Source organism: Staphylococcus sp. CoH_129_LAB_1, assembly GCF_058191515.1.
This window is the reverse complement of the sequence record NZ_JBXWKZ010000014.1, coordinates 1-57,480: the sequence shown is the minus strand read 5'-3', so window position 1 is coordinate 57,480 and position 57,480 is coordinate 1. Positions and strand designations below refer to the sequence as shown.

Genomic DNA, 57,480 nt, shown 5'->3' with positions numbered 1-57,480 from the left:
ACCTCCGCATGATTCATTTTAATATGAATTCAACGAAAGTGTTTTTATATCATTCCCACTAATTGGGGTCAGTCCACATGATAAGTTGTCTTAGGATGTTTTTAATATGTCAGCAATTACTGACTGAAATGAAAATGAATCTATATCAAGATATTTCAATACAAGATCCGTATCCAAAACATAGAAGATTTACATAAAGAAAGTCTACGTTCAACACAAGTTGAAATCGGGAGATGGTGGAGTATGACGAATTTAAAATGAATTCTATCCGACTTCCTAATACTATCTCATAATTTATTTAAGGATAACGAGGTATTACAACATTTAGCTTCTATATATTCATTCCCACACTTTTTGTATAATTATAGAAAATAGTCTATTCTATAATTATAGTCATTAAATAAATTTTATAAAATATTTATATTTACAGTTAAATTCATTTATTTATTTAAATAGCTTGTTAAATACTATTGATAATTTGAGGTGGGTATGATGTTAGAAATTAGAATTCTTACTAACAACGATTTAAATCAATATATTACTTTATTATCAAACCATTCACATACATATTCATGGGATAAACTTTATCTTCAACATGTTTCTCACAATTACTTAAAACAAATTTTATCTAAAGAAGAAGTCTATTGTAATATTTTTGGCGCTTTTAAAGACGGGGAACTTGTAGTTGGTGTTACATTGCGACAACTCAACCAAATTGGCACGCGACATAAAGCAATGTTGGAAAATCTCTTTCTAAAAAACAAAAAAGACGAGATTACTGTACAAAATTTAATCTGTGAAGTAATTAATTATGCACAGTCTCGTCATATTGAAAAACTAATGACTTGTATCCCGTCAAATCATATTGGTACAAAGATTTTTTTCACTGCCTTTGGTTTTGAAACTTTAGGAATTGAAAAAAACTCATTTAAAATAGATGATACTTACTTTGATGTTCATTGGCTACTTTATGATATTAAATAGATAGTTCCAATTTTTTATTTATTGTCATCTTCTATGGTAGGATCAACCATATCGATAAATTTAAATTCACCATCTGTGTAAATGAATTTTAAAATACAACAATTTCCAATGATATATTGATTTGCCATATCATCACCTATCCATTTTCTTAAAAAAACCTGAATAGCTGTACCATGACTTACCGCTAATAATGTTGTTCCTTCAGAGGATTCTACTAGATTGCTCATTGTCGTAACGATACGATGTTCAACTTCATTTTTTGTTTCTCCTCCGAAAGGAAATAGTCTATTTCCAAAAATATCATTTTTATCCCAAACTGCGTCCAATAATTGAACACTATCTCCTTCAAATAGCCCAAAACTCCATTCTTTTAATCCTTTATTACGTTGATATGCTTTATCAGGTAAAACATTTTCTAACGTATCACATGCTCGTTCCGAACTAGATGAAAATGCTTCGTCAAAAATAATATGATTCTGTTTAAAATAATTTCCTGCTTCCTTCGCTTGAGTTATCCCTAATTGTGTAAGCGGAGAATCACTCGCGCCTTGAACTTTTCCTCTTAAATTAAACATAGTTTGTCCATGTCTCATTAAATAAAGTATTTTACTCATTATTTTCACCTCAATATATTCTTTTAAAAAAATATAGGCGATTTTCTTTTACACCACTTTATAATCCACACATAGTATACCTTAGTTTTTTTATTCTTTAAAATAATTAAAAGTAAAAAACTAATTAATACACGTTTTATTTTCAATGTGCTGGGTATAATTAATTATAAGTTTTATAAAAAAAGGAGCGTTCATTATGAATGATCATAATCATTGTAATTATGTCAATCCTAATAAGCTCTCATTAGATTGGGAATGTTTTGTAATAAGTAAATCAGAAATGTTACTTGATGGAGTTCCTAGTGAACTTATCCATTCGTGGTTAGATAGAGAAATTATAGAACCTTTTTCAGTTAGAGATAATGAATTAAACTTTAAAACTAAAGATATATGGAATGCTTTAAATCAACAAAATTGGTACTATTCTTATTCAAATTAATTTGTAAAGACTAATTGCTCGATTAGCACTTTCGATAAGTTGGTGGTCAACGTAATTTGACATAACATATGCTCTAATTTTTTTATTGTTGCGTTCATTTTTGGGGAATTTATGATCATTTACAATATAGTTTGCTAAACTTCCTAGTGGCGTATCATCATTAATAAATCCAATAACAAAATCATAAAATGTCACTCTTTTCCTCCTCACATTACAACACTTTAGTATCTCTTATCATCATGTTGTTTTTGAATGAATTATCTTTATTTGATTCTATTAAACCAATTAAACCATGTTATTTTTAATTATTCACTATAAACATTCTATATAGATATTAATTTTCTGTAAATGTGAAAATTTTTCGAATTTTTTATACCCTTTTATTTCCTTTTTGATTTTCCTCTTTTAATTGATAGTCTTATTAGTATTATTATATAGATTTATCACTGCCGATTAGTACATTTCTGTTTAATCGACAGTTTTATTATTATTATATAAATTTTCGAAATATTTCTTTCAATAAGAATTAAAGTTTTACCTTTCTTTTAAAGAAGTGATATGATGATACAAAAGACATCATTTTATTGAGGTGACAACTACCTATGAATATCAATAAATTATTTTGGATTAATATTATTATTACCATTTTATTTCTAGGTTTTAATATTATTGTCACCTATTTTCCTAAGTTAGATGATTATTTCTGGCTCATACCTGGTTTAATTATATGCGGTTTTACTATTTTATTTAGTTTAATTGTCGCTATTTTGGATAAAAACCTTATAAACGAAATAATTTTTTTGACTAATCTAATTATTTTTTTATATTATATATATCCATTGATATATAACTTTTTTTAATTAAAATGTGGGAGGCTTACAAATGAGTACACATTTAACGATTTTACTTTGGCTAGGTGTCATCTTTGTTGTTGCAGCTTCGATTATATTGGGCTTATTGCTAAAATCTAAAAAAGAAGAACGAAAAGAATCATATTTAGGCTTTACAGTCGTCTTCTATATTTTTGGTTTTGCTTTATTAATATATGTACTAATATTTGGTATTTTATAATTAATAGGTTTTAAAAGAACAAAATAAAATCATATTTTGTTCTTTTTTTATATTTTCTCTATAACAAGATTAAGGAGATATACATTGAATACTGTTCAATCAAAGAGTTTTAAATTTTTTATTTTTATTTCAATACTATTTTTCGTATTCCCTTCTCATACTTATGCATCTATAAGTTCCATTTCTTCACCTTCAGAAAAAACAAATGATTTCAAATTACAACCTGGTGACATTATTCTGACAAAAGGCCCAGTATTGTTTGGTTTCTTTGGTCATTCAAGTATTGCTTTAGATCATAATACTGTTCTACAAATTGAAGGTCCTGGTGATAAACCTATTACTGAATCTTTTGAGTCGTTTAAACAACGATTTGGTAGTGAAAAAAATGATTGGATTAAAATATATCGTTGTGAATACCCTAATGCAGGCCAAAAAGCGGCTGATTGGGCAAAAGCACATTATAAAGATAGTGATACAACTTATTTAGTTACACTTAACTTAAAAAGTGAACGTTTTACATATTGTACTAAAATTATTTATCAAGCATACAAATATGGTGTTAGTAAAGATACAATAAATGATCATGGTTTACTGATTATCTCTCCATATGCTTTAGTTGATAACTTTAATAATGACTATCGCCTTCATCTAGTAAAAAAATACTAATAGTCCAAGACTATAGCATAACACTTTATTTTTCACATACACATTAATGATATTCAAAGGAACAACTTATTTTATGAAAAACAAAAAAATACATTATTCATTTTTTTATTATATGTTTTTAACTCTTATTATTATATTATTTATTCTTCTCTTTCTTTATTTTTATAAACATCTAGAATCAAAACAAAACAAATCCTTAGATTACTATTCTAACTTTAATGATTTAAAACAACATACAATAAGGAATAAAGATTGGAAAATAATTACAAAACATCGTAACCATAGCGATATCTTAATTACAGCTATTCATGGTGGAAGTATTGAACCTGGAACCACTGAAATCGCTCGTCGTATATCAAACATTGGTCACTATAATTTTTATACATTCGAAGGCCTTCGCTCAGATAATAATTCTCAACTTCATATTACTTCTACTGTTTTTGATGAACCTCAATTATTAGATATGCTTAACCATTCGTCAAAAACAATATCTATTCATGGATATGCAGGCAATGACCCCATTGTTTACGTAGGTGGTAAAGATAAAAAATTAGTTCAAGCAATACGCCATTCACTATCTCATAACGGATTTACAGTACAAAAAACACCTAAAGGAATTGAAGCCCTCTCCGATCATAATATTATTAATAGGGATAAAGAAGATACAGGAGTGCAATTAGAATTGACAAACCGCCAACGAGCCTTGTTTTTTAAACATAACAACTTGAATAAAAACACTAGACAATCTCCCAAAAATTATACGAGAACATTTTATAAATTTGCTGAAGCAGTAAATCAAGGTATTAAAAATGCTCAATAAATGTAATATAGATTTTTTAGTTTTTTAATTAAGTAAAATTGGGTATATATAACCAATGAGTTTAGGAGGAGTTTTTATGGACGAATTAACTAAAGAACAAAAATATACAGTAGCAAAGTTTTACAAACTATATATGGAACGTTCAAATAGTGGTCAAACAGAAGAAGAAGCAAATCATTTCAAAGATAGTATTACAGCTCAAGATGACTATTTTTGCGATAGAAAATATAGCGATTTTTTAGAAAATTGCAAAGTTCTTATTGATCACGGTTATCTAGATGGAGAGATTATGTCTGATAGAATTGATAATATTAAAGTTACAAATAAAGCTTTTACAGAAATTGAACAAAGCTTTAATTAAAATATTTAGTCTTTTCAATCTATTCCTATTCAAGGATATTTTGCTTAAAAGTTTTAAATAAATAGTAATATATATTTATTTAACTATTAGTATGACTTTTAAAGCCTGCAACATATGTATAAGTATGTCTCAGGCTTTTTATTTTTAGTAGAAGGTGATTTAGCATGAATAATTGGAAAATAAATAATATGACAAATAGAAATCTACTTATACAGCAAAACGAAAATGATGTTTCTATAGTTGAACCTTTAAGTAATGGATCATTTAAAATTTTATCAGAGTTTAAACTGGATACATCTTCTATTCCTATTGATACATATGATGATAATTTATATATTTCAATCTCTTTCAAAAATGAAGAACTTAATATTTACAATAAATCAAATGAATAACGCTAGTATATGAATAATTTTGTTAACCAAAATGTTTTAAAAAAATAATAAAATGTTAAATATATATTAATAATTATTATGTAACAATTATAGTAAAATTTGATTGATATGTTGTAATTATGGAGGTCAATTATGGATAAAGTTATATTCTATCTGAGCATTACTTTATTTTTAATCGCATGTATATTGATTGTTTTTGGTATTATTGCAATTTTTAAGAATAAAAATTACTTAAAAATGCTTGCTATGGCTATTATTATTATCTTATTAAGTATGCTTGCATTGGGTATTCACAAAGTCATTGAGAGTAATAATCCCTCTAAAAGTGATATAATTCCTACAAAAAAAGAAGAACCTAAAGATGATAAAACAAATAAAGAAAAAAGTAGTAAAGAAGAAAAAGATTCTAAAAAAGATAATAAGGATAAATCAAATGAGTCTACTCAAGACACACCTTCTCCTCAAGAAAGTACAACAACTACAGAAGAAAATTCAATTCAGTCATCAGAATCATTAAATACACAACAACCAACACAACAAGAAAATCCATCTACTGAACAAAATACATCGCAAAATAATGCTACTACAAACAATCAAACTTCTGCACAGCGACAGCAAGAAACACCTATACAACAACATGACACATCTCAGCATCACACGAATTCATCAAATAATGATTCACAACAAACAAACTCTACACAAACACAGAATAGTCAATATAGAAATCAATATAATAAAGCAAATGAATCTTATACCACAGAAGACAATTTTGACGATGTAAATCAAAACAGTACATCAAATACCACTCAAAATATACAAAATGATGGCACTGATAATGATACTAGCCAAACAAACAATGAGTCATAAACACTCCCTTCAAAGTTTTCATTTTTTTAATGTCTACTTTAAAGAGAGTATATTAAACTATATCGCAAGTTCTTTTATTTTCGACATCTTTTTAAAATTGACAAATATTTATTGAATATTACATTCAATGTGCCATACTAAATTACAACACAACTTAAAAACAAAGGGATGAGACGATGAAAAAATTAGCCTTATTAACGCTTTCAAGCTTTCTAGTATTAGGTGCATGTAGCCATAATAACAATATAACCAAAGATGTAAACAAAAGTGCACATAAAAAAAATAATCCAAATGCACATAAATCTAAAGGCAATTCTGATCGCGTAGATAGTAAAAAAATGAATAAACATTAAAAATAAGGAGTAGAAGCGCTATTACTATTCATCCGCTTCTACTCCTTATTTATTATTCTTCTTCATATTGTTTAAAGTAATCTTCATCTAAATGATTAAGATGAATATTTTCAATTTGTAGTGTAACATGTTCTAAATTATATTTTTCTTTCAACAATTCAGAAACTTTATTAATTGTTGAATACGGCCATTTAGTATATTCATCACTTAAGACAACATGAGCACTTAATGAACTATGGTTTGTAGTGATGCTCCATAAATGAAATTCATGTACATCTATAACACCCTCAACGCTTTTCATTGCATTAATAATTTCATCTGAATCATATCCATCAGGAATACGTTCCATTAATACTTTCCAAGCATTTTTAATTATTTTATAACCACCATTTAAAATAATAAGAGAAATGACGATACTAATGATTGGATCAATAATTGCCCATCCAGTAAAATGGATAAGTACTACTGCGACGATAACGCCAATTGAATTTAATAAATCACCCAAAAAATGCCACAATGCACTTTGAATATTCACATTATCTTCTTTTTTTAAAGATCTGAATAAAATAAGCGTTAAAATGACATTTACAATAAGACCTAATACAGCCACAAATATCATTACACCACTTGCTACCGATTCAGGATGTATGATTCTCAAAATCCCTTCATACATGATACCTAGCGAAATAACAATTAATGCCAAACCATTTAAGAAAGCTACAATAATCTCTAACCTTAAAAATCCATACGTATAATGTTTCGTAGGAGATTTACTTGCGAAATAAATAGCAAGCATAGACAATCCTAGCGCCAATACATCACTTAACATATGGAATGAATCTGATAATAAAGCAAGGGAGTTAGCATATAATCCACCTACAAACTCCACCATTGTAAAAATCAGCGTAATAATCAAAGAAGACCAAAGCGTTGCTCTTGAACTACTTTGAAATTTCCTATGCTCTACATGATGAAAATATTTTGATTGATTGTTCATTACTTCTCTCCAAAAAATTTAAATTATAATCCATTTCTTTAAAATTACCCTAATACATATTAAAAAAACCTTACAAGCATTAATATATCAACGTTTTAATGTTATTACAATAAACAATTGAAATTTAGAAATTTAAAAACATTGTATATTTGAGGCGAAATTATTTATCACATAAATGTAAATATAAAATTTCATTACATTTAATCACCACAGTTGATTAACCAACCATAAAAGTTCGTTATTTCTATTTTGTCTTAGACTAACTGACTTAAATCTGACGTTAGTCTAATATATTTATTATTCTTTAATTTATTAACATTTTTTATGTGTTTGAATAATCAAGTTATATGCCGTTACTACATTAAATATTTTGTGATTTCTTGAATATAGTTATTCATGTCTCAATGCAACACAGTGCGTCTCTCAGCGACTAAAAATAAAAAAACGCCACTCAATAAGTGACGTTTGAACTATTTCATTATTTATCGTTTTTATTATCTTTAATTTTGAAAATATCTCTTATCAATTCGTTACTTCCTATCCAATTAGAAATAGTACTCATAATAAAGTTTACTAATTTTCCTATCAGTTCCATAGACATATCTCCTTTAATATCTCTACTTTACTAATACCACTATTCAACTTTTTTAATTATAAATCAATATCCTATCATCATTTAACTTCACAGATGGTACTATTCTTCTATATACGTTATTTCTTACTAACATTAAATTGAATGGTAAGATAATGCCTACCCTTTCTGCTGCGTTTAGTTCGTTCCATATCTCTACTTCCTTATCCGTCATTAGATTATGATGAGTAATAGAAATATTATATTCAACTGAAGATTGACACATACATATACTTAACTTAGTATTAAACTGTAATAAAAAGCTTACCTATTGGAGTAGGTAAGCTAAAACTCATAATAGTCCAAAACTATTAATTTCATTTGTATTTCTTACTAATTATGCTGTTTACTATTGGAGTAGTAAGCAGCTATTTCTTTTTTAGATCATAAAGTACGGTAACAAAAATGAAGTTATACACAATATAAGCCATACAAACAATAGTTATTATTAACATTAAAGCTTTCACCATTATCAGTACTCCTTTTTAATTTCACATTAACATATCATTTTACTATTTGTATTTTAAGACTTTCATTATTCAGATTTGAACTGTAAGATTTATTAAACGCTACATACTCAATATAGGTACATAGATAAGCTATATAAAACTACGTATCCATTGTAACTATACAGACATGCCACAATCGGATTTTCTAACTTAGATAACGGACAATTTCGTTTTCTAATGCACTGACTTAGTGCATCAAGCATTTGTATTAATTACTAATCTCACATTTGAGCCGAGTAAAAGTTAATATCCTCAAATTTGGGGATATTAAGAGAAATAGCTAATACGTCCATATATGGACGCATTTAACTAGTCCACATTTGGACTGGTTAAACCAGTATATTCAAATATGAGAATATTAAAAGGTGGCCCTAATTTGAGGCAACCCAAAAATATTTACAAACGTACTTTTGAGTACTATTGCTATTTTTTATTAGTCTGTAAAATATAAAGTTTTGACAAGTTATAAATAAAAAGACTGCACCCAACGGATACAGTCATTTTAAAGGATACTCATTTTGAGTAGTAAATTTCAGTAGCTATTTAGATTATCTTATAAACGGCTCTGAATGCAAATAGAAAACGTTTACTTTTTATAAATGAAAATTTCCCACGTCATACTTACATTATTTTTCATCTTTGCATTATTTCTATATAGTATCAAGACAAGAAGAAAATCGTTTTCAACTCGTTTCTAAAACCAAAATCAACCTAAATATAATTCTTTAATTTTTCTCTGGTCAAACCCATTACTAAAATCTAAAAAATACGGAATTTGCCATTTTTGAGTACTAACAGCTGTTTTATTCAAATTCTGTTCCCAGCTAGGATAAACACGAATAGCCATTTTCCCTTTATACTTTTCAGAGCTAATAATCCCCTTTTTAACCAATAAATCTTTAGGAAAAATAAATTGACCTTTTTTAGATCCATCTAAAATATTAATAATTAACTTATCTTTTGATTCATTAAAATTAAAAGGTCTATTTTTATTAATCTCATTCTTACACCAAAACGCGACAAAATAACCAACTTTTTTAGGCGTTTTTTTAGCCAATCTACTTTTAAATTCAACTCCATTGAACTCAAAATTAAATGCCTCATACTCTTGATTCCATTGTTCAAATTCATGTTTTATCAAAGAAAAGTTACGATCAAACAACGGTATTTCATTCAAAAAAGCGATAGAAATATAATTACTATTCATAAAAAACTCCCTTCTACTCAAAAAATCATAAATCAACATTGCTTTATTCCATATTCTTTATTAATTTTGAGTCTCTGAAGCCTTATTAAACCAAAATAAACGAATTGTCGTATAGTGCATGCTATTCAATATACGTCTGTAAATTTAGTTAAAAATTCTTCTCAGCACCAATAAATTTCTCGACATAAATGCCGTATTCTATTTTTTCTCTTTCTTTGTGATTTTAGCTAACAATTTAGCTGTTTTTTCTTCAAAAACTGTTGCTACAGCAACTAGAATATCTATGGCTTTTTTACAAACGTACAAAAACTCCAAAATATTTAAAGCTCCTTTTTTTAAATAGTTCTTCTTAACATTAATAAATTTTCTCGGCATAAATGCATGGTCTATTTTTGTGAAGATTTCTTAAAAATACCAATAAACCAATTAATTAAAAGACACACTAACACACCAAAGATAAGTCCATCTAACAGTTTAAAAGATAACTTTTCAGGGGTTGGGAGCAAATAATTCATTGTACAACGAAGCATGATTGCTAATACTAATGCTTTTAAAAAGTAATTAATCTTATCCACTTATTTCACTCCTTTTTAGCAAACTTTATTACAAGAACTATTTAATTTTTAAATACACTTATTTACAATTTTAAGGCACTTTTTATAGCACTTAGAGGATTTCATATATAATTTTTATATAACGACTCTTAAAACGCAAATGAAAGTTAAATTTAAAAATTAGAAAAACATATCCTTTACTCTAGATACTCACAAATTAAACTCTTATTTAATACTAAATACAGAATAAAAGGTCTTACAAAATACTGATACTTTAATTATTCCTAAATAAAAGGATATAATATATATATAAAGATAGTTACGTGCTATTGGGTACGTTTTTTAAAGCATTTAGTGAAAATAAAATTGATCGTTGGTTTATTAATGAGTACAAATTACTTCCTGATGATTTTCCTAGAATTGTAATTCATGAAATCTGTCATAGTCATGCGTCACTTTTGATTAATAACGGTACTAGTTTAATGGTTATTGCACAAAGATTAGGTCATTCATCTATTGAAAAAGTAAGCACACGTTATGGACATTTATATCCTAGTACACAAAAAGAAATTGTAAAATATTTATGAGGTGATGAAATGGAAATTTTTAATTGGAATATTATTAATAAAACAGATTATGAAATAGAGTGTAATTATTTAGGAAAAGACATAATAATTATAGATCAATCAACAAATAGACAGTTAGTATATTTTAAATACAATGAAATTGAAAATACTTATATTGAAGATGAGAAAATTCGCGATATAATTTCCCAAATTCATAACGATGAAAATGAAATAATTTTATACATTGGGGCATATTTGGGGCTATATTGGGGCAATAAAAATAAAAAGCCTGCAACCAATAGGGTTACAAGCTATGAGATGGAGGCGGCGGGATTCGAACCCGCGTCCAGAGGTCCTGATACAAATTTTTCTACGTGTGTAGTCTATTGATTAATTTCGCATATTGGTAAGCAACAGACAACCAACAATATGCTAGTTTGATTGAATTTCATCTAAACAGACTTCAAACGGCAGTGTTTAGCATATCCTATTAGGGTTGAATCGCGTTAACAGCACATAGGAAATGCTGTTAGGCGATGCAGAGTGCTATTACGCAGCTACTGCTAAATTATTGTTTGATTTGTCAGTTATATTTAACCGAATGTGTTGATGACGGAGACAACCCTCCGACACGCTTAATAAGCTCGGGGGACCCCTGTCGAATCCAAAAACGCCCCCACAATATAATAAAATAATACAAGATAGTTTAATTTAATCAACTTTACTTATCATATCAAATAGAGCCCGATTAAGCAACAATTGTGCTTAATAACGGGCTTTCATTGCACGATCAACGTCTCGTTTCATTGCTTTATCTTTCAATGCCTGACGTTTATCATGTAATTTTTTACCACGAGCTACACCTAATAAAACTTTACATTGTCCATGTTTTAAATACAGTTTCAAAGGAATAATAGAATATCCAATTTCTCTTGTACGTTCACCTAATTTGATAATCTCTCTTTTATGCAATAATAGCTTTCTTGATCGTAATGGATCATGATTAAAACGATTTCCTTCCTCATATGGAGCAATATGCATATTATTAATATATATTTCTCCACGCTTTACTTGTGCATAACTGTCTTTTAAGTTCGCACTACCACGTCGAATCGATTTAATTTCCGTACCTTGAAGCACAATACCTGCTTCAATAGTATCCTCAATATTATAATCATGTCTTGCTTTACGGTTTTCAGCCAACGTACCTGGTGATTTTGTTTTTTTCTTAGCCATAAATGTATGTCACCTCTTTGCTGATTATTTTTTCTTACGACGTGCTTTTTTCTTAATATTTTTATCCTTATAAAAAGGTTTATGCTTGGATGAGTTTTGCTTATCACGTTGACGTTGATTTTTACCCTTACGTTGTTTACGCTTTTTCTTTTTATTTTTATGATGATGATCTTTAGATTTGTCTAGAGATTTACCACGTGTTTTAGCTTGAATTGTTTTACCACGAGCAGGACGCTGTGATTTATCATTTTTAGGTGATGGCATACCAACAATTTGGAAATCTATCATACGTTCATCTACGTCTACATGCGTCACTTTAACTTTTACTTCATCACCAATTCTAAACACTTTAGCATGTCGTTCACCAATCAATGCCATTTGTCGTTCATCAAATTGATAATAATCATCTGTCATATTAGAAATATGAACCATACCTTCTACAGTATTAGGTAATTCTACGAACATACCAAAATTGGCAACAGAGCTCACAATACCTTCAAATTCATCACCAATATGCTGAATCATATATTCAGCTTTCTTCAACTCATCCGTATCTCTTTCTGCTTCAATTGCACGACGTTCACGTTGAGATGTATGTTCTGCTAATTCTGGCAATATTTCTTCCCATTTATGCATTTCTTTATGATTCATAGAGTGATCGATAAGATACTTGCGAATTAAGCGATGGACTGTTAAGTCAGGATAACGACGAATCGGTGAAGTAAAATGTGTATAATATTCTGCTGATAAACCAAAATGACCTAAATTCGTATCATCATAATGTGCTTGTTGCATTGAACGTAACATCATTGTTGAAATAACCATTTGCTCAGAACGACCTTCAACTTCTTCTTGTATAGATTGTAATGTTGAAGGATGAATATCTTCACCTGTTCCTTTAACCATAATACCAAAATTGGTAATAAAGTCGAAGAATTGACGTAATCGATCTGATTTTGGTTGTTCATGAACACGATAAATAAATGGTACTTCCAATTTGTTAAAATGTTCAGCAACCGTCTCATTGGCAGCTAACATAAATGATTCAATTAAACGCTCTCCATCACCACGTTCTCGCAATACTACGTCTGTAGGTATACCTTCTTGATTGACCAATACTTTAGCTTCACTAATGTCGAAATCAATTTCGCCACGACGTTTACGCATTTGGATAAGTCGATTAGATAAGTCTTGTGCTAAATCTAACATTGGTACAATTTCACTGTATTGTTTCCGTACTTCTGGATTTTTTTCGGTAATAATTTGATTCACTGCATCATACGTCATACGATAATTTGAATGAATAACACTATCAAATATTTCATGATTCACCACTTCGCCACGCTCATTAATTTCCATGCGACAGCTTAATGTTAAACGGTCTACTTCTGGATTTAATGAACAGATACCATTACTTAAGCGATGTGGAATCATTGGAATAACACGGTCTACTAAGTAGACACTCGTTGCTCTATCATAGGATTCTTTATCTAACGCAGAGCCTTCTTTTACATAATAACTTACGTCTGCAATACTTACTGTAAGTTCCGTATGACCGTTATCTAGACGTTTAACACTAATTGCATCGTCTAAATCTTTAGCATCTGCACCATCTATTGTAATGGTAAGCTCATTTCTTAAATCTCTTCGCCCTTTAATTTCTTCAGGTTTTATTTCCTCAGGTACTGCTTCAGCTTCTTTTAATACCTCATCAGGAAATTCAATTTCGATTCCATGTTGATAAATAATTGAAAGAATATCTACACCTGGATCATTTTTGTGGCCTAGAATAGCAGAAACATGTCCTTCCGGATTATCTGTACCATCAGCATATTTTGTAATTTGTACAAGTACTTTATGACCATCTACGGCACCAAGACTCTGTCCTTTAGGTATAAATATATCTTGCATAATACGTTTATCGTCAGGAATGACAAAACCAAAATGTTTTGCTTCACTATAGGTACCTACAACTTGTGTTACAGAGTGTTTTTCTATAGATTTTACTTCACCTTCAACTTTTCCACGATGCTCCCCTCTAGATTTTTGTAATTCAACTATTACTGTGTCTCCATCTAAAGCACGATTAATCTTTGTGGGTGGAATGAAAATGTCTTCCAGTTCTTCATTTTCTGGGCGTAAAAAAGCAAAACCTTTTTTATTTTGACTTAAGGTACCCTTTATTAATTTTGAACTTAAATTCTTATTTGATACTTTACGTTGATAGCGATCTGTTTTTGTTCGCTCTACCAATCCTGCTTGTTCAAGTTCAACGAGCACCTTTATTAATTCTCTAAATGAGTCGGCACTATTAAGACCTAAAGCATCTTGAAAATCTGATACAGACATTGGTTCATAATCAGGTTGTTTTACAATTTCTTCAATGGATTGCTTTAAATTCATCATGCCCCTCCTTTCTCCAATCATTTATTTTATTATTTATTCAGACCAATCTAATCCTTCTAAAAACTCATATACATCTTCAAACACTTGCTCTTTTTCTTTGTCAATCGTAATGACATGTCCTGAGTTTGCATACCATTTAATTTGTTTTTTATCTGAATCTACATTTTCGTATATATAATTTGCTGACTGAGGATCAATCATTTTATCTTTTTCAGCTTGAACCACTAAAATCGGGTCTAAGACTTCATCTACTTCGCTACGTACATGGCTTAATGTGTCACTAAGTTCTTTGAGTGTTTCAGTAGGATGAAAGTCTTTCATTTCATTATCGATAGTAATTTGGTCTTTACCTTCGTATTTTTTAAAGTTACGTGCATATTCTAAAAAGCCTTCATAAATTGTGCCTTCTGTTTTTACTTCAGCAGGAGCACACATTGTTACGATACCTTTTACAGGCCGATTTAAACTTAATTTCAAGGCAAATACACCGCCTAATGATAGTCCAGCTACTGCTATTTCATCATAACCTTGCTCTACAAGATAATCATAGCCATCAAGCACATCTTTAAACCATACATATGGACTAGATTTTAATATTTCTTCTGGTGGTGCAGCATGGCCTTCATACTGTGGCGCATATGAAGTATACCCTTTTTTCTGTAAAAATCTACCAAGTTGTCTTACATCAGATGAATTACCTGTAAATCCATGTAAGAGTAAGACTGCTCTTTTACCTTCTTGGAAAAAGAAAGGTTGAGGTAACTTAATTTGCATTTCTTATCCCTCTCTAACAAAAATAATAATATGATTATTCTCTTAAATTATATTCATTATATAATCAATCTATTTTATTCCCTTAATAGGTTAAATATATGCATTGATGAATATAGTAGAATAATAACTTTTTTTATAAAATGTGTTAACTCTATTATAAATAAAAAAGCCCGACATTGACATCGTCGGACCTTATAAACCAAAATAACTTATACCAATCAATATTAAAAAGAAAATGATGGCTAACACAATTGTTAATCTATGCAAGAATAAATCGACGCCACGTTGTTTTTGCTTACCAAATAACTGTTCAGCGCCCCCGCTAATCGCACCCGAAAGTCCATTACTTTTACTTTCTTGGAGTAATACAACAGTAATTAATGCAATACAATCAATAATTAATAAGACTATAAATAATGTATGCATGAAAATTGTCCTCCGTTCATTATATACGTTTGGAATTATAACATATTCTTAATATAGTTATCAAACACTATCGATTAAATGTACTCTTACGCACAATTGAAATAATTAACATATATATTGCTAATATTGCTGAACCAATCACGACGATTAAAATAGGTAAAATAAATATAACCGATTTTGCTTCAATAATAGCATTTAATACCATTGTTAAGTTGACAAGTGTAAATAATACATTTGATACATATACGGCAAACATAAACCACCAAAGATATTTATGTCGATTCCATAAAGCAATCACTCCAGCTAAGTATGCAAGAATATACATAATGCCTGTATATCTAAAACTATTTAAAATGTTATCTACTGCACTATTCGTTGCTTTTTGATGAGCTTGTGTCAATAGTGTTTGAGCGGTTTGAGCATCTAAAGCAATAAAATTATGGATAATTAATAATACACAAAATATAAGCGAACTATATCCAATCAATTGACCAGCAATACGTTCACGATTAAGTTGTTGCTTCATCTTCAATTCTCCTTCTTTCAGTTACAGGCTTATTATATCAGTTTCATTAATGAAGTTAAATCTTACACCTCTATGCTCTTATTTAAGACTTTTTTTAATAAAAAAAGCCTGCCATAGACTCAACTCTATGACAGGCAAGCGCGTGAACTCTATTAACTTTAGTAAATTACTAAAATTATTTATCTAAATTGTAGAAAGATTTAATTCCATCAAATTTTGCTGTTTCAAATAATTCATCTTCAATACGTAATAATTGATTATATTTCGCAATACGATCTGTTCTTGATAATGAACCAGTTTTAATTTGACCAGCATTTGTTGCAACTGCAATATCAGCAATTGTTGTATCTTCAGTTTCACCAGAACGGTGAGATACTACTGCAGTGTATCCAGCTTTTTGAGCCATTTCAATAGCATCAAATGTTTCAGTTAATGTACCAATTTGGTTTACTTTGATTAAGATTGAATTACCAATACCTTGTTCAATACCTCTAGAAAGGATTTCAGTATTAGTTACGAATAAATCGTCACCTACTAATTGAACTTTATCACCGATACGATCAGTTAATTGTTTCCAACCGTCCCAGTCATTTTCATCCATACCATCTTCAATAGTAATAATTGGATATTTACCAATTAATTCTTCTAAGTAGTCAACTTGTTCAGCTGCGCTACGTTTCGCACCATGTTCACCTTCGAATTTAGTGTAGTCATAAACACCTTCTTCGTAGAATTCAGATGAAGCGCAGTCAAATCCTAAGAATACATCTTCCCCTGGTTTGTAACCAGCTTTTTCAATTGCTTTGATGATTGTTTCTACTGCATCTTCAGTACCATCAAATTTAGGAGCGAAACCACCTTCGTCACCTACAGCAGTTTCTAATCCACGTTCACTTAAAATTGATTTTAAGTTATGGAAGATCTCAGCGCCCCAACGTAATGCTTCTTTAAATGATTCAGCACCAGTTGGTAAAATCATAAATTCTTGGAATGCAATTGGTGCATCTGAGTGAGAACCGCCATTAACAATGTTCATCATTGGAACTGGTAATTGTTTACCATTAAATCCACCTAGATATTTGTATAAAGGTTGACCTAATAAATCTGCTGCAGCACGTGCAACCGCGATAGATACGCCTAAAATAGCGTTAGCACCTAATTTACCTTTGTTAGGTGTTCCGTCTAATTGAATCATCATTTTATCAATTGATACTTGATCTAAAACTGAAAATTCACCTTCAACAATTTCTGGAGCGATAATTTCGTTTACATTTTCAACAGCTTTTGTAACACCTTTACCGCTATAACGTGATTTATCTCCATCACGTAATTCAACTGCTTCGTGTTCACCTGTAGAAGCACCTGAAGGTACTAATGCACGACCAAAAGCACCACTTTCAGTTAAAACTTCAACTTCAACTGTTGGGTTACCACGTGAGTCTAACACTTCGCGAGCATAAACGTCTGTAATAATTGGCATATTAATAATCTCCTTTAAATTTAGATTCTTTTATTATTATAACTATTTTTTGTTACTTAATAAAATATTTATACTAAGATGACTTAATATTAAATAATAATATTAAATCATCTTATCATTTACAGCTTTACTAATGTTTAATTAAAGATTCACCAGACATGTCTGAAGGTTGTTCAACATTTAATAAGTCTAGTAATGTTGGTGCTAAGTCACCTAAACGACCTGTTTCACGTAATGTCACGCCTTCTTTAGTAACGATTACTGGAACTGGGTTTGTAGTATGCGTAGTCATAGGTTGATCATCGTCAGTTAAAACTTGATCTGAGTTACCATGGTCAGCAGTAATAATTGCATAACCATCCATATCCAAGATTTTATCAACCACTTCACCTAAGCATTCGTCTACTGCTTCAATTGCTTTGATTGTCGGTTCAAGCATACCGCTATGACCTACCATGTCAGGGTTAGCAAAGTTTAAAATAATTAAATCTAAATCACCTTTGTCTAACTCTTCTAATAATGCATCTTTAACTTCGTATGCACTCATTTCAGGTTTTAAATCATACGTAGCAACTTTAGGTGAATCAATTAAGCGTCGACGTTCCCCTTCAAATTCTTCGTTACGTCCACCACTCATGAAATAAGTAACATGTGGATATTTTTCAGTCTCTGCAATACGTAATTGTTTTAAATTATTATTTTGAGCGACTTCACCAATTGTATTAGTTAAGTCAATTTTCTCAAATACAACTTCTGCATCAACATTATCATTATATTTAGTAAACGTTGCATAGAATAAATCATTTACACGTTCAACTTTAAAGCCATCAAATGCTTTATTTGTAAATATTTCAGATAATTGTGCAGCTCTATCAGGACGGAAATTGAAGAAGATAACAGCATCTCCATCTTGAACACCTTCATTTTGTCCTTCCACTATGAATGGTTCAACAAATTCATCAGTGACATCATTTGCATAATTCGCTTCTACCCCTTCTTTAGCACTAGCATAAGAAGGTCCATCGAAATTGCGAATAGCATTATAAGCTTTTTCTTCACGATCCCAACGTTTATCACGATCCATTGCGTAATAACGACCTGAGATTGATGCGAATTGACCTACACCAAGTTCTTTAAATTTAGCTTCTGTTTCTTCAATGTATTTAATAGCTGATTTTTGGTCTACATCACGGCCATCTAAAAATGCATGTACATAAACTTTATCTAGACCTTTTTGTTTAGCAAGTTCTAATAATGCAAATAAATGTTTGTAATGACTGTGAACACCACCATCTGAAAGTAAGCCAAATACATGTAATGCAGAATCGTGTTCTTTAACGTGTTGTGTCGCTTTTCCTAACACTTCGTTTTCGTAGAAATCACCATCTTCAATGGATTTATTAATACGAGTTAAACTTTGATAGACAATACGACCTGCACCTATATTCATATGACCTACTTCAGAGTTACCCATTTGGCCTTCAGGAAGGCCAACATCTAAACCACTTGCTTCAATTTGAGTAGTAGGATATTTACTATAATAACGATCGAAATTAGGCTTATTCGCTTGTTTTACTGCATTACCATGTTCACTTTCACGGTTAGCAAAACCATCTAAAATAATTAATGCTGTTGGTTGTTTAGTCATAATTATTTAGCACCTTCTAACAATTGTACAAAATCATCTACTTTAAGTGATGCACCACCAACTAAAGCACCATCGATATCTGATTGAGCCATGTATTCTTTTACATTATTTGGTTTAACACTACCACCATATTGAATACGAGTTGTATCAGCTACATCTTGGCTTGACACGTCAGCTACTGTTTTACGTACTTGTGCACACATTTCGTTTGCATCTTCTGAAGTAGCTGATTTACCAGTTCCGATTGCCCAAATTGGTTCATAAGCAATGACAACTTCTTTAAGTTGTTCTTCTGATAAGCCTTTTACTGCTTCTTTTACTTGGTTGCTTACTACTTCGTTAGCTTTGCCATTTTCTCTTTCTTCATCTGTTTCACCAACACAAATAATTGGTGTCATTCCATGATTAAATACTGCATGTGCTTTTTTATTCACATCTTCATCAGTTTCATGGAATAATTCACGACGTTCTGAATGTCCAATAACGACATATTTAACACCTAAGTCAGCTAATGCCACTGGAGAAGTTTCTCCTGTAAATGCACCATTATCTTCAAAGTAAGTGTTTTGAGCACCAATTTTTAATCCTTTTGCTTTGCCATCATTCACTAAAGAAATTAATGCATCTAATTGAATGGTTGGCGCACAAATTACTGATTCAACTTCTTTTTCATCAGGTAATGTAGGTAAATTATTTACAAAGTCTTTAGCTTCTTGAACTGTTTTATTCATTTTCCAGTTACCAGCTATGATTGGTTTTCTCATTATTGACACTCCTATTATTAGTAAATTTAAAATTAATTATAATATTAACGTTCTTTCATTGTTTTCCCACGAAGAGGATAAAAGAAACATTCTTATTATTCAAATAAATATTATTTATTGTTAATCGCTTTAATACCAGGTAATTCTTTACCTTCAAGGTATTCTAGTGATGCACCGCCACCAGTTGAAATATGAGTGAAATCATCTTCAAATCCTAGTGAAATTGCAGCTGCTGCTGAATCGCCACCACCAATAATTGTAATTGCATCCTCTAAGTTAGCAATTGCTTTACATACACCAATTGTTCCTTTAGCAAAATTACTAAATTCAAATACACCCATAGGTCCATTCCATACTACTGTATGAGCACCTTGTAATTCTTTAGTAAATAATTCTACTGTTTTTGGTCCAATATCCATTGCTTCTTGGTCACTTGGAATTTCATCAGTAGATACTTCAGTAATTTTAGCATCATTTGAAAACTCTTTAGCTATTTTACAATCGACAGGTAATACAATTTGATCACCATTTTTTTCTAAAAGTTCTTTAGCAAAGTCGATTTTATCTTCTTCTAATAGAGATAGACCAATTTCTTTGCCTTGTGCTTTTAAAAATGTATATGCCATACCGCCACCGATAAGAATTTTATCAGCAATATTCACTAAATTTTTAATAACACCAATTTTGTCAGATACTTTAGCACCACCTAAAATAGCCACAACTGGTTTATGTGGATCATTTACCACACCGCCGATAAATTTAATTTCTTTTTCCATTAGGTAGCCTGCAGCTGTTTCTAAATGAGTAGAAATACCAACATTTGAAGCATGCTCACGGTGTGCAGTACCAAATGCATCATTTACAAACACATCACCCAATGATGCCCAATATTTACCTAATTCAGGATCATTTTTAGATTCTTTTTTACCATCTAAATCTTCAAAACGAGTATTTTCAACTAATAATACATCGCCTTCATTTAAGTTTTTAATTGCAGATTCAAGTTTTTCACCACGTGTTTCTGGAACAAACACAACTTCTTTACCTAACTTTTCAGTTAATGCATCTGCTACTGGTTTTAAAGTTAACTCTTTCTTATCACTTTCTTCTTTAACTTTACCTAAGTGAGAGAATAATACTAATTTACCGCCTTGTTCTAAAATATATTTAATTGTTGGTAAGGCTTGAACAATACGGTTATCATTGGTAATTTCACCATTTTTTATAGGTACATTAAAGTCAGCACGTTCAAGTACAACTTTCCCTTTTAAGTCTAAATCAGAAACAATTTTTTTCGCCATTATAATTTCCTCCTTTAAATAGGAATTATTAATATAAAAATAAGCGGAGAAGCGTTAGTGCTCCCCGCTTACTCATAAGCTAACTTAATTTAACATTTTATACAAGTGTACTGAGCACAAGTTGTTATTAAACTAGGCTACGAAATTATTTAGTTAATTCAGCTAAATATTCTAAAGTACGTACTAATTGAGAAGTATAAGACATTTCGTTGTCATACCAAGCAGCTACTTTAACTAATTGTTTACCACCAACTGAGATTACACGAGTTTGAGTTGCATCAAATAATGAACCAAAGTTCATACCAACAACATCTGATGATACGATTTCATCTTCAGTGTAACCGAATGATTCGTCAGCAGCATTTTTCATTGCTTTGTTAATATCTTCAACTGTAACGTCTTTTTCTAATACAGCTGTTACTTCAGTTAATGAACCAGTAGCTACTGGTACACGTTGTGCTCCACCGTCTAATTTACCATCGATTTCAGGAATTACTTTACCGATAGCTTTAGCTGCACCTGTTGAGTTAGGTACGATGTTTTGTGCTGCTGCACGTGCACGACGTTTGTCACCTTTTCTGTGTGGACCATCTTGAGTCATTTGGTCACCAGTGTAAGCGTGGATAGTTGTCATTAAACCTTCAACAATACCAAATTCATCATTTAAAACTTTAGCAACTGGCGCTAATGAGTTTGTAGTACATGAAGCACCTGATACTACTGTTTCAGATCCATCTAAATCTTTGTGGTTTGTGTTAAATACGATGGTTTTAACATCACCTTTTGCTGGAGCAGAAATTAATACTTTTTTAGCTCCTGCATTAATGTGTGCTTCAGCTTTTTCTTTTTCTGTATAGAAACCAGTACATTCTAATACTACGTCGATATTTAAATCGCCCCATGGTAATTTACTTGCATCTGGTTCTTCAAAAGATTTAACTTCTTTACCATTTACACGGAAACCACCTTCAACAACTTCTACGTCTCCGTTAAAACGACCTTGCATAGTGTCATATTTTAATAAATGCGCTAACATTTCGTCGTCTGTTAAGTCGTTTACTGCAACTACTTCAATACCTTCTACGTCTTGAATTCTTCTGAATGCTAAACGACCAATTCTACCAAAACCGTTAATTGCTACTTTTACTGCCATTATAATGGCCTCCTTTAAAATGATATTTAAAAAGTTAAATAACTTTTTATTCCTTATTTAATATTACTTTAGCTGCTGCTTCATCAGTAATTAATACTGTATTTTTTGGTGCAATACTGAGATATGCTTTGATAGCTTCTCCCTTAGACATGCCGCCAGCAACAGCATATATAAAATCTTTGCTTTCTAAATCTTCAAGTTGTAATCCAATTGTTTTTACTTTTTGAACTACATGACCTTGAGCGTCAAAATAATATCCGAAAGCTTCTCCGACGGCTTGATGATGTTGAAGTTTTTCAATTACCTCATCAGACGATTGTCTACGATGCGCCATCTTCAGCGCATCACCAATACCGTGTATTGTTATATTTGCTTGTTTAATCTTTTCTAATGTGTGCACAACTGAGGGTTCCATCAATAACGTATTATATGTTGATTCACTTACGTTATCTGGTACATATAACGTGGTATAATATCCGCCACTTTGTTGCGCCATACTTGCTGCAATTGTATTTGCTTGATACACCATATTTTCACCAAGACCGCCACGTGCAGGAACAAAAAACACATTAAATGGTAATAAATGCATCGCTCGGCTAACATTAGCCATTGTTGATCCACCCGTCACTGATACAATTGCATCTTCATACAGTATATCTTCTAGTAAATGACCTGCTTGTCTACCCATCTCAGACTTAACTTCTTCATGCATATCAGCATTTCCAGGTATGACATATACTTCCTTGATTCCAAAGTTGTTCTTAATATGTTTAGCATAATGATTATCATCTTTATACACTTTAAAGTAATCACTTAATTGATTAAGTACTTTCGTACCTTCCTCAGTGATTTCCATACCAGTTGATTTTACTTGTATAAGATTTTGCTTTTTTAACATATCTGTTTCTGTTCTTAAGACTCTTTCTGTAATATCCATATGTTCGCTCAAACTTCTGCGTCCTACAGGTTCATTATTTGAAATTGTCGTTAAGATAGAAAATCGTCGATACATTTTATCAATTAAGTCAGGAACCAACTTTTGTTGAAGTTTAATCAGGTCTTTCACTACTACCTTCCTCCTATTTTTCTCAAAAGGTAATCGAGAGTTAGAGAAGGTTTGACTTTTTTTGTCCCACCTGGGACAAAATTCAACCTCTTTACAATTGCAATACTACTATTGTCGTTATAAAAAAGCAAGCAAAAACCTTTATTATTTTAAATAATCTACTAATCATTTGAAATAGGGTATAGTAAATGCAATACAATTAAATTCTTAAGCCTTTCAAAACATATAAATTGAAATTACCTAGATAGGAGGAAACGCTTTGAAATATAAAGACAATAAGGATGTTGAAGTTATAGATCCTTCTGATAATAGATATAAAGATGAGAATTATTTTAAAAGAGAACAAGACTATCGCGACATGTCTAAAAATTACAATACAATACGATATCACTATGGTTGTGGTTGTCCTTTTGGTTGTTTTTCTTCTATTTTTATATCAATTATTCTTTCGATTATCTTAACATTCTTACTTAATTGGATGTTTTAGTAAAAAACCTAGGTAATCATACACATATAGATAAAATGTGTATATACCTAGGTTTTTTACTATTCGTCTGAAGATTTTTGAGATTGTTGTGTATTACTTTTTGTTTCTGAATTTGTTGAACTAGATGATTTTGTTGTTGATTGCGCATTGGATGGTTGCATCGTTGATTCTTGTTTCTTTGTTTCTTGCGTTCGCTGGGCCTGTGATGATTGATTTGTGTTAGATTGTTCTTGTGTAGTAGTACCGTTATTATTTGATCTATTTTGAGATGTTTCAGTCGAAGTATTGGCATGAGAAGACTGACTTGATTGAGTATTTTCAGTTGATTTATCTGTTTGTTCTTGCGTTGCCTTTTCTTCTGTTTGTGAGTCTTCTTTTTGTTGAGCACTTTGAGTTTTTATATTAGATTGTTCTGTAGGTGTCTCCTTAGAAGCTTGTTGTGTTTGTGTTGTTTTATCTTGATTAGTAGGTTTTACTTTTGTTGAGTTACTTTGCTCTTTAGAGAAGTTATCAACTGAACTTGGATTTTTTACATTATCTAATTTATCTTCTTCACTATTATTTGTATTTCTTTCACTTGTTGCATATTCTTGCGTACTTTCTTCGTTCTTTTTATCATTTTTACTATCTTTGTCCTTATTTTTTTTAGTATCTTTGTCTTTCTTATCTTTATGTTCTTCCGTCGACTGATGACTTAAACGTTCATTGGCTCTATTTGAATTATCTACGTAGGCAAAAATTGCAAACACTAATCCACCAATTAAAAGAAGCACAATAATTGCACTAATTATTTTAGAAATGCCACTCATTTTTTTCTTTTCCGGTGCTTTATAGTCTTTAAGATTTTTACTTTTTTTAGACATGGACTCCCTCACTTCTTAATTATCTATTCATCCTTAAATACAGCAATCTATTTTACACTATTCCTTTTAAATAATATTAAAGATATTTAAACCCATATATAAATGTAATACTCATTCAATTATATATGATAACATCATATATGAATAACTAACACTATCAATATTAAGTAACTTTTGGAGTGACAAAATGAAAAAAGATACATTTAATACCTTATTTAAAGATCATTCAAGTTCAAGTAATAAAATTAAATCTATGATGTTAAGCAATGATGATTTTGATGAAAGTAAAGATTCAAGATTTGATATATTGGTTGGTATTTTAATTCCTATAATCATTTTATTCTTAATCTTATTTATAAAGTAATATAATAGAAATATGAAATAAGATAGGACTTATTTATAGTAAATCTGACTTTCTATGCCAAATTATAATCAAACTTACTTTCAATTCAACCGTTTCCTATTACTATATAAAAAGAGTCTGAGACAACCTTTTATATTATGTCACAGACTCTCACTACTAAAGGGAAGTAAAATGCTTTCATTTTGTATATTAAGGGTATAAACATACTCATTAGGTAATATACTATTATCTATGGCGAAGGTATACTTATATTATAACTAAATTTGGGTAGATTTAATCTCAGTATCTTCTAAAGTTAATGACATATTATTGAATAAATCATGAATGTTTTTTTGAACGTCTTTCTTTGGATTTTCATTAAAAATTTATTTTCTTTATAAAAATAAAAACGAGGTGTTAGAATATGAAACAATTTTTAATTACTGGTGGAACCGGAATGGTAGGCAGTCACTTAGTGAATGAAATTAAAAAAAGAGAGGCACATATTACAATTTTAACTCGTAGTGATAAACAAAGTGATGAGCCTAAGATTACGTATGTTAACTGGTCTAAAAAAGGGTGGGAAAAACAAGTACCGGATATTGATGTAGTTATTAATTTAGCAGGGGCAACATTAAATAAACGTTGGACATCTTCTTATAAACAAACGATTATGACAAGTCGTATTCAGTCGACTGAGTCTTTAGTTTATTTATTTGAACAACGAACGCATAAACCTGAAGTACTTTTTAATGCGAGTGCCATGGGTTATTATCCTCCTAGTTCATATCGAACTTACACAGAACAATATCAAACACTTCCGTTTGATTTCCTATCAGATGTCGTTTATCAATGGGAACGATTTGCTCATCGTTTTGAAAATTTTGGTACACGTGTCGTATTAGGAAGATTTAGTATGATTTTATCTTCTGAAGGAGGCGCACTTCAAACAATGAAATTACCTTATAAATTCTATGTAGGAGGCAAATTAGGTTCTGGCCGTCAATGGTATTCATGGATTCATATAGATGATTTAGTACGTGCGATTTTATTTACAATTGACGAACCAAAAGCTAAAGGTCCTTTTAATATGGCGTCTCCAATTCCTGAACGCCAAAATTTATTTGGATATACACTTGGACGTACTATGCATAAACCACATGAAACATGGGTGCCATCATTAATTATGCGTGCTGTACTAGGAGAAATGTCAACAGTAGTTCTTGATACTCAAAAAGTCTTACCTAATAAATTAGAAGCATTAGGTTTTAATTTTAGATATAATAATTTAAAAGTTGCACTTGAAGACTTAATTAACGAATAGTAATTGGAGATTTAGTAATGAATGACAATAAATTAACGTATATCCTACTTCTTATTGCTAGTATATTTTTAATTTTAAATGGCGTCTTTGCTTTCGAAAAAAATATCACTATGATACTTTTATCTTTTTTATTTATTATTGTAGGTTTAATACTAGGTTTTGTAGCTATACAATATCTATTAAAAACTATAAAATCATAAAAAAGGAAGAGCATCAATGCTCTTCCTTTTTACGTATTAAAAAATTAATTTACATATCTTCAGGTTGCATTACTTGATCAATTAAACCATATTCTTTTGCTTCATCAGCAGTTAAGAAATTATCACGATCAGTATCTTTTTGAATTTTTTCAATGCTTTGACCTGTACGTTCAGCTAAAATACGATTTAATTTTTCACGTGTTTTTAAAATATGATTAGCAGCAATTTCGATTTCTGTTGCTTGTCCTTGAGCGCCACCTAATGGTTGATGGATCATAACTTCAGCATTTGGTAATGCAAAACGTTTACCTTTTGCACCTGCTGCTAATAAGAATGATCCCATTGAAGCAGCCATACCAATACAAATTGTTTGTACATCTGGCTTAATATGTTGAATTGTATCGTAAATCGCAAATCCTGCTGTTACACTACCACCTGGAGAGTTAATATATAAATAAATATCTTTTTCAGAATCTTGAGCTTGTAAGAATAATAATTGTGATACAATTGAATTTGCAACGTTATCATCAATTGCTGAGCCTAACATGATAATGCGGTCTTTTAATAGACGAGAATAAATATCATATGCGCGTTCACCGCGATTTGTTGTTTCAATAACTGTAGGAATTAAATTCATTATATTTCCTCCTTGTAATTAACTGTTATATTTATTTTACAATAAAAGTCAAAAATGGTCAAAAATATTACCTTCATATTCATTTGACGTTTCTCTTTATATTTTTATACACTATTCATATATTCAAATTGTACTGTTAATTATACGTTTAGTACAGAAATTAGTTTTTAATATACTCCTCGTAGTGTAATGGATAGCACGTAAGATTCCGGTTCTTAAAATAGAGGTTCGATTCCTCTCGAGGGGGCTAATGATTATTAAAAAATAGGGTGAAACGTTATATGATTGTTTCATCCTATTTTTTAAAACATTTTAATTTTATAATTCGATTTTCTCTCCACTTCGAATTTTATCAGCCAATTCATTTAATTTTCTTAAGCGATGATTTACTCCTGATTTAGATATAGGCCCATTTGATACCATTTCTCCTAATTCTTTTAAAGAAATTTCTTGATGTTCTATTCGTAATTTTGCAATTTCTCTTAAACGATCAGGCAAGTTATCTAAACCTATTTCTTCGTCAATTAATTGAATGCTTTGTACTTGCTTCATAGCTGCACTCACGGTTTTATTTAAATTAGCAGTTTCACAGTTCACTAGTCTATTGACAGAATTTCTCATATCTCTCACTATTCTTACATCTTCAAATTTTAATAGAGCTTGGTATCCCCCTATCAAACTTAAAAACTCAGAAATTTTTTCCGCTTCTTTCAAATAAGAGATACTCCCTTTTTTTCGTTCTAAATGCTTAGCATTCAATCCATAGCTATTCATTAGTTTAGTTAATCCTTCAGCATGTCCTTCATATTGAGAAAAAATTTCTAAATGATAGGAAGAGGTTTCCGGATTATTTACTGATCCACCCGCTAAAAATGCGCCTCTTAAATAGCTCCTACGCATCTCATCATCTTTAATCATACTCGCATCAATATCATGAACAAAAATACCATTTTTTAAAATACCTAATTCATCAAGTATTTCTTTAGCGCGTACCTTTGTACGACAAATATAGATATTATTCTTTTTTAATTTCATTTTTTTTCGTACTAATATTTCTACTTCTACATTAAAAATTCGCTTAATTAATGAATATATCCTTCGAGCCGTAGTCGCATTTTCAGTTTGAACATTAATTACAAATTGTTGATTAGATAAACTGAGTGCGCCGTTCATCCGAATCAAAGCGCTAAGTTCAGCCTTAGCATTACTTTCATCAACTTCAATACGGGTCAATTCATTTTTCATATCTGATGCAAAACTCATTGATATCGCCTCCTTTTCTCATCATCATTATTATATGTAATTAACATCTCAAAATATATGAAACTCTATATCAAATTATTTTTAAATTCATTAAAATTTAATACATTTAATTTATTTTTTAGGTTTAAATTGAATTGTACTTGTTAATTCAAGTGCTAAATCATATACAAGTTGAGCAAGAACCTTTGTATTATGACGAACAAGTACTTTATCATAAACCTCTACAAGATTTTTAGAAGTAATAATTTTAATATTATTTTCTGTTAATTTTATTTTATTCGTATTTACAGGATGAGCATTACGTTCTTTATATCGTTGAAGAATCTGTTCATCAAATGCATCATTACTACAAATAACATAATCAATAAATGGTTCTCCAGCATGTTGATGAATAGCTTTAATATGATCGTAGACATCATAATCATTTGTTTCTCCAGGTTGAGTCATAATATTAGAAATATATAATTTTGGTGCTTGTGAACTTAATATTGCTTTAGAAATACCTTCAATACACAAATTTGAAATTACACTCGTATATAGTGAACCAGGACCTAGAACAATTAAATCCGCTTCTTGTAAAGCATCAATAGCTTCCTGCATGGGTTCTACATTAGATGGTTCTAAATAGACACGTCGAATTTTTTTGTTTTTTTTAGGTATTTTAGATTCACCTTTAACAATCTCACCATCTTCTAATACCGCATTTAACATAACGTTAGTATTGGTAGATGGAATCACTTTTCCTTTAATGTTTAAAATTTTACTTAATTCTTTCACTGCATGACCAAAGTCATTTTTTATATTTGTGAGTGCTGCAAGTAATAAATTACCTAATGAGTGACCTTCAATTTGATGTTCTTCAAAACGATACTGAAATAATTCTTCTAGAATAGGTTCCGCATCACTTAGCGCTGCAATGACATTTCTAATATCTCCTGGAGCAGGAATAGACATTTCATCTCTAATTTTACCTGTACTACCGCCATCATCTGCAACTGTAACAATAGCAGTGATATCTATTGGATATTCTCGTAACCCTCTAGCTAGTACTGAGAGTCCCGTGCCTCCTCCGATTAGTACTACTTTCAACTGTTTCATTTCTTCACGCCACTTTCAATATGTGCATCTCTATGATGAACATACACATTATAATCAAATATATCATTTAACTCTTCTCCGATACGCTTAGCTAAGGCTACAGAGCGATGTTGTCCTCCTGTACAGCCTATTGCAATAACCAGTTGTGATTTACCTTCTTTTTTATAACCTGGAATCATAAAAATAAGTAGGTCCATTAATTTTTCAAAGAAAGTTTCAGTTTCTTTCCATTTCATCACATAATTATAAACAGGTTCATCTTCTCCAGTCATTGGTCTCAAGTCTTCTACATAATATGGATTAGGTAAAAAGCGTACATCAAATACTAAATCAGCATCTTTTTGAATACCATGTTTAAATCCAAAACTAGTTACATTAATACTAAATGAATTTATTTTTTCATCGGCGAAACGACATTTGATTCTTTCTTTTAATTCTTTAGGCTTTAACTCTGTAGTGTCAATAGTGTAGTTCGCTATTGACCTAATATTTGAAAGCAATTGTTGTTCTTCGAGAATAGAATCAATTAAAGACATTTGTCCATTTTGATTTAAAGGGTGCGCTCTACGTGATTCTTTATATCTAGAAATTAATTTTTCAGTTGTAGCTTCTAAAAACATAACATCTACAATCACATCATTACGCGTTTTAATTGCATCAATTTCATCCACAAGTGATTTAAATAACTCTTTACCTCTTAAGTCAATGGCAATTGCTACTTTTTGAAGTGACGGATTACCTTGTTCCATTAATTCCACCAATTTAGGTAGTAATATAGGTGGTAAATTATCTACACAGAAAAAACCAATATCTTCTAAACATTGAATAACTAATGATTTACCAGCACCAGACAGTCCTGTAACAACTAATAGTTCACTTTTACTCATTTCATCATTTATTTGATTAACCATTCTAAGCACCATCCATTTAAGCGTACATATATTTATATAACATCATAGCATATATTTTTATCTTAATAACAATTTGTATCAACTGTTGCTACTAAGAAAAAAGCTAGCAATAATTCTTCTATAAAGAAGTAATTATTCTAGCTTTAATCAATGCCTTAAGCTTCCTCTTTGTCTTTTAACTCTTCAATATAATCAATTGCACTTTGTGCAGCAATACTACCATCACCAGTAGCAGTTACGATTTGACGTAATCCTTTATCTCTCACATCTCCAGCAGCAAAAATTCCTGGTACAGAAGTAGTCATATCATCTTTTGTAATAATATAGCCCATATCATTTGTAATACCCAAATTATTAAATGGCGCAGTTAAAGGTTTCATACCAATGTAAATAAATACACCGTCTGCATCTAACGTTTGTTCAGAAGCATCTTTTGTTGAAACTAAGGTTACAGAACCTACTTTTCCATCTTGTTCATTAATTGATTTCAATGTATGACTCCAAATAAAATCAATTTTTTCATTTTTAAAGGCACGATCTTGTAGAATTTTTTGGGCTCTTAATTCATCTCTACGATGAACAATTGTTACTTTGTCAGCGAATTTAGTAAGAAATGCGCCTTCTTCTACCGCTGAATCGCCCCCTCCAATAACAAATATATTTTTATTTTTAAAGAATGCACCATCACATACTGCACAATAACTTACACCACGGCCGCCTAATTCTTGTTCACCCGGTACACCAATTTTTTTATATTCTGCACCTGTTGAAATAATCACTGCTCTAGCTGTTATTGTTTTATTTCCTAGATTAATCACTTTATGATCGCCATTATCTTCAATTGATTTAATATCTCCATATTGATAAGAAGCGCCAAACTTTTTCGCATGTTCAAACATTTTTGTAGATAAATCAGGGCCCGTAATCATTTCAAAACCTGGGAAATTTTCAACTTCTTCCGTATTTGCCATTTGTCCTCCAGGCATTCCACGTTCAATCATCACTGTGCTTAGGTTTGCACGTGATGCATAAACTGCAGCAGTCATTCCAGCTGGTCCAGCCCCAATTATCGCAACATCAAAATCTACTTCGTTCATTTTTATGCCTCCTACGTTTATATTAATATGCGCATTATATAGTATTATTTTCATTTCATAAATTTATATGCTCAATAGTTTATCAATTGCATTATCTAATTTATATCTTGTAGTATCAAAAATTTCAATAATTTTCTTTTTAGTTATATGTTTTTTGTAGTAACGATAATATAAATAAACATGTGCTGCAATATATCTATTTAATTCTTTAAAATTAACACCGTCAGCGATTAAAGCTTCTCCTTTATCAATCCAACTGACAAATAATTCTGTATCAAACGATAGTTCTTCAACATCGTAGATTTTCTTTAAACCTCTATGAATAAAGTCAAGCTTATTTAAATGTAAACCTTGAACTAAATAAGTTAAATATAATTTTTCATAGTCATTCATATTTTCTAATACTGCCCAAATATCTTCGGTCATTAGTATTTCTTTTCCATTTAGCTGATTTAATAAAAATACGCCATATAATCTATAATGACTATCGTCATCTAATAATAAAGGTAATATTTTTTGTTCAAATTTATATTTACTTTCTTCTAATACCCATGGTGCATAACCCACATCTACTTCAGAAATTTGTAATAATTTATCCCAAAATAATTTACTTTGTTCTTTATTTCCTAAGTAATAATAATTGTAACTTAAAGCATTAAACATTTGAATTGAGACAAATTTACCTTTCTTATATAAAGGATATAAAAGTTGTTGAGACGCTTTGTACTGTTTAAGATAACTTAGTACAATACCTAATTTAAAGCTTTCGTCTTCATTCATCGGTATCACTTTATTTAATATTTTTATATATTTGTGATACTTCTCTGTTTCATTGGTATTATACAATAGCAACGTATAATGACATAATGCATGTACATCCGAATTATCTTCAGCAAGCAATGTTTCAAATAATTCTTTAGCGATCTCATATTCACTTAAATAAAGATAACACATTGCTAGTAAATTTCTAATAACGCGATGCGACTGTATATCATCGTTTTGTTTTAAAATATAGGTTCGTGCTTCTTGTAAACGTCCTTGACCGAATAAATATTGAAATAATAATTGAACTGCAAATAATTGTGCTTCCTTTTCAATTTTATTTTCTTCAACATATGACACTTCGAACATTTTTTCTAATTCTTCTCTAAAAGAATAATCATTTGATAAAACTACATAATTAATACCAAACAAGAAAGCCTTGTTTGGCTCATTAAGTTTAATATTCAATTGACTCAATTGATAGTAACTTTCTGATACATTATAATCATTTACAATACTCTCATAAAACATTTTTTCTGCTTTTTTATTCAAATTCAATTCTTTTAAACAATCCGCATACTTAAGTTTTATATCAAAATCTTCAGGTGACAAATCAAGCACATTTTTATAATATTCAGCTGCTTTTCTATAATTTTTCTGTTTATATTTTTGATCTGCCATCTTTCGATAAAAATTTTCATCAAAAGTCATTGGAATAATTTTTTGATCCTTACGTGCCATGCTTTGTCACCTCTTTCTTATTTATCATGGATTTGCATGGGGTTTCCAAAAGCAATCGTATCATTTGGAACATCTTTAGAAACGATAGTGCCTGCTTTAATAATAACGTTATGACCTATTTTCACCCCAGGCAAAATAGTCACATTCGCTCCAATTAAAGTTTGAGAACCAATATCTACTCGTCCATAACGATACTCATTTACTAAAATTTCATGCGTTAATATTGTTGTATTATAACCAATAACAGTATTACTGCCAATAGATATTAACTGAGGATGAAAAATATCAGGCATCACCTTATAGGCAAATGCAGTCCGTTTCCCAATTGACATCTTCAAAAAATGAATATAAATGTATCTTTTTATATTTAAAAAAGGAATAAATCGACTCACTTCTATTATCAATGTATTTTTTAAAACTTTAGAAAAACGAACAAATTGGTAAATACGCCATAATGGATTAATGGATTGTTTATTAATAATGGTTAATCGTCTCATTATTTCACTTTCACTCTTGAATTCCAAGTTAATGGTCCGGCATTTTTATAAATAGCAGGTTGATATTTTATTCGACGAGAGATAATTAAAGTGATACCAATAATAATTAAAATAACTGAAACAAGTTGAGCTACGCGAATATGACTTGTTAACATTAAACTATCTGTTCGTAATCCTTCAACGAAAAATCGTCCTATTGAATACCAAATAAGATATAATGAAAATGTTTCTCCAACACGTAGATGCTTTCTAAGTGTAATTAATATAATAAATCCAAGTACATCCCAAATTGATTCATACAGAAAAGTAGGGTGATAGTATACACCTTCAATATACATATTTCGAATAATAAATTCTGGAATATGTATATTTTCTAGAAATGTTCTTGATACTGGTCCACCGTGAGCTTCATGATTCATAAAATTGCCCCATCTTCCTACACCTTGAGCTAATATAATACTTGGCGCAACAATGTCTCCAATTTGGAAAGGATTGAGATTTTTTAATTTACATAGAATGATTCCAGTAATAAATCCACCTATTAGTCCACCGTGAATAGCTATCCCGCCATGCCAAATTTTAGGTATTTCTGACGGATTTTCCATGTAATAAGGCCATTGAAATATAACAAAATAAATTCTTGCAACTAGAAATCCAAAAATTGCACAATAAAAGATAATATCTACTAACGTATCTTTATGTAAGCCTATAGATTTCAAGCTTGCTTGAGCAATAAAATACCCAATCAATATCCCTACTGCAATAATAATTCCGTACCATTTTATCGATAAAGGGCCTATATCGATAGCAGTAGGATTTATATAATTCAAATTAAAAAACATATGTTACTTCCCTTCATTCTGATTCCCATTCTTGAGAATTTCTTCATTCAAACGTTGATTAAATTCTTCAGCTGTATTAATACCTATGATATTCAAACGATAATTCATTGCAGCTACTTCTATAATAACAGCAACATTTCTCCCCGGTCTTACAGGAATTGTTTTTTTAGTTATTTCTGTATCTAAAATCTTTAAAGTTTCTTCATTTAAACCCACACGATCATATAATTTATCCTTATTCCAATTTTCAAGATTAATATTTAATCGAATTTGTTTTTGAGTTAGAATTGAACCCGCTCCAAATAAAGTCATAACATTTATAATTCCTAGTCCACGTATTTCTAATAAATGTTCAATTAATTTAGGTGGTGTTCCAATCAATTCATCTTTTGTAATTTCTCGTATTTCAACGTTATCATCTGCTACTAAACGATGTCCGCGTTTTACTAATTCTAATGCTGTTTCACTTTTCCCGATTCCAGAGTCCCCTGTAATCAATACTCCTACACCATATACGTCTACTAATACACCATGTAAAGAAGTTGTTTTAGCTAACTCATGTTCTAAAAATGTCGTTAATCGACTCATTAAACTTGTTGTAGCATCCTTAGAAACAATCAAAGGTGTATCCATATCTTGAGCCGCTTCAATAAGTTCCTGAGGTGGCTCTAATCCTCTAGTTACAATTATCGCTGGTGTTTCAGGACGACATAATTTTCTCATTCGTCCCTGTCTTTCTTCATCTGGTAGTAAATTGTAAAATGATAATTCAGTAGTACCTAATAATTGAATACGATCTGCTGCATAATGAGAAAAGTATCCTGCCATTTCTAGACCAGGTCTAGAAATATCAATATTTTTAATTATTTTATTTAACCCGTTTTCTCCAGTAAATAACTTAAGATTTAATGATTTAACCAATCTATCTGTTGTTAACATGAGTTCACCTCAAAATTCACTTGAATTAATTCATCTCTTATCATATCAAAAATATAACAATATGTTATATAAAAAAGGAGTAGAAAATTAATTTTCTACTCCTAATTTTACACATAAAATACCTCGTTAACTTAGTTTAATGATATTTAATAATTTATACGAAAGTGTCTTATTCCCTTAAAGTATTTTAATGTAACATCACACTAAAATGCTTTGTGTCATTGGCGGAAACTCCTGGTGAAACAAGACAACTTGAAAACTTAGATAGGGCTAGATGGAGTTGTTTATCAATAACGCATAGCCAAACAATACGAAGTATTAATAACATAAGAAAAGATATGATTCTTAACTGAATCATATCTTCTATATTATTTTGGGATTTATTTATGTCCCGGGCCCTTCATTATAGCCAGTAAAATGATACTCTACTTCTTTTATATTCTAAAAAACACTTTCGCATACTAAAACTCTTTATTCAGCTTGTGCTTTATCACGTTCTAGCACTGTTTTTAAGTACTTACCTGTATAAGAGGCTTCCACATTTGCAATGTCTTCTGGCGTTCCAGTTGCAACAATAGTACCGCCACCTTCGCCACCTTCTGGTCCTAAATCTATGATATAATCAGCTGTTTTAATAACATCTAAATTATGTTCAATAATAACCACTGTATCCCCATTTTCCACAAGTCGATTTAACACTTTTAATAATCGACTAATATCATCAACATGAAGACCTGTAGTAGGTTCATCTAAAATATATATTGAGCGTCCTGTAGAACGCTTGTGTAATTCTGATGCCAGTTTTACACGTTGTGCTTCTCCACCAGAAAGTGTGGTTGCTTGTTGTCCTAAAGTAATATAGCCTAATCCTACATCTACGAGTGTTTGTAATTTTCGATGGATTTTAGGAATATTTTCAAAGAAATAAGTCGCTTCTTCTACTGTCATTGCTAATACATCTGCAATATTTTTTCCTTTATATGTGACCTCTAAAGTTTCTCTATTGTACCTTTTACCATCACATACTTCACATGGAACATATACATCTGGTAAGAAGTGCATTTCTATTTTAATAATGCCATCACCTTTACATGCTTCACAACGACCACCTTTAACGTTAAAACTAAAGCGTCCTTTTTGATAACCTCTTATTTTAGCTTCATTCGTTTGAGCAAAAACATCTCTAATATCATCAAATACACCTGTATATGTCGCCGGATTAGAACGTGGTGTTCTTCCTATAGGTGATTGATCAATATCTATAATCTTATCTAATTGATCGATGCCTCTGATTTCATCGTGTTCCCCAGGTTTAACTTTAGAATTATTTATTTTTTGAGCTAATGATTTATATAACACTTCATTAACTAATGAACTCTTACCTGAGCCAGACACACCTGTTACAACCGTCATTACTGACAATGGAATATCTACATCAATATCTTTTAAATTATTACTTTTTGCTCCTTCAATCGATATTTTACGATTCGTAATTTCTCTGCGATGTTCTGGTACATCAATACGTTTTTTACCACTCAAGTATTGACCTGTTAAAGATTTCTTATCTTTCATTACTTTTTTAGGAGTACCACTTGACACAATTTCGCCACCATGATTACCTGCACCTGGCCCAACATCGACAAGGTAATCTGCTGCTCTCATCGTATCATCATCATGTTCAACAACAATCAGTGTGTTACCTAAATCTCTCATCTCTTTTAATGTATTAATCAAACGATCATTATCACGTTGATGTAATCCAATAGAAGGTTCATCTAATACATAAAGCACACCTGTCAATCGTGACCCGATTTGAGTAGCAAGACGAATACGTTGTGCTTCTCCACCTGATAATGTCCCTGAAGAACGATTCAATGTTAAATAATCGAGACCTACATTATTTAGGAATGTTAACCGTGAAATAATCTCAATTAAAATTTGTTTAGCAATTGCTTTATCTTGCTCTGATAACTCTATATTCTCATAAAATTTAAGTGCATTTTTTATTGAATATTCTACAACTTCTCCAATATTATATCCACCAACATATACTGAAAGTGCTTCTTTACTTAATCGTTTACCATGACATGTTTCACATGGGAGTTCAGTCATATATCTACTCATCATTTCACGTGTGTATTCTGATGGTGATTCATGATAGCGACGATCTATATTAGGAACCACGCCTTCAAATTTCATCTTTCTACGACGTGTGCCTCCATTTCGACTATGAAATGCAAACTCAATTTCTTTATCGCCTGAACCATTCATAAGAATATCTTTTTGTCTATCCGTCAATTTTTTATATGGCTTATCCATATTAATTTTATAAACTTCACATACTCGTTTTAATAATGTTGGATAAAAATCGGAACTTGTAGGTTCCCATGGTTCAATCGCACCTTCATTTAAAGTTTTGTTAGTATCTGGTACGACCAAATCTAAATCCACTGTAAGTCTTTGACCTAATCCATCACAAGTTGGACAAGCACCAAATGGACTATTAAAACTAAACATTCTAGGTTCTAATTCACCTATAGAAAATCCACAAATTGGACAAGCATGATTTTCAGAGAATTTAAAATCTTCTCCACCAATGACATCGACAGTAAGGTTTCCTTCTCCTAATTCTAAACTTATTTCTATTGAATCTGCTAATCTTGATTCTATTCCTGATTTTACAACTAATCGATCCACAACAACTTCAATAGTGTGATTTTTATTTTTATCTAGTACAGGAACGTCGTTTATATCGACCACTTCACCATCGATACGTAATCTGACGTATCCCTTTTTACCAATGTCTTCAATTAGTTTTTCATGACTGCCTTTTCGATGTGAAACTAAAGGAGCTAAAATTTGAATTTTAGTTCTTTCTTCTAAATCTAATATACGATCTACCATTTGTTGAACGGTTTGCGATTCGATTTCGATTCCATGATATGGACAAAATGCTTTACCCACACGGGCATATAACAATCGAATGTAATCATATATTTCAGTCACGGTAGCTACTGTAGAACGTGGATTTTTACTTGTCGTTTTTTGGTCAATTGAAATTGCAGGCGATAATCCTTCAATAGTATCAACATCTGGCTTATCCATTTGCCCTAGAAATTGTCGTGCATAGGCACTTAAAGATTCTACATACCGACGTTGTCCTTCAGCATATATTGTGTCAAATGCAAGTGATGATTTCCCCGATCCAGAGAGACCAGTCATCACTATAAGTTTATTCTTCGGTAACTCAATATCGATATCTTTTAAGTTATGTGCTCTTGCACCTTTAACTACGATACTTGGACCTTTCATTTAACAATCACCCTTCTGCTTTTAGTTCAAATAACATATCTCTCAATTCTGTTGCTCTTTCAAAGTCTAAATCTTTAGCTGCTTTTTTCATTTCTTTTTCAATATTTTCGATTGTTTTTTGACGTTCTTTCTTAGTCATTTTCTTAGGTACTTCAGTTTGTTGTTTTTCATTTGTTTCATTATTATCAACTGTAGCACTGATAACGTCATGTATTTTTTTATTGATTGTTTTAGGAGTAATACCATATTTTTCGTTATGTGCCATTTGTATTTCTCGACGACGCTGTGTTTCATCAATTGCGTATTGCATAGAGTCTGTTATCTTATCGGCATACATGATAACTTCTCCTTTATCGTTACGGGCAGCACGTCCAATGGTTTGAATAAGTGAACGATTTGAACGTAAAAATCCTTCTTTATCTGCATCTAAAATAACAACTAACGACACCTCAGGTATATCGATACCCTCTCTAAGCAAATTGATACCTACCACAGCATCATATGTGCCCATTCTTAAATCACGTATAATTTCTATACGTTCAAGTGTTTTGATTTCAGAATGAAGATAATTCACTTTAATTCCTGCCTCTTTCATATACGTTGTCAAATCTTCACTCATTTTTTTAGTTAAGGTTGTTACAAGCACACGTTCATTCCTATCAATTCTTTCTTGAATTTCACTGAGTAAATCATCAATTTGATTCTTCGTAGGTCGAACATCAATTTTAGGATCTAATAAACCAGTTGGTCGAATAATTTGTTCTACCATTTTATCAGTATGTTCAATTTCATATGGACCTGGTGTTGCTGAAACATAAACGAGTTGTTTCGTTTTTTGTTCAAATTCTTCAAATTTAAGTGGACGGTTATCCATGGCGCTTGGTAAACGGAAGCCATGATCTACAAGTACTTTTTTACGTGCTTGGTCTCCGTTAAACATACCTCTAATTTGAGGTAACGTCACGTGTGACTCATCTATCATTACAAGCCAATCATCATCAAAATAATCAAGTAATGTATAAGGGGTAGAACCGAGTGGTCTTAATGTCAAATGAACAGAATAATTCTCTATTCCTGAACAAAATCCCATCTCTCTCATCATTTCTAAATCATAATTTGTACGTTGTTCTAGACGTTGTGCTTCTAATAATTTATTTTCAGCTTTCAATTCTTTTAATCGCTCTTCAAGTTCTTTTTCAATACGTTCAATAGCGTCTTTCATTTTTTCTTCTCTAGTAACAAAGTGAGAAGCAGGGAATATAGCAAAATGTTCTCTTTCACGTATTACTTCACCAGTAAGATAATTTACTTCTCTAATCCTGTCAATTTCATCGCCAAAGAACTCGACTCGAATACACATTTCTTCTCTTGAAGCGGGAAAGATTTCTACAACATCTCCTCGTACTCTGAACGTACCACGTTGAAAATCGATATCGTTCCTTGAATACTGGACATCGACTAATTTTCGAAGAAGCTCACTTCTATCCATTTCCATTCCTACTCGAACGCTAACAACTAAATCTTTATATTCTTTTGGATTACCTAAACCATAAATACAACTTACACTTGCAATAATAATTACATCATCACGTTCGAATAAAGCACTTGTAGCTGAATGTCGAAGTTGATCAATCTCATCGTTAATTGAGGCGTCTTTTTCAATAAATGTATCAGTTGATGGCACATATGCTTCAGGTTGATAGTAATCGTAGTAACTTACGAAATACTCTACCCTATTTTCAGGAAAAAACTCTTTAAATTCACTATACAATTGACCTGCTAACGTTTTATTATGCGCTATTATTAACGTAGGTTTTCCAACTTCTTTAATAACATTACTCATTGTAAATGTTTTACCTGTACCTGTTGCACCAAGTAATGTTTGGTGGCGTTTACCAGCTTTAACACCTTCAACAATTTTTTTTATAGCTTGAGGCTGGTCCCCTTGTGGTTCAAATTCAGAATTTAATTTAAAAGGATGATGTTCTACCATTCTTTCAAGCGCCTCCTCAGTTAATTTTATTAATAATTCATTTCATTAAAAATAATATTATTTATGCTCATTTTAACAAAAAATCGAATAAAAAAACAAACGTTTGTTCGCTTACGTTTGTCGTTACTTTTTATACATATAAAAAATGAGACACAAATATAAATCGCTTCTCTATATTTATGACTCATCTTAGTATGTTGACGTATTTTTTTAGATATGTATTAATAATATAAAACAAATGGTATAGTACTGCAATTTTTTTGGCTTAGTCTTGATGTTTGTGAAATTCTAAATTATCAATAATCACATAACCAGCTAGGATAGATACTACATCTAAAAATATAATCCATTCATTATGAAAGAATCCCTTGTACACTGAAGCGGCAATTAATATTAATGTTACAATAACGCCTACCCATTTACTTCTGGTAATTACACTAAATACAATAACTAAGATACATGGAAAGAAAGCAGCTAAAGCATACCATATCATTATATTCACCCATTTCGTCTTCGTCTTTCTAAAATAGTCATTGTTGTTTCTCGCAGTTCAGCACGAGGAATAAAGTTTTCCGTAAGCATTTCTGGTATAACGTGATCAATAAAATCTTGTACCGAACTTAAATGATCAAACTGCATTATTGTTTCTAAACTATGTTCATAAATTTCAAAAAACAGAGCTTCAGGATTACGCTTTTGAATTTCACCAAATGTTTCATACAATAAATCAATTTTATCAGCTACCGATAAAATTTGACCTTCTATAGAATCATCTTTTCCTTCTTGAAGTCTTTTCCGATAAATATCTTGATATGGCTTTGGAATTTCTTCATTAATAAACGTATCTACCATTTCTTCTTCGACTTGAGAAAATAACATTTTTAATTCTTTACTTGCATATTTAACTGGTGTTTTAATATCCCCTGTAAATACCTCTGCAAAATCATGATTAAGGGCTTTTTCATACAAACTTTTCCAATCAATCGTATTACCATGATATTCTTCAACTGTTGCTAAATATTGTGCTATTTTAGTAACTTTAAAAGAATGTGCTGCAACATTATGCTCAAAATATTTGAATTTCCCTGGTAATCTAATTAATTTTTCAAGATCAGATAAACGTTTAAAGTATTGATGAACCCCCATAATGTTATACCTCCATATGTTATTAAATAAAAATTATACTTGTATTTATTATATCAATCAATGTTTCTATAAAAAGTTTTAATTATATTAATTTCGGGACTTTTCATTTCTACTTTTAAACAATGACCTGTATGTTTGCTAATAATTAAAAAACATCAACAAAGCACATACTTTGCTGATGTTTAACTATTGTAAATTCTTTAGCATATAGATTAGTGTATAAAATTATAACCTGATGAACTATGAATTGTTCTATTTGTAACATCATTGAAATGACCATTCCAATTCATCTCTGAAACATAAAATGAACCATCGTTGTTTACACGTTCTACGACACCCACATGACCATAATAACCCGCTGTTGTTTGGAAAATAGCGCCTACTTCAGGACGATGATCGACCACTAAGCCAGCAGATCTAGCTGAGTTTGCCCAATTATTTGCATTTCCCCAATAGCTACCTACTGAACGTCCTAACTGTTGTCTACGATCAAATGCATAATATGTACAGTTACCAAAATAGTAATGATTACCTTGGTTATTTAAAGCACTACTATTATAATATACTGGTGCACTTACTGTTTCTGTATTGTAATTACTACTATTAACATATGATGAAGGTGCCACATATGCCCCAGTTTCAGTGCTATTATAGCTTAACGGCGCAGCTTCAATTGAATAAGGGATAGTGTATACATCACTATCACTTATCAATTGACTTTCTAATGTTGCTGAACCTTTGTCACTTACTGCAATTAAATCACCAGGATGAATTAACGGTGTTACTCCTGGATTAAATGCATATAATTCATCTAATGTTAAATGATACGCTTTTGCAATTTTATTTAATGTATCACCAGATTTAACTTCAACGATATCTTTATCAGGTACGACTATTGAAGCATCTTTTTCAATTTCATCGTTAGTTATATGATTTAATTTTTTAATTTCATCTGCAGTTGTAGAAAATTGTTGTGCCAGTATTTCTACATTTGTTTTTTCTTTAACAATGTGTGTTTGTTGTGCATGTGCTAATGTATTTAAACCAGTAATTGCTACAATTGAAGCAAATGTTACAGTCATTGATTTTTTTAACATGTTGTCATTCCTTTGCTGTAATGTATTTTTGTTCATTAATACTTTAGCATAAACAACATTAAAAAAGAGGAATGTTAAAACCTTGTAATATAAAGGTTAAATAACACTCCTAAATTAGTTTAAATTGATTGAATTGGTAATATTACCAATCATGAATTACATTTTAAAGTTAGATTTACTTAGTTTTTTAAATTTTTATTTTTTATCACAAACAATTAAATTAATCATTTTGTGACATTGTTTGTCGTAAGTAAGCTTCTATGAATGGGGCAATATCTCCATCCATTACTGCATCTACTTTAGCAGTTTCTTCATTTGTACGATGATCTTTTACCATAGAGTATGGATGGAATACATATGAACGAATTTGACTTCCCCATCCTATTTCCTTTTGTTCACCACGAATTTCTGCCATTTCACGTTCTTGCTCTTCTAACTTTAATTGATATAATTTAGATTTCAACATTTTCATTGCAGCTTCACGGTTTTTGATTTGAGAACGTTCATTTTGGTTATTCACTACAATTCCAGTTGGATGGTGAGTAATACGGATTGCAGATTCTGTTTTATTGATATGTTGTCCACCTGCACCTGACGCTCTAAATGTATCTACCGTAATATCATCAGGATTAATTTCAATTTCTATTTCATCATTATCAAATTCCGGTATAACATCACAAGAAGCAAATGATGTATGACGTCTTCCAGATGAATCAAAAGGTGAAATTCTTACAAGGCGATGTACTCCTTTTTCTGCTTTTAAGTAACCGTAAGCATTATGACCTTTAATTAATAATGTCACACTTTTTACTCCCGCTTCATCACCTGGTAAATAATCTAGCGTTTCTACTTTAAAACCTTGTTGTTCACCATATCTTTGATACATTCTTAATAACATACTTGCCCAGTCTTGAGATTCAGTACCCCCAGCGCCAGGATGTAACTCTAAAATGGCATTATTTGCATCATGGGGGCCATCTAACAATAATTGCAATTCAAACTGATCTACTTGTTCTCTGAATGCTACACTATCTTGTTCTAAATCTTCTTTGATTTCATCATCATATTCCTCTTGAAGTAATTCCCATGTTGCAGTCATATCTTCTAATTTTTGGTTGAGTTCATAGTAACCATTAACTACCGACTTTAATGCATTATTTTTATCAATAATATTTTGAGCTTTATTTTGATCATTCCAAAAATCCGGTTCTGTCATCATTTCTTCATATTCTTGAATATTGGTTTCTTTATTTTCTAAGTCAAAGAGACCCCCTAATTTGTTCTAAATCATTATTATATTCATCAATATTACGTTTAATTTCTGATAATTCCACTGTTTATGTCTCCTTTATTTATAAATTCTTTAAATAAAATACGAGATCGTGACAGAAGCTATTAAATGATAAGCAATATACGTCACAATCTCGCCTAATAATATTTAGTTGATATTATTCTTCTTTACCATGGCAATTTTTATATTTTTTACCACTACCACAAGGACAAGGATCATTACGTCCGATTTTCTCACCTTTGACAATAGGTTGTTTTTTCGCTTTTTCTTTACCATCTTCAGCAGATACATGTTGTGCCTTACCAAAATCTGTTGTTTTTTCACGTTCAACTTGTTCGTCTACTTGAATAACTGATTTTAATATATATTTAGACGTATCTTCTTCAATAGCTTGCATCATTAAGTCAAATAACTCGTGTCCTTCATTTTGGTAATCACGAAGTGGATTTTGTTGAGCATATGAACGTAAGTGTATACCTTGGCGCAACTGATCCATTGTATCAATGTGATCAGTCCAATGCGTATCAATAGAACGTAATAAAATCATACGTTCAAATTCAGGCATTTGATCTCCAATTTTTTCTTTTTGACTTTCATAGCCTTTTTCAATTTTAGTCCACACCACTTCGAAAATGTCTTCAGAATCTTTACCTTTAATTTCTTCTTCTGTTAATTCTCCTTCTTGAATAAACACATCATTAACATAATCTATAAATGGTCCATAATCAAGGTTATCATCTTCATCATTAATATAATAGTTAATAGCTCTCTGTAAAGTAGTACGCATCATTGCAATAACAATTTCTGAACTATCCTCTGAATCTATAATACTATTACGTTCATTATAAATAATCTCACGTTGTTTACGTAAAACTTCATCGTATTCAAGAATTCGTTTACGTGCATCAAAGTTATTTCCTTCAACACGTTTTTGAGCTGATTCAACTGCACGTGAAACCATTTTAGATTCTATTGGCGTTGAATCATCCATACCTAAACGATTCATCATTTTTTGAAGTCTTTCAGAACCAAAACGAACCATTAATTCATCTTGTAATGATAGATAGAAACGACTATCCCCTTTATCACCTTGACGACCTGAACGACCACGCAACTGATCATCAATACGACGAGATTCATGTCTTTCGGTACCTATTACTGCAAGGCCACCTATTTCTTCTACGCCTTCACCTAATTTAATGTCTGTTCCACGTCCGGCCATATTAGTAGCAATAGTAACTGCACCTTTTTGTCCCGCATTTGCTACAATTTCAGCTTCTCTTTCATGGTTTTTGGCATTTAAAACATCATGACGTACACCACGTTTTTTCAATAAATTCGAAATGTATTCACTTGTTTCTACTGCAACAGTACCTAATAAAACGGGTTGTCCTTGTTTATGTTTTTCAACCACATCGTCTACAACTGCGTCAAATTTTCCTTTTTGACTAATATAAATTAAATCAGATTTGTCTTGACGTTGAACAGGTTTATTCGTTGGGATTTGAGTTACTGTCATATTATAAATATTACGGAATTCTTCTTCTTCAGTTTTAGCAGTACCAGTCATTCCCGCTAATTTATTGTACATACGGAAGTAGTTTTGGAATGTAATTGATGCCATTGTCTTAGATTCATTTTGAATTTTTACGCCTTCTTTTGCTTCAATGGCTTGATGCAATCCTTCAGAAAAACGACGTCCAGGCATTGTACGACCAGTAAATTGGTCTACAATTAATACTTCTCCATCCACAACCATATAATCAACGTCACGTTGTAAAGTAACATGTGCTCTTAAAGCAGTGTTAATATGACTAATAATATCTACATTTTGAACATCATATAAATTATCAATTTTAAACATGCGTTCTGCTTTATCTGCACCTTGTTCCGTTAAATGAACAGCCTTTGTTTTTTCATCATACTTATAATCTTCATCTGCTTTAAGCATTTTAGCAAAGACATTCGCTTGAGTATAAAGAGAAGTTGATTTTTCAGCTTCACCTGAAATAATTAGCGGTGTACGTGCCTCATCTATTAAAATAGAGTCAACCTCATCAATAATCGCAAAATGCAACGGTCTCATTACACGTTCTTCAGCATAATTCACCATATTATCCCTTAAGTAATCAAAGCCTAATTCGTTATTTGTACTATAAGTAATATCTTTTGCATATGCGTCACGTTTTTCTTCCGTAGATTTACTATTTAAATTTAAACCAACTGTTAATCCTAAAAATTCATATAATTCGGCCATTTCTTCACTTTGAACACTAGATAAGTATTCATTGACTGTAATAACATGAACCCCTCGTCCTGCTATGGCATTTAAATATGTTGGCATTGTCGCAGTTAACGTTTTACCTTCACCAGTTCTCATTTCAGCAATATCACCTTTATGAATAGCAATACCACCCATGACTTGTACTTTGTATGGTGACATATTAAACACACGTTTTGCCCCTTCACGTACTAATGCAAATGCTTGTGGCAAAATTTTATCTAAATAATCATTTTGTTTTTTTACATCTTCAATTGCTTGTGCTTCGTCTTGAAATTGTTTCGTTTTATTTCTGATTTCTTCATCAGTTAAAATAGCCATGTCTTCCTCTAAAGCGAGTACTTCATCAGCTTTTTTACTTAAACGTTTCACTTCTTTTTTATTGCCGTCAACAATTTTTGATAAAAATCCCATTATGTTCGCTCCTTTAGCTTAAAAACTGTTTGGCCTACAACAACTTATCATATCATTTATATGTATAAATTTATACTTAAATACTCATATAATCGATATGCTTAATTGCGTACAATTATTACTTTTAAATTTAAACTTTCTCTCTATTCTTTTTATTCTATTATCTATTCAGTTTTTAATTACCTCATAACATTAGCACAGCTTGATTATACCGTCCATGAATAAGTGTATAAGTTGGAAATCAGATATGCTTAAACTTATGATTCTTAATATATTATGTAATAAAGTTTAGTTATTATTTTCGATTAAATAAAAAGAGAGTAGGATATTGTTACCCCACTCTCAACTTTCACTTTTCATTTAATTACTCAGTTGTTTCAATTAATCCATATTTACCATCTTTACGTCGATAAACGATGCTTGTACCATCAGTGTCGCGATCAGTAAAGATATAAAAATCATGTCCTAGTAAATCCATTTGTAGTACTGCTTCTTCAGAATCCATTGGTTTTAAACTAAATTGTTTAGAACGTATGATTTCTATTTCATTATCATTTGATTGAGCAGAAGATGTCTCTCCTTCTTCATTAATCGCTGTTTGTACCTCATTAACAAATGGCTCTTGCTCTCCATGATCTCTATTTTTACGATTTATACGTGTTTTATATTTACGAACTTGACGTTCTAGTTTACTTGTAACTAAATCAATGCCTGCATATAAATCGTCATGTCGTTCTTCAGCTCTCAATGTAACATTTTTCAATGGGATTGTTACCTCGATTTTAGTAGCTGAATTTTGATACGTCTTAACTTTTACATGTGCTACAGCGTTTGGCACATTATTAAAATAACGTTCAAGTTTACCAATTTTTTCCTCAATATAGTTGCGGATAGCATCTGTAATAGTGAGGTTATCTCCATGAATTTCAAATCTAATCATAGTTATCTCTCCTTTAACCTCTAATATTGGTAATTCCTTACTAATATAATATCATTTTTAAGTCATCTTGAAAACGCAAACACTTTGAATTTTCTGACTTTTTTATTACATAATACACTTCCAGCATAATGAACTGTCAAACCGGTAGTATAGATATCATCGATCAGTAAAATATTTTTATTCGTAATATCTATATTTTCTTTAAGATAGAACGGATTGTCAGCTTTAAATCGCTCTCTTTTTCCAAGTCTTGATTGTTTAGGTCGTGAACGTGTCCCTAATAATTCTATATAGCTTACCCCCATTTTGTCCAAAACAGTGGTTACTGGATTAAACGTTCGATGTTCATCTCTTTTATAAGGGGATGGAATAGGAACAATATAGTCATATGACGTTTTAGGCAACGTTAACTTTGAAGCTAAAACCTCAGCTAAATAGTAGTCCTTCATAAATTTGTAATGATGAATCGTTTCTTTCATTATTCCATCATATTTATAGTCACAATACAGTTGTGACATTAGGGTGAATTGCAGATTGAGACATTTACAGTCTAAACATTCATCACTTGCTTTTATTTTATAATTAAGACATCTTGTACATCTTTTTTCATCATTGATATCAAGTTTAATGGCTTGCCATTGTTTTTTGCATGTTTCACAAAATTGTTGTGGTGGTTTATAAAAATTAAATATAGATAGCTCTTCGTGAATAGGAGTAGCACACTGAATACATTTATTCATCGATCCACCCTCTTTGAATCCCTAATTTATTCATTCTTGTAATATCTTTTTTAGCCATCAACATTGATATACTCACACCTTCATGAAGAAATAATACCATTCCTGTGGGGGCTTCTTGTTTACGTCCAACTCTTCCAGCAATTTGCACTAATGCAGCCTTTTCAAATGTATCTGCATTAATTACGATAACGTCTAATTGAGCCATAGTAAATCCACGTTCTAAAATTGTTGTTGTAAAAACAATTCGATGTTTTCCTTCACGAAGTGCTTTCACTTTTTCAAAACGTAAAGCATCTTCACTTGAAATACATATCAAATCTGAAAATACTTTTTTATAGTATTCGGATACCTTAATCATCTTTTCTATATTATTAAAAAATACTAACGTAAATCTTTTATTTTCTATCTGATTTAATAACATGTACTTTAAAAAACTTTGAGTACGATACATATTTAATTTAAAATATTTAAATTTTGGAACTGGTAAAGGGTGTCTATGAAAGCGAGCAGGTAACTGTATAATGCGATGTTTTGGTATTTGACGCAGTAAATGTCTAGGTGGTGTTGCAGTCATATAAATCAATGTAGATAGCGGTTTAGCCGCTTGTCTAATAGCATTTTGTAGATGATGATCAATAGGTAGCGGAAATGCATCAACTTCGTCGACAAAAATAACTTCAAAGTGATTTTTAAATCGATATAGTTGATGGATAGTACAAATTACAAAATGTCCGTTATATTGTTGTTTACTTGATTGATGCAACACGTCAATATTTTCTTTCAAAAAAACTTCTTTAATACGCTGGCTAACCTCTACTACTACATCTACTCTTGGAGAGATGATTGCTATATTAAATCCTCTTTTACGTGATAAGCTAATACCCTCATATATCATCTCTGTTTTTCCTGCACCAGTTACCGCATATAATAGTAAGTTTTCACTGTTTTCTATAGCAGATAAGATTTTTTCAGATGCATAACATTGCTGTTCAGATAATTTAAAAGATAATGTATATAATCCCTCTGATTTAACATTTTTACTTTTAATTATTTTATATTCAGTAATATTATCCATTCTTCCTAAATGTATACATTGTCGACAATATATTACTTTTTTATTAAGAATAGAGGAAAAATATTGATAGAAATGAGCACTATCTTCATTCCCACATTGAATACACCGATATCCTTTTGAACTCTTTACGATACCTAACGTTTTCTCACTGATTATTTCATCTTTTAATTCTATTTCTGAAGATACTAATCTTCCATAATATTTAATATTTCATCACTTCCTTATTAAAATAAAAAAAGTCTAATCGAAAAGGAGATGGGTACCTTAGCCCTCCATGTTCTCACTTTTAACGATTAGACCTTCATCTTATTCGATTACAATTTTTCTTGGGAAATATCCAACTCCGATTCCGCCTGAACCTAAATGAGATGCAATGACTGGTCCATATTCACAATATTGAATATTAATGTCTGAATATTTCTCTTTTAATTTAGCACAAAAATCTTTACCCTCTTTTGTTTTATCACCATTAATCACAAAAACTGTTACATCATTAATATTTTTCGCAATATCAAGTGCATGTTGTTCTATAGAATTATAAGCTCGCTTACGTGTACGTACTTTTTCTAAAGGATAAATTTTCCCATCTTCTTCAAACTTAAGCACTGGCTTCATTTGTAAAAGTGTTCCAATCCATGCTTGAGCACCAGTAATACGACCACTTTTTTGTAAATTTTTTAAATCATCAACAAATAAGTATGCACCTGTATCTTTACGAATAGACGTTAATTCCTCAATAATTTCGTTAGGGGTTGCTCCGTCTTCAATCAATTTTAATGTATAAATCACATAGCTGCCTTCAATCATAGAAGCTAATCTTGTATCAAATGTGTGGACTTGAATGCCATCTACCATTTCACCTGCTTGTGTTGCTGATGGGTAACTACCACTAATACCACTTGATAAATTAAAGACGATAACATCTGTATAACCTTTATCTCTCAATTCCTCATAATTCTTTATCCATTCACCAATAGCCGGTTGACTTGTTGTAGGAATTGTTTTAGATGCGGCCATTTTTTTATAAAAAGATTCTTTTGAAAGATCTGGATGTTCAGTAAATGTTTCTCCATCATCAAATGTTACACTCAGTGGTGCAACTGGTATCTGATATTTTTCAATAATATGTTTTGGCAGATTCGCAGTAGAGTCTGTCATTACTGCAATTTTCATAATCGTCCTCCTCAATTATACTCAACAGTATTATAAATTATTTTAATAAAAAAGGAAATTCATAATCAATTATTTATCTAAAAGAAAACAAACGTGTATAATAAAATTCATATTAATCATATCGTGGAGGTATTTATAAATTGAGTGATCATGTTATTACTATAAAAAAAGAACATATTATTGAAAATATAATTAATAAATCTCGATTTATTGCTCATATCAAACCTGTTTCCTCAGAAGAAGAGGCTAAGATGTTTATAGAAGAAGTAAAACAAACTCATAAAGAAGCAACACATAATTGTTCTGCGTATACTGTTGGCAATCAAATGAATATACAAAAAGCCAACGATGATGGAGAACCAACAGGAACAGCAGGTGTTCCTATGCTTGAAATATTAAAAAAACTGGATATTCATAATGCTTGTGTAGTAGTTACTCGGTATTTTGGTGGCATTAAACTTGGCGGTGGCGGGTTAATTCGTGCGTATAGTGGTGCAGTACGAGATGTGATTTACGATATCGGCCGTGTAGAATTAAGAAATGCTATTCCCACTACTGTTACCATTAATTATGACTTAACAGGTAAATTTGAGTATGAACTTGCTTCAACTTCTTTTTTTCTAAGAGACAAAGTTTACACTGATAAAGTGAGTTATAAGATTGATGTTGTAGAAACAGAATACGACTCATTTATCGAATTTTTAAACCGTAATACAGCAAGTCAATATGATTTAGAAAAAAATACGCCTAAGCAATTACCTTTTGACATTGAAACAAATTAATTAAATTACAAAAGCCAGCAAACTCTTACGATTGCTGGCTTTTGTAAATAAGTGAATAAAAGTATTATTTATGGTTTATCTTATGGCGAGATGCACCGTCATTTTTTTTAGAAATTAAATTAAGAATAGGACGATAACTATCATCTATTAAACCAGTAAATTCAACGATAAGTTCAATTGTGATGACGATTAGAATAAACATAAGTAATACCCCTAATGGTTGTGATAAATACAATATAATACTTGATAAACTAAACATAATCGCAATAGAGTATATCAATAGTACAGTTTGACGATGAGTATATCCTAATGCAAGAAGTTTATGGTGTAAATGTGATTTATCGGCTTGCATAATATGTTGGCCATTTCTCATTCTTCTAATCATCGCAAATAACGTATCAATAAATGGTACTGCTAAGATGACAATCGGAAAGAATAAAGAAATAAATGTGATGTTTTTAAAACCTAATAAGGATAAAAAGCCAATAATAAATCCAATCATTAATGCTCCACTATCACCTAAGAATATTTTGGCAGGATGAAAGTTAAAGAATAAAAAGCCAAGTAAGGCACCTATTAATACACTACAAATCATAATAATAAATATATTACCTTGTAGTATAGCTATAAATGCGATGGTAGTTAAACCAATTGCAGACACCCCGGATGCTAAGCCATCTAATCCATCAATTAAATTGATTGCATTTGTAATTGCTACAATCCATATGATAGTTATAGGTATACTTAAAATGCCAAAATGAATCGTGGGTCCAATTGGAAAAGAAATAAAATCTATGTTAATCCCGTAGAAAACAACAACTGATGATGCCATAATTTGTCCAATTAATTTTAAAATTGGCTTTAAATCATACATATCATCAATGAGACCTACAAAATACATAATAATTATACCAATAACTAAAGGTTTGACTTCTCGTTCGATAGGGTGACCTAACCATAAACCAATAAGAAATGAAAGTAGTATGACAGTTCCTCCCATCACTGATACTGGTTTAGTATGTACTTTTCTATAGTTAGGTCGATCTACTAAATCGAATTTAAAAGAAACCTTTATTATAATAGGCGTTATTATTAAACTGATTACCAATGTCACAACAATGAGTAGTAAAGTATACATCAGTTCACCTTCATATATTTCCTGTTATTTTTTCATCTATACTATTTAAACAATTATCACTATATTTTTAAATTAGACCATAGTAGTATATGTAAATGTTCTTTCACTCACATATATGATTAGTCCATTATATTTTTCATATTCAACCACACTATTTAATATCTTCACTTTTTTGTATTTCATAGATTAGTTATAGTTAATTGTAAAATTTTTGTAAAGATACGTATTTTTTATATCATATCATTTTGTTATAAATTTGAACATGAAAGTCTATCTTAAATTTATATTATATATTTTATAGCAAACAACCTAATGACAAATAGTAAGTTTTCACTTACAATAACTAATGGTTAATTTAAAGGAGTCGATTCCAATATGATTGAAGCAATTATTTACAATATTGCCGTTATGGTAGCTGGCATTTATTTATTCCATCGATTACAATATTCTGAAAATAAAATTATGATATTTTCTAAAGAATATGTCACAATTTTGATGACTTTGGTGGCATTACTATTAACAGCTTACCCTATTCCCTTTCATCATTATCTTATTCATCTAACTTTTGTTCCGCTACTATTCCTTGGTCGTTATACAAATCTAGGTTATACTTTTATTGCCTCACTTATCATAAGTCTAGTGGATATATTTTTATTCGGAAATTCTTTTTTTTATAGCATCGTTCTTATTATAACAGGTATTATTGTTAGTATTATTGGGCCATTTCTTAAACAAAATGATATTATTGCTTTAACTATTTTAAATGCTATTAGTATTGGTATTATTTTAGTTTTATCTATCTTTACCACGTTATATGATTTAACTGAATTAATTATGTTTATACCTATTTCATTCGTACTAACCATTACTTCTGCTATTACTTTTGTTGATATTTGGCATTTCTTTTCTCTTGTGACACGTTATGAAAACGAGGATAAATATGACTATTTAACAGGTTTAGGTAATGTAAAAGAATTTGACAGACATTTAAATAAGATTTCTAAGAAAGCCGAATTAGAACATACTAGTCTCGCACTTTTACTCGTTGACATTGACGGCTTTAAAGATGTTAATGATACATACACTCATAAAGCAGGAGATGCTGTATTAAAACAAATGTCTCAATTGCTTAAAAATTATGTGCCACATCAATTTAAAATCTTCCGTAATGGGGGCGAAGAGTTTTCTATTGTTATCTTCGATTATTCTTTAGATCAAAGTGTGAAACTTGCTGAAAATATTAGGATGGCAGTTGAAAAATCTTCATTCCATTTACCTAATAAGGAAGTCATAAAATTATCTGTATCTATTGGTGTTGGTTATTTATCTCAAGATGAATATAAATCTCAACGAAAAGTATTTAAAGACGCCGATGATATGGTCCATGTAGCTAAAAAAGAAGGTCGTAATCAAGTTATGTTTAATCCTATTATTAAACTTTAAAATTTACTGTTTATTTTGAGGTGAAACATCGAATTCAAAATGAATTCTGTTGCACCTCTTTTTTGTTTTAAGTACAGATTTAAATATCTATATTATTTATTTATTATTCTACTTTTAAAATTACTGATTTAGTAATAAAGTATTTATACAAGCGAAGAATATTATTGATATGTATGAAAATCAATACATATTGTCAAATTATTGTGGAGGTGCCTTTTATGAATGATTCAATCACTATTATCGATGAAAATAAGGTGATTGATGTTGTGTTAATAGCTGGACGCATTCTTTTAGAATCTGGAGCTGAAACTTACCGTGTAGAAGATACTATGAATCGAATTGCTCATAGTTATGGTTTAAATGATACATATAGTTTCGTTACATCAACAGCTATTATTTTTTCACTTAATGATCGAACGAATACAAGACTTATAAGAATTAGAGAGCGTACTACAGATTTAGAAAAAATTGCTCTTACAAATAGTCTTTCTAGAAAAATTGCAAAAAATGAGTTAACTATTGATGAAGCGAAATCAGAACTCATTCATCTAAGTAAGGCTTCATTACAATATTCTTTTTTATTGAATTTTTTTGCGGCAGCAATTGCCTGTGGCTTTTTCTTACTCATGTTTGGCGGAGTGGTTTCTGATTGTTGGATAGCCGTTTTAGCTGGTGGTGCGGCTTTTTTAACTTTTAGTTTAGTACAACGCTTTATTCAAATTAAATTCTTTTCTGAATTTGTAGCATCAGCAGTCGTCATTACTATCGCTGTTACCTTTACTAAACTTGGTATAGCTACAAATCAGAACATTATAACCATTTCTAGTGTTATGCCATTAGTGCCTGGTATTTTAATTTGTAATGCTATTAGAGATTTAATGGCTGGTGAATTACTGGCTGGAATGTCACGTGGCGTGGAGGCTGCACTTACTTCATTTGCTATTGGCGCAGGCGTGGCTATTGTTTTATTAATTCTTTAAGAAAGGCTGTTTATATATGTTATTTTATTTATTTCACTTTATTATAAGTTTTATTTCAACAGTACTTTTTTCTATTATATTCAATGCTCCTAAAAGACTTTTACTTGCGTGTGGCTTTGTCGGTGCATTAGCATGGACTATTTATCAATATACAGTTGATATGGATCTTGGAAAAGTTGGTGCGGCTTTTTTAGGTAGTTTAATCCTTGGTTTACTAAGTCATGTGATGAGTCGACGATATAAACGACCCGTTATTATTTTCATTGTACCCGGTATTATTCCACTTGTTCCTGGAGGTACTGCATATGAAGCAACACGATTTTTAGTATCTAACGACTATACACATGCTGTAAATACATTTTTAGAAGTGACACTGATTTCTGGATCAATTGCTTTCGGAATATTGGTAGCAGAAATTCTCTATTATATATACACACGCATTAAACAATTTTATGGTAGAATTAAAGGAAAAACATATAGAAAAACATACAATATGAATAATAGAGTCTAAGGGGATGTTTCATAATGAAAGCACAGATTATTGATAGATTATCAAGATATGTAAAAATTGATACACAATCAAATCCCGAATCTAAAACTACGCCTTCTACTGAGAAGCAATGGGACTTATTACATTTATTACAAAAAGAACTTCAGGATTTTGGCTTAGAAACAGAGTTGGATGATAATGGTTATCTTTTTGCTACTTTAGAAAGTAATATAGAAAAAGAAGTGCCTACTGTAGGTTTCTTAGCACACGTAGATACATCACCAGATTTTAATGCAACAAATGTTAATCCTCAAATTATAGAAAATTACGATGGCCAACCTATCAAATTAGGTCAAACCACTCGTGTCTTAAGCCAAGACGTATTTCCAGAACTAAAAAAATTAATAGGCCATACACTCATGGTTACAGATGGTACATCTTTATTGGGAGCAGATGATAAAGCAGGTGTCGTAGAAATAATGGAGGCAGTAAAATATTTACAAGCGCACCCAGAAATTAAACACGGTCGAATTCGTATTGCTTTTACACCTGATGAAGAAATAGGGCGTGGTCCTCACAAATTTAATGTAAAACGCTTTAATGCTGATTTTGCTTATACTATGGATGGTAGTGAGTTTGGAGAATTGCAATTCGAAAGTTTTAATGCAGCAGAAGCGACCATCACTACACATGGAGTAAATGTTCATCCTGGTTCTGCGAAACATGTTATGGTTAATGCTATTGGATTAGCACATCAATTTCATAGTTTACTACCTGCTAACGAAGTACCAGAACGTACAGAAAATTATGAAGGATTCTATCATTTAATGAAAATAGAAGGAACAGTTGAAAAAGCTTCTTTACAATATATTATAAGAGACCACGACAGAAAAACTTTTGAACTTAAAAAGAAAAAATTGTTAGAAATTCGTGATGATATTAACATTCATTATGAAGGTTACCCAGTAAAAGTAGATATCGAAGATCAATACTATAATATGGCTGAACAAATTAAGCCACATCCATATATTATCGATATTCCTAAAAAAGTATTTGCAGATTTAGATATAAAACCAAATACCGCGCCTATACGGGGAGGTACTGATGGTTCTCAGCTTTCATTTAAAGGATTACCTACACCTAACATCTTCACAGGATGTGGTAACTTCCATGGACCATTTGAATATGCTTCCATTGATGTAATGGAAAAAGCAGTACAAGTTATTATAGGAATTGCTCAAGAAGTAACACAATACGAAAAATAACAAATAAAAAAAGTTTAGTTCGGTCTTTGGCACTGAACCCTTAAAATGGGAACTTAATAAAAACACTATGTTCTAGGCTGCTAATTCTCTGTATTTTACAGGGGA

General features: G+C 30.8%; 57 protein-coding genes, 1 tRNA gene, 1 other RNA gene and 1 pseudogene. 21 read left to right on the top strand and 39 right to left on the bottom strand.

Features of this window, described 5'->3' with window-relative positions; all coding sequences use genetic code 11:
* Positions 1–492: 492 nt before the first annotated feature.
* A complete protein-coding gene (locus tag AC2FB1_RS05990; protein WP_490674374.1) occupies positions 493–984 on the top strand; it encodes a GNAT family N-acetyltransferase in 492 nt (163 codons plus the stop codon).
* 14 nt (positions 985–998) lie between these two features.
* On the opposite strand, the gene AC2FB1_RS05985 is transcribed toward AC2FB1_RS05990, so the two are convergent.
* Positions 999–1,598 (bottom strand): histidine phosphatase family protein, encoded by a 600-nt coding sequence (locus AC2FB1_RS05985; protein ID WP_490674373.1) that lies wholly within the window; start codon positions 1,596–1,598, stop codon positions 999–1,001.
* A gap of 196 nt (positions 1,599–1,794) precedes the next feature.
* Here AC2FB1_RS05985 and AC2FB1_RS05980 point away from each other — a divergent pair, with 196 nt between their 5' ends.
* On the top strand, positions 1,795–2,037 hold the full coding sequence (locus tag AC2FB1_RS05980; protein ID WP_490674372.1) for a hypothetical protein: 243 nt from the start codon (positions 1,795–1,797) through the stop codon (positions 2,035–2,037).
* Here the strand turns inward: AC2FB1_RS05980 and AC2FB1_RS05975 are convergent.
* Positions 2,029–2,232 carry a sterile alpha motif-like domain-containing protein gene (locus AC2FB1_RS05975; RefSeq protein ID WP_490674371.1) on the bottom strand — a complete coding sequence of 68 codons (204 nt, stop codon included), beginning with the start codon at positions 2,230–2,232 and terminating at the stop codon, positions 2,029–2,031. The two genes, AC2FB1_RS05980 and AC2FB1_RS05975, sit on opposite strands and share 9 nt — an antisense overlap.
* Before the next feature lie 407 nt (positions 2,233–2,639).
* Between AC2FB1_RS05975 and tsaA the strand changes: the two genes are divergently transcribed.
* The 8 genes from tsaA (at position 2,640) to AC2FB1_RS05935 (ending at position 6,567) form a co-directional block, all read left to right on the top strand.
* The gene (gene tsaA, locus AC2FB1_RS05970; protein ID WP_490674370.1) at positions 2,640–2,897 is read left to right on the top strand and encodes a type II toxin-antitoxin system antitoxin TsaA; all 258 of its coding nucleotides are present in this window, start codon (positions 2,640–2,642) and stop codon (positions 2,895–2,897) included.
* A gap of 22 nt (positions 2,898–2,919) precedes the next feature.
* The gene (tsaT, locus tag AC2FB1_RS05965; RefSeq protein WP_490674369.1) at positions 2,920–3,108 is read left to right on the top strand and encodes a type II toxin-antitoxin system toxin TsaT; all 189 of its coding nucleotides are present in this window, start codon (positions 2,920–2,922) and stop codon (positions 3,106–3,108) included.
* An 84-nt stretch (positions 3,109–3,192) separates the two neighbouring features.
* Entirely contained in the window at positions 3,193–3,774 is a 582-nt protein-coding gene (gene lnsA / locus AC2FB1_RS05960; protein ID WP_490674368.1) for a lipoprotein N-acylation protein LnsA, read from the top strand.
* 73 nt (positions 3,775–3,847) lie between these two features.
* A complete protein-coding gene (locus tag AC2FB1_RS05955; RefSeq protein ID WP_490674367.1) occupies positions 3,848–4,594 on the top strand; it encodes a poly-gamma-glutamate hydrolase family protein in 747 nt (248 codons plus the stop codon).
* A 76-nt stretch (positions 4,595–4,670) separates the two neighbouring features.
* A complete protein-coding gene (locus tag AC2FB1_RS05950) occupies positions 4,671–4,955 on the top strand; it encodes a hypothetical protein (RefSeq protein WP_490674366.1) in 285 nt (94 codons plus the stop codon).
* 164 nt (positions 4,956–5,119) lie between these two features.
* Positions 5,120–5,347 carry a hypothetical protein gene (locus tag AC2FB1_RS05945; protein WP_490674365.1) on the top strand — a complete coding sequence of 76 codons (228 nt, stop codon included), beginning with the start codon at positions 5,120–5,122 and terminating at the stop codon, positions 5,345–5,347.
* 132 nt (positions 5,348–5,479) lie between these two features.
* Positions 5,480–6,214 carry a hypothetical protein gene (locus AC2FB1_RS05940; protein ID WP_490674364.1) on the top strand — a complete coding sequence of 245 codons (735 nt, stop codon included), beginning with the start codon at positions 5,480–5,482 and terminating at the stop codon, positions 6,212–6,214.
* Positions 6,215–6,390: 176 nt separating this feature from the next.
* Positions 6,391–6,567, top strand: coding sequence for a hypothetical protein (locus AC2FB1_RS05935; protein WP_490674363.1), 177 nt, complete (start codon positions 6,391–6,393; stop codon positions 6,565–6,567).
* A gap of 52 nt (positions 6,568–6,619) precedes the next feature.
* On the opposite strand, the gene AC2FB1_RS05930 is transcribed toward AC2FB1_RS05935, so the two are convergent.
* The 3 genes from AC2FB1_RS05930 to AC2FB1_RS05920 all read right to left on the bottom strand — a co-directional run bounded on the left by AC2FB1_RS05930 (position 6,620) and on the right by AC2FB1_RS05920 (position 10,486).
* Positions 6,620–7,564 (bottom strand): cation diffusion facilitator family transporter, encoded by a 945-nt coding sequence (locus AC2FB1_RS05930; RefSeq protein ID WP_490674362.1) that lies wholly within the window; start codon positions 7,562–7,564, stop codon positions 6,620–6,622.
* A gap of 1,846 nt (positions 7,565–9,410) precedes the next feature.
* Positions 9,411–9,911, bottom strand: coding sequence for a MepB family protein (locus AC2FB1_RS05925; RefSeq protein ID WP_490674361.1), 501 nt, complete (start codon positions 9,909–9,911; stop codon positions 9,411–9,413).
* Between the two features lie 386 nt (positions 9,912–10,297).
* Positions 10,298–10,486, bottom strand: a complete 189-nt coding sequence (locus AC2FB1_RS05920) for a hypothetical protein (RefSeq protein ID WP_490674360.1) — start codon at positions 10,484–10,486, stop codon at positions 10,298–10,300.
* A gap of 284 nt (positions 10,487–10,770) precedes the next feature.
* On the opposite strand from AC2FB1_RS05920, the pseudogene AC2FB1_RS05915 reads away from it, so the two are divergent.
* Positions 10,771–11,052 (top strand): annotated as a pseudogene (locus tag AC2FB1_RS05915) (tyrosine-type recombinase/integrase); the annotation flags it as partial.
* Positions 11,053–11,347: 295 nt separating this feature from the next.
* Here the strand turns inward: AC2FB1_RS05915 and ssrA are convergent.
* From ssrA to AC2FB1_RS05855, 12 genes are all read right to left on the bottom strand, one after another.
* Positions 11,348–11,709, bottom strand: a transfer-messenger RNA (tmRNA) gene (gene ssrA / locus AC2FB1_RS05910).
* 87 nt (positions 11,710–11,796) lie between these two features.
* A complete protein-coding gene (gene smpB / locus AC2FB1_RS05905; protein ID WP_490674359.1) occupies positions 11,797–12,267 on the bottom strand; it encodes an SsrA-binding protein SmpB in 471 nt (156 codons plus the stop codon).
* A 24-nt stretch (positions 12,268–12,291) separates the two neighbouring features.
* Positions 12,292–14,670: a ribonuclease R gene (gene rnr, locus AC2FB1_RS05900; RefSeq protein WP_490674358.1), complete on the bottom strand. Its 2,379-nt coding sequence runs from the start codon at positions 14,668–14,670 to the stop codon at positions 12,292–12,294.
* Between the two features lie 36 nt (positions 14,671–14,706).
* The gene (locus AC2FB1_RS05895; RefSeq protein ID WP_490674357.1) at positions 14,707–15,447 is read right to left on the bottom strand and encodes an alpha/beta hydrolase; all 741 of its coding nucleotides are present in this window, start codon (positions 15,445–15,447) and stop codon (positions 14,707–14,709) included.
* A 192-nt stretch (positions 15,448–15,639) separates the two neighbouring features.
* A complete protein-coding gene (gene secG / locus AC2FB1_RS05890) occupies positions 15,640–15,873 on the bottom strand; it encodes a preprotein translocase subunit SecG (RefSeq protein WP_490674356.1) in 234 nt (77 codons plus the stop codon).
* A 67-nt stretch (positions 15,874–15,940) separates the two neighbouring features.
* On the bottom strand, positions 15,941–16,399 hold the full coding sequence (locus tag AC2FB1_RS05885; RefSeq protein WP_490674355.1) for a hypothetical protein: 459 nt from the start codon (positions 16,397–16,399) through the stop codon (positions 15,941–15,943).
* 175 nt (positions 16,400–16,574) lie between these two features.
* Positions 16,575–17,879, bottom strand: coding sequence for a surface-displayed alpha-enolase (gene eno / locus AC2FB1_RS05880; protein WP_490674354.1), 1,305 nt, complete (start codon positions 17,877–17,879; stop codon positions 16,575–16,577).
* Between the two features lie 130 nt (positions 17,880–18,009).
* The gene (gene gpmI / locus AC2FB1_RS05875; protein ID WP_490674353.1) at positions 18,010–19,527 is read right to left on the bottom strand and encodes a 2,3-bisphosphoglycerate-independent phosphoglycerate mutase; all 1,518 of its coding nucleotides are present in this window, start codon (positions 19,525–19,527) and stop codon (positions 18,010–18,012) included.
* Between the two features lie 2 nt (positions 19,528–19,529).
* Entirely contained in the window at positions 19,530–20,291 is a 762-nt protein-coding gene (tpiA, locus tag AC2FB1_RS05870) for a triose-phosphate isomerase (protein ID WP_490674352.1), read from the bottom strand.
* Positions 20,292–20,401: 110 nt separating this feature from the next.
* The gene (locus AC2FB1_RS05865; RefSeq protein WP_490674351.1) at positions 20,402–21,592 is read right to left on the bottom strand and encodes a phosphoglycerate kinase; all 1,191 of its coding nucleotides are present in this window, start codon (positions 21,590–21,592) and stop codon (positions 20,402–20,404) included.
* A 145-nt stretch (positions 21,593–21,737) separates the two neighbouring features.
* A complete protein-coding gene (gap, locus tag AC2FB1_RS05860; RefSeq protein WP_490674350.1) occupies positions 21,738–22,745 on the bottom strand; it encodes a type I glyceraldehyde-3-phosphate dehydrogenase in 1,008 nt (335 codons plus the stop codon).
* Positions 22,746–22,791: 46 nt separating this feature from the next.
* Positions 22,792–23,811 (bottom strand): sugar-binding transcriptional regulator, encoded by a 1,020-nt coding sequence (locus tag AC2FB1_RS05855; RefSeq protein ID WP_490674349.1) that lies wholly within the window; start codon positions 23,809–23,811, stop codon positions 22,792–22,794.
* Positions 23,812–24,070: 259 nt separating this feature from the next.
* Here AC2FB1_RS05855 and AC2FB1_RS05850 point away from each other — a divergent pair, with 259 nt between their 5' ends.
* Positions 24,071–24,298 carry a hypothetical protein gene (locus AC2FB1_RS05850; protein WP_490674348.1) on the top strand — a complete coding sequence of 76 codons (228 nt, stop codon included), beginning with the start codon at positions 24,071–24,073 and terminating at the stop codon, positions 24,296–24,298.
* Positions 24,299–24,357: 59 nt separating this feature from the next.
* Here the strand turns inward: AC2FB1_RS05850 and AC2FB1_RS05845 are convergent, their stop codons facing one another.
* Positions 24,358–25,161, bottom strand: a complete 804-nt coding sequence (locus AC2FB1_RS05845) for a hypothetical protein (protein WP_490674347.1) — start codon at positions 25,159–25,161, stop codon at positions 24,358–24,360.
* A gap of 187 nt (positions 25,162–25,348) precedes the next feature.
* Here AC2FB1_RS05845 and AC2FB1_RS05840 point away from each other — a divergent pair, with 187 nt between their 5' ends.
* The 3 genes from AC2FB1_RS05840 to AC2FB1_RS05830 all read left to right on the top strand — a co-directional run bounded on the left by AC2FB1_RS05840 (position 25,349) and on the right by AC2FB1_RS05830 (position 27,028).
* Positions 25,349–25,525, top strand: coding sequence for a hypothetical protein (locus AC2FB1_RS05840; protein ID WP_490674346.1), 177 nt, complete (start codon positions 25,349–25,351; stop codon positions 25,523–25,525).
* 403 nt (positions 25,526–25,928) lie between these two features.
* Positions 25,929–26,828 carry a TIGR01777 family oxidoreductase gene (locus AC2FB1_RS05835; protein WP_490674345.1) on the top strand — a complete coding sequence of 300 codons (900 nt, stop codon included), beginning with the start codon at positions 25,929–25,931 and terminating at the stop codon, positions 26,826–26,828.
* 17 nt (positions 26,829–26,845) lie between these two features.
* On the top strand, positions 26,846–27,028 hold the full coding sequence (locus AC2FB1_RS05830) for a hypothetical protein (protein ID WP_490674344.1): 183 nt from the start codon (positions 26,846–26,848) through the stop codon (positions 27,026–27,028).
* Positions 27,029–27,077: 49 nt separating this feature from the next.
* On the opposite strand, the gene clpP is transcribed toward AC2FB1_RS05830, so the two are convergent.
* Positions 27,078–27,665, bottom strand: coding sequence for an ATP-dependent Clp endopeptidase proteolytic subunit ClpP (clpP, locus tag AC2FB1_RS05825; protein ID WP_490674343.1), 588 nt, complete (start codon positions 27,663–27,665; stop codon positions 27,078–27,080).
* A gap of 175 nt (positions 27,666–27,840) precedes the next feature.
* Between clpP and AC2FB1_RS05820 the strand changes: the two genes are divergently transcribed.
* Positions 27,841–27,912 (top strand) — tRNA-Arg (locus AC2FB1_RS05820).
* A gap of 71 nt (positions 27,913–27,983) precedes the next feature.
* Here the strand turns inward: AC2FB1_RS05820 and whiA are convergent.
* The 19 genes from whiA to fakB1 all read right to left on the bottom strand — a co-directional run bounded on the left by whiA (position 27,984) and on the right by fakB1 (position 51,277).
* Positions 27,984–28,928, bottom strand: coding sequence for a DNA-binding protein WhiA (gene whiA, locus AC2FB1_RS05815; protein ID WP_490674342.1), 945 nt, complete (start codon positions 28,926–28,928; stop codon positions 27,984–27,986).
* A 111-nt stretch (positions 28,929–29,039) separates the two neighbouring features.
* On the bottom strand, positions 29,040–30,026 hold the full coding sequence (locus AC2FB1_RS05810) for a gluconeogenesis factor YvcK family protein (protein ID WP_490674341.1): 987 nt from the start codon (positions 30,024–30,026) through the stop codon (positions 29,040–29,042).
* A complete protein-coding gene (gene rapZ, locus AC2FB1_RS05805; protein WP_490674340.1) occupies positions 30,023–30,937 on the bottom strand; it encodes an RNase adapter RapZ in 915 nt (304 codons plus the stop codon). Before rapZ ends, AC2FB1_RS05810 begins: the two co-directional genes overlap by 4 nt.
* A gap of 155 nt (positions 30,938–31,092) precedes the next feature.
* The gene (trxB, locus tag AC2FB1_RS05800; protein WP_490674339.1) at positions 31,093–32,034 is read right to left on the bottom strand and encodes a thioredoxin-disulfide reductase; all 942 of its coding nucleotides are present in this window, start codon (positions 32,032–32,034) and stop codon (positions 31,093–31,095) included.
* Positions 32,035–32,097: 63 nt separating this feature from the next.
* On the bottom strand, positions 32,098–33,537 hold the full coding sequence (locus AC2FB1_RS05795; RefSeq protein ID WP_490674338.1) for a tetratricopeptide repeat protein: 1,440 nt from the start codon (positions 33,535–33,537) through the stop codon (positions 32,098–32,100).
* A gap of 17 nt (positions 33,538–33,554) precedes the next feature.
* Positions 33,555–34,034, bottom strand: a complete 480-nt coding sequence (locus AC2FB1_RS05790; protein ID WP_490674337.1) for an acyltransferase — start codon at positions 34,032–34,034, stop codon at positions 33,555–33,557.
* A complete protein-coding gene (gene lgt / locus AC2FB1_RS05785; RefSeq protein ID WP_490674336.1) occupies positions 34,034–34,876 on the bottom strand; it encodes a prolipoprotein diacylglyceryl transferase in 843 nt (280 codons plus the stop codon). The genes AC2FB1_RS05790 and lgt overlap by 1 nt, the downstream gene beginning before the upstream one ends.
* Before the next feature lie 3 nt (positions 34,877–34,879).
* A complete protein-coding gene (gene hprK / locus AC2FB1_RS05780; RefSeq protein ID WP_490674335.1) occupies positions 34,880–35,815 on the bottom strand; it encodes an HPr(Ser) kinase/phosphatase in 936 nt (311 codons plus the stop codon).
* Positions 35,816–36,286: 471 nt separating this feature from the next.
* A complete protein-coding gene (uvrA, locus tag AC2FB1_RS05775) occupies positions 36,287–39,127 on the bottom strand; it encodes an excinuclease ABC subunit UvrA (RefSeq protein WP_490674334.1) in 2,841 nt (946 codons plus the stop codon).
* A gap of 7 nt (positions 39,128–39,134) precedes the next feature.
* A complete protein-coding gene (gene uvrB, locus AC2FB1_RS05770; RefSeq protein ID WP_490674333.1) occupies positions 39,135–41,120 on the bottom strand; it encodes an excinuclease ABC subunit UvrB in 1,986 nt (661 codons plus the stop codon).
* Between the two features lie 265 nt (positions 41,121–41,385).
* Positions 41,386–41,613, bottom strand: coding sequence for a CsbA family protein (locus tag AC2FB1_RS05765; protein WP_490674332.1), 228 nt, complete (start codon positions 41,611–41,613; stop codon positions 41,386–41,388).
* A 5-nt stretch (positions 41,614–41,618) separates the two neighbouring features.
* Complete coding sequence (locus AC2FB1_RS05760) at positions 41,619–42,266, bottom strand: YfbR-like 5'-deoxynucleotidase (RefSeq protein ID WP_490674331.1); 648 nt, start codon at positions 42,264–42,266, stop codon at positions 41,619–41,621.
* 212 nt (positions 42,267–42,478) lie between these two features.
* Positions 42,479–43,363: a COG3942 and LysM peptidoglycan-binding domain-containing protein gene (locus AC2FB1_RS05755; RefSeq protein WP_490674330.1), complete on the bottom strand. Its 885-nt coding sequence runs from the start codon at positions 43,361–43,363 to the stop codon at positions 42,479–42,481.
* 220 nt (positions 43,364–43,583) lie between these two features.
* A protein-coding gene (prfB, locus tag AC2FB1_RS05750) for a peptide chain release factor 2 (RefSeq protein ID WP_490674329.1) occupies positions 43,584–44,697 on the bottom strand; the annotation gives its coding sequence in 2 pieces (ribosomal slippage) (positions 43,584–44,624 and positions 44,626–44,697; 1,113 coding nt in all).
* 114 nt (positions 44,698–44,811) lie between these two features.
* Entirely contained in the window at positions 44,812–47,349 is a 2,538-nt protein-coding gene (gene secA / locus AC2FB1_RS05745) for a preprotein translocase subunit SecA (protein WP_490674328.1), read from the bottom strand.
* A gap of 364 nt (positions 47,350–47,713) precedes the next feature.
* Positions 47,714–48,289 (bottom strand): ribosome hibernation-promoting factor, HPF/YfiA family, encoded by a 576-nt coding sequence (gene hpf / locus AC2FB1_RS05740; RefSeq protein ID WP_490674326.1) that lies wholly within the window; start codon positions 48,287–48,289, stop codon positions 47,714–47,716.
* Between the two features lie 62 nt (positions 48,290–48,351).
* Entirely contained in the window at positions 48,352–49,029 is a 678-nt protein-coding gene (locus AC2FB1_RS05735; protein WP_490674325.1) for a ComF family protein, read from the bottom strand.
* Entirely contained in the window at positions 49,022–50,278 is a 1,257-nt protein-coding gene (locus AC2FB1_RS05730; protein ID WP_490674375.1) for a DEAD/DEAH box helicase family protein, read from the bottom strand. The genes AC2FB1_RS05735 and AC2FB1_RS05730 overlap by 8 nt, the downstream gene beginning before the upstream one ends.
* Before the next feature lie 132 nt (positions 50,279–50,410).
* Entirely contained in the window at positions 50,411–51,277 is an 867-nt protein-coding gene (gene fakB1 / locus AC2FB1_RS05725) for a fatty acid kinase binding subunit FakB1 (RefSeq protein ID WP_490674324.1), read from the bottom strand.
* 140 nt (positions 51,278–51,417) lie between these two features.
* Here fakB1 and AC2FB1_RS05720 point away from each other — a divergent pair, with 140 nt between their 5' ends.
* Complete coding sequence (locus AC2FB1_RS05720) at positions 51,418–52,059, top strand: YigZ family protein (RefSeq protein WP_490674323.1); 642 nt, start codon at positions 51,418–51,420, stop codon at positions 52,057–52,059.
* A gap of 64 nt (positions 52,060–52,123) precedes the next feature.
* Here the strand turns inward: AC2FB1_RS05720 and AC2FB1_RS05715 are convergent, their stop codons facing one another.
* A complete protein-coding gene (locus AC2FB1_RS05715; RefSeq protein ID WP_490674322.1) occupies positions 52,124–53,197 on the bottom strand; it encodes a glycosyltransferase family 4 protein in 1,074 nt (357 codons plus the stop codon).
* 375 nt (positions 53,198–53,572) lie between these two features.
* Here AC2FB1_RS05715 and gdpS point away from each other — a divergent pair, with 375 nt between their 5' ends.
* The 4 genes from gdpS (at position 53,573) to pepT (ending at position 57,375) form a co-directional block, all read left to right on the top strand.
* Positions 53,573–54,640, top strand: a complete 1,068-nt coding sequence (gdpS, locus tag AC2FB1_RS05710; RefSeq protein ID WP_490674321.1) for a GGDEF domain-containing protein GdpS — start codon at positions 53,573–53,575, stop codon at positions 54,638–54,640.
* 218 nt (positions 54,641–54,858) lie between these two features.
* Positions 54,859–55,620 carry a threonine/serine exporter family protein gene (locus tag AC2FB1_RS05705; RefSeq protein ID WP_490674320.1) on the top strand — a complete coding sequence of 254 codons (762 nt, stop codon included), beginning with the start codon at positions 54,859–54,861 and terminating at the stop codon, positions 55,618–55,620.
* A gap of 16 nt (positions 55,621–55,636) precedes the next feature.
* Entirely contained in the window at positions 55,637–56,131 is a 495-nt protein-coding gene (locus AC2FB1_RS05700; RefSeq protein WP_490674319.1) for a threonine/serine exporter family protein, read from the top strand.
* Between the two features lie 14 nt (positions 56,132–56,145).
* Entirely contained in the window at positions 56,146–57,375 is a 1,230-nt protein-coding gene (gene pepT / locus AC2FB1_RS05695) for a peptidase T (RefSeq protein ID WP_490674318.1), read from the top strand.
* Positions 57,376–57,480: the final 105 nt, after the last annotated feature.

Coding starts and splice junctions, on each gene's coding strand:
- pepT (WP_490674318.1), top strand. CDS start 56,146: ATGAAAGCACAGATTATTGATAGATTATCAAGATATGTAAAAATTGAT.
- rnr (WP_490674358.1), bottom strand. CDS start 14,670: ATGAATTTAAAGCAATCCATTGAAGAAATTGTAAAACAACCTGATTAT.
- AC2FB1_RS05955 (WP_490674367.1), top strand. CDS start 3,848: ATGAAAAACAAAAAAATACATTATTCATTTTTTTATTATATGTTTTTA.
- AC2FB1_RS05990 (WP_490674374.1), top strand. CDS start 493: ATGTTAGAAATTAGAATTCTTACTAACAACGATTTAAATCAATATATT.
- uvrB (WP_490674333.1), bottom strand. CDS start 41,120: ATGGTAGAACATCATCCTTTTAAATTAAATTCTGAATTTGAACCACAA.
- AC2FB1_RS05830 (WP_490674344.1), top strand. CDS start 26,846: ATGAATGACAATAAATTAACGTATATCCTACTTCTTATTGCTAGTATA.
- AC2FB1_RS05980 (WP_490674372.1), top strand. CDS start 1,795: ATGAATGATCATAATCATTGTAATTATGTCAATCCTAATAAGCTCTCA.
- hprK (WP_490674335.1), bottom strand. CDS start 35,815: ATGTTAACAACAGATAGATTGGTTAAATCATTAAATCTTAAGTTATTT.
- gdpS (WP_490674321.1), top strand. CDS start 53,573: ATGATTGAAGCAATTATTTACAATATTGCCGTTATGGTAGCTGGCATT.
- AC2FB1_RS05735 (WP_490674325.1), bottom strand. CDS start 49,029: ATGAATAAATGTATTCAGTGTGCTACTCCTATTCACGAAGAGCTATCT.
- AC2FB1_RS05945 (WP_490674365.1), top strand. CDS start 5,120: ATGAATAATTGGAAAATAAATAATATGACAAATAGAAATCTACTTATA.
- secG (WP_490674356.1), bottom strand. CDS start 15,873: ATGCATACATTATTTATAGTCTTATTAATTATTGATTGTATTGCATTA.
- AC2FB1_RS05865 (WP_490674351.1), bottom strand. CDS start 21,592: ATGGCGAAAAAAATTGTTTCTGATTTAGACTTAAAAGGGAAAGTTGTA.
- AC2FB1_RS05790 (WP_490674337.1), bottom strand. CDS start 34,034: ATGAGACGATTAACCATTATTAATAAACAATCCATTAATCCATTATGG.
- tsaT (WP_490674369.1), top strand. CDS start 2,920: ATGAGTACACATTTAACGATTTTACTTTGGCTAGGTGTCATCTTTGTT.
- AC2FB1_RS05930 (WP_490674362.1), bottom strand. CDS start 7,564: ATGAACAATCAATCAAAATATTTTCATCATGTAGAGCATAGGAAATTT.
- gap (WP_490674350.1), bottom strand. CDS start 22,745: ATGGCAGTAAAAGTAGCAATTAACGGTTTTGGTAGAATTGGTCGTTTA.
- AC2FB1_RS05755 (WP_490674330.1), bottom strand. CDS start 43,363: ATGTTAAAAAAATCAATGACTGTAACATTTGCTTCAATTGTAGCAATT.
- whiA (WP_490674342.1), bottom strand. CDS start 28,928: ATGAGTTTTGCATCAGATATGAAAAATGAATTGACCCGTATTGAAGTT.
- AC2FB1_RS05935 (WP_490674363.1), top strand. CDS start 6,391: ATGAAAAAATTAGCCTTATTAACGCTTTCAAGCTTTCTAGTATTAGGT.
- secA (WP_490674328.1), bottom strand. CDS start 47,349: ATGGGATTTTTATCAAAAATTGTTGACGGCAATAAAAAAGAAGTGAAA.
- AC2FB1_RS05895 (WP_490674357.1), bottom strand. CDS start 15,447: ATGCAAATTAAGTTACCTCAACCTTTCTTTTTCCAAGAAGGTAAAAGA.
- hpf (WP_490674326.1), bottom strand. CDS start 48,289: ATGATTAGATTTGAAATTCATGGAGATAACCTCACTATTACAGATGCT.
- AC2FB1_RS05760 (WP_490674331.1), bottom strand. CDS start 42,266: ATGGGGGTTCATCAATACTTTAAACGTTTATCTGATCTTGAAAAATTA.
- AC2FB1_RS05765 (WP_490674332.1), bottom strand. CDS start 41,613: ATGATATGGTATGCTTTAGCTGCTTTCTTTCCATGTATCTTAGTTATT.
- fakB1 (WP_490674324.1), bottom strand. CDS start 51,277: ATGAAAATTGCAGTAATGACAGACTCTACTGCGAATCTGCCAAAACAT.
- eno (WP_490674354.1), bottom strand. CDS start 17,879: ATGCCAATTATTACAGACGTTTATGCTCGCGAAGTGTTAGACTCACGT.
- tpiA (WP_490674352.1), bottom strand. CDS start 20,291: ATGAGAAAACCAATCATAGCTGGTAACTGGAAAATGAATAAAACAGTT.
- trxB (WP_490674339.1), bottom strand. CDS start 32,034: ATGAACGAAGTAGATTTTGATGTTGCGATAATTGGGGCTGGACCAGCT.
- AC2FB1_RS05795 (WP_490674338.1), bottom strand. CDS start 33,537: ATGGCACGTAAGGATCAAAAAATTATTCCAATGACTTTTGATGAAAAT.
- lgt (WP_490674336.1), bottom strand. CDS start 34,876: ATGTTTTTTAATTTGAATTATATAAATCCTACTGCTATCGATATAGGC.
- tsaA (WP_490674370.1), top strand. CDS start 2,640: ATGAATATCAATAAATTATTTTGGATTAATATTATTATTACCATTTTA.
- rapZ (WP_490674340.1), bottom strand. CDS start 30,937: ATGGTTAATCAAATAAATGATGAAATGAGTAAAAGTGAACTATTAGTT.
- AC2FB1_RS05885 (WP_490674355.1), bottom strand. CDS start 16,399: ATGAAGCAACAACTTAATCGTGAACGTATTGCTGGTCAATTGATTGGA.
- AC2FB1_RS05835 (WP_490674345.1), top strand. CDS start 25,929: ATGAAACAATTTTTAATTACTGGTGGAACCGGAATGGTAGGCAGTCAC.
- AC2FB1_RS05705 (WP_490674320.1), top strand. CDS start 54,859: ATGAATGATTCAATCACTATTATCGATGAAAATAAGGTGATTGATGTT.
- AC2FB1_RS05845 (WP_490674347.1), bottom strand. CDS start 25,161: ATGTCTAAAAAAAGTAAAAATCTTAAAGACTATAAAGCACCGGAAAAG.
- smpB (WP_490674359.1), bottom strand. CDS start 12,267: ATGGCTAAGAAAAAAACAAAATCACCAGGTACGTTGGCTGAAAACCGT.
- gpmI (WP_490674353.1), bottom strand. CDS start 19,527: ATGACTAAACAACCAACAGCATTAATTATTTTAGATGGTTTTGCTAAC.
- AC2FB1_RS05985 (WP_490674373.1), bottom strand. CDS start 1,598: ATGAGTAAAATACTTTATTTAATGAGACATGGACAAACTATGTTTAAT.
- AC2FB1_RS05700 (WP_490674319.1), top strand. CDS start 55,637: ATGTTATTTTATTTATTTCACTTTATTATAAGTTTTATTTCAACAGTA.
- AC2FB1_RS05715 (WP_490674322.1), bottom strand. CDS start 53,197: ATGTATACTTTACTACTCATTGTTGTGACATTGGTAATCAGTTTAATA.
- AC2FB1_RS05810 (WP_490674341.1), bottom strand. CDS start 30,026: ATGAAACAGTTGAAAGTAGTACTAATCGGAGGAGGCACGGGACTCTCA.
- AC2FB1_RS05925 (WP_490674361.1), bottom strand. CDS start 9,911: ATGAATAGTAATTATATTTCTATCGCTTTTTTGAATGAAATACCGTTG.
- AC2FB1_RS05950 (WP_490674366.1), top strand. CDS start 4,671: ATGGACGAATTAACTAAAGAACAAAAATATACAGTAGCAAAGTTTTAC.
- AC2FB1_RS05840 (WP_490674346.1), top strand. CDS start 25,349: ATGAAAAAAGATACATTTAATACCTTATTTAAAGATCATTCAAGTTCA.
- clpP (WP_490674343.1), bottom strand. CDS start 27,665: ATGAATTTAATTCCTACAGTTATTGAAACAACAAATCGCGGTGAACGC.
- AC2FB1_RS05940 (WP_490674364.1), top strand. CDS start 5,480: ATGGATAAAGTTATATTCTATCTGAGCATTACTTTATTTTTAATCGCA.
- uvrA (WP_490674334.1), bottom strand. CDS start 39,127: ATGAAAGGTCCAAGTATCGTAGTTAAAGGTGCAAGAGCACATAACTTA.